The organism is Mesorhizobium sp. M1217 (assembly GCF_040318275.1).
GTDB lineage: Bacteria > Pseudomonadota > Alphaproteobacteria > Rhizobiales > Rhizobiaceae > Mesorhizobium.
The window spans coordinates 1-55795 of record NZ_JAMYMA010000018.1 but is presented as its reverse complement, the minus strand read 5'-3'; the positions used below and the strand labels follow the sequence as shown (position 1 = coordinate 55795).

Genomic DNA, 55795 nt, shown 5'->3' with positions numbered 1-55795 from the left:
GCTGGCTCCACGGTGCAAAGGCTTCGCTGAAGACCTGCGTTTCGCCGTATGGGGCTATCCAATGCGCGAACACCGCAACGATGACATAACCGAGGATCACGAGGATGCCGAACCATGCACTGAAGGGTGCCTTCTTCAGCGCCGTTTTCGCACGGGTGGCGCGCGAGCGCCTCAGCCTGTGAACCTGAGCCATGGGTTCGTAGCTGGTCATCGTGGATGCAAGAGTCTTGGATTGGTGGCGATGGAAATAATATCGGCGGTCAGATTGAGCAGGATGTAGGTCGCGGCGAAAATCAGGGCGCAGGCCTGGACAACCGGAACATCCCTTGATTTGACCGCGTCAACCATCAGCTGACCGATGCCGGGATAGACGAATACCACTTCGACCACGACCACTCCGACGACGAGATAAGCAAGATTGAACGCCACCACCGTGACGATCGGAGCCCACGCGTTGGGCAAGGCATGCCTGAGTACGATGGCCATGGGCGACATTCCCTTGAGACGCGCCATGTCGATATATGGGCTTGCCAGCATGTTGATGATCGCCGCTCGTGTCATTCGCATCATGTGGGCCACGATGACGAGCGTAAGAGTGATTGCCGGCAAGGCTACTCTCCAGACATGCTCCCAGAAGGGCGTCTGGTCGTTCACATTCGACAATGTCGGGAACTTGGGAACTGCATTGAGTATCCAGTTCAGCGACACCGCGAGCCAGTGCGGCAGGGATTGTGCGAACTCGGATCCGATGAACGTGTCGCGCGAGATGACGAGATAGGCAAGCATATAGGCGACGAAAAACTCCGGGAACGAAATGGTCGTCAGCGTCACTGCGTTCACCAGCCGGTCGAACCAGCCATTGCGGTAGAGCGCAGCGAGGATGCCCAGTCCCAAGGCCAGCGGAACTGCTATCAGCGCGGTCATCGCTGCTAGGAACATCGTGTTGTAGAGGCGTGGCGCGATGATCTCGGCCACGGTGCGCCGGTACCCGGTGCGGCTCGCGAATGAAGAGCCGAAATCACCGTGGAGCATCTGCCCGACCCAGACGAAGTAGCGCTCGACAGGCGGACGGTCGATGCCGATTTCTCGCTGGAAGGCGACGACCGTTTCGGGTGTCGCCGATTGCCCGAGCATCGCCTTGGCGAAGTCGCCCGGCAGCATTGCAATCGCAGAGAAGATGATGATGGACACGATGAACAGCGTGACCAGGCCGAGGCCGAGGCGCTGCAGAACCGTTCTTGCGACGGGGTTCATGGGTACGCGTTTCCCGTTGCTGCCGCCGCCCTGCCACACCAGTCAGGGCACGCGGTTGCAAGCCGGAGCCTAATAGCCATCGCGGGTCCGGCCCGCACTCTCACGCAGTGGCGATCCACCAGCGTTCGGCCATCTTCAATCCATCATTCTCCCAGTTCGGCGCCACCTCGCCATGTGCGAGCTTATTGGATTTGGCGCTGACGAAATTGTTGAACACCAGCACGATGCTGCCGCCATCATCATGGGTCAGTTGCTGCATCTCGGCATACATTGCCGCCCGCTTGGCCTCGTCCGTCTCGGCGCGCGCCTGGACAAGCAACTCGTTGAAGCGGGGATTTTTCCAGAACGACTCGTTCCAGCTGGAGTCTGCGGCGAAGGCTTGCGTGAACATCCAGTCGGCCGTCGCGCGACCGCTCCAATAGGAAGCGCACCAAGGTTTCTTGAGCCAGACATTGTCCCAATAGGCGTCCTCGGCCTCACGCACGACGTTTACGTCGATGCCGCACTGGGCTGCCGTCTCGCGGATGAGCGCAGCCGCGTCCACCGCGCCTGCAAAAGCGGCATCGGCGACCGAGAGGTCCACCTTCAGTTTCTCCATTCCAGCCTTTTTCAGGTAATGCTTGGCTTTTTCCGGATCGAAACTGTGCTGCGGCTGCGGATTCGTGGCGAATTTGATCGCCGGGGCGATCGGGTTGTCGTTGGCCACCGTGGCGTGGCCGAGAAAAATCTTGTCGACGATCTCCTGACGGTTGATCGCCCATTTCAAAGCCATTCGGACGTCTGGATTGTCGAACGGCGCAACCGTGACATTCATCGGCAAGGTATAGTGGCCATAGCCGGTGACCTCGACGATCTCCACCTTGGGATTGCGTTTCAACATGCCGAGGGTCTTGAGGTCGGCGCGGCCAATATAGTCCACCTCCCCTGTCGATAACGCGGCCATGCGAGCGGCGAGATCGGTGATGGCGATGAACTCCACCTCGTCGAGATAGGGCTTGCCGTTCTTGAAGTAGTTCGGATTGCGCTTGAGTTTGGCCGAGACGCCGGGCTGGAAATTCTCGAGCACGAAAGCACCGGTGCGAACGCCCGATCCCCAATCCGCCTTGCCGTCCTTGGCCGGCATGATGACCAGATGGTAGTCACTCATGATGTAGGGGAAATCGGCGTTGCCGCTCTTCAGCGTGAAGACAACCGTCTCCGGGCCATCCGCCTTGATGCTGGCCACGGGCTCAAGCAGCGGCTTCGCCGCCGATTTGGTTTCGTCGCCCATATGATAGCGCAGCGAAGTCACGACATCGTCCGCCGTCACATTCTTGCCATTGTGGAAGGTTGCGCCCTTGCGCAGCTTGAAGACCCAGGTTTTGGCGCCATCGGATGGTTCAAAGCTCTCGGCAAGATCCGGTTGGACGTTGCCTTTCGCGTCGACCTCGGTGAGGCTGTTGGACATCGAGCCGGAGAATGCCGTCTGTGTGAATGTGTCCGGGTAGCCGGCCGGATCGATCGAATCCGTCGTTGCGCCATGTGCCATGCCGAGCTTGGCGAAGCCGCCCTGCAGCGGTTCGGCCCGGGCCGAACTGACAAAGAGCTTGTCCGCAGCGGTGACCGTCAGCCCAGCGGCCAGCCCAAGATGAATGAAGTCACGGCGGGAAATCTTGCTGTGACCAATCAGGCTTTGAGCGATACCAAGCTTGTATTCAGATTCTGACATTTGACTCTCCCATTACGGATTTTCCGCGTTATTGTTAGTCAAGCACCTGTGAAGTTAGTTTCGATCACCTTTCTTCTACTCTTCGAATCCGTACCTCAATCAGGCCGTCACATAGATGCTGCCCGCCTCGACGGTTACTGGAAATGTGCGCGCGCGAACGGACGGATCGACCAGGGCCGCGCCTGATTTGATGTCGAATTCCCAGCCATGCCAGGCGCAGCGCACGATCTCGTTTTCGCGGTGATAGATGAATTGCGCCTCTTCGACCGGTGCAGTTGTTCCGCATTGCGGCCCCTCGCAAAGCGGAGCGCCGCGGTGCGGACAAACATTCAGCAGCGCGTGGAATGAGTCTCCGATGCGAAAAACGCCGACCGAAAGGCTGCGGATCTTGGCGATGAAGGCAGATCCGGTTTCGATCTCGTCGACACGGCAAATATATGTCTTCTCGGGCATCGTCTGCTTCCTCAGGCGGCATTCGCCGCTTGCGCGCGGGGGATGCGTTTGTAAACCTCCAGCGCATTCAGCCCCATGATCTTGCTCTTCCAGGCAGGAGGGATTTGCAGCGTGTTGGCATCGTCGTAATCCCAATGCGGATAGTCTGAGGCAAACATCAGCGTATTTTCTCCGTCCATTGCCTCGAGAGTGGACCAGAGATGCTGAATATTTGCGGGCTGCTCCAGTGGCTGCGTGGAAAAGCGGATGTTGCGCCGGCAGTATTCGGAAGGCAGCATTTTCAGCCATGGCGTCTCTTTGCGTAGGGCTTTGTAATCTGCGTCCAGGCGCCACAGCACCGACGGCACCCAGGCGACGCCGCATTCGATGACCACGAAGTAGAGGTCCGGCCATTTTTCGAAGACGCCATGCGCAATCATGCTTGCGACATGCGAAATCGCCGACATGTGCAGGATGGCATGGGTCTCCCAGAAGAATGTCGTCGGGGCCGGAGCAATCGCGGTCGAATTCACGCCGCCATGGCCGCCCAGATGTATGGCAAAGGGCAGCCCCACCTCCGCGCAAGCCTCGTAGATTGGATGGTAAAACGGATCGCCATAAGGCTTGACGGAGCCTTGCGAAGCGAGAACCTGAACCATGCGCGGATGATTGCTCAGACGGCGTATCTCGGCGGCCGCGAGCTTCGGATCCTGTGGCGCGATGATGATCGAGCCCATGAAGCGATCGTCCTTCGGCAGCCATTGGTCGATCTGGTAGTCATTGTAGGCGCTGACGAGGGCGCTGGCATAATAAGGATTGGCGAGGGTGGAAGCCTCGATCGGCTCATCGCCGGTCAGGATCGCCACATCGACCTTGTACTTGTCGAGGTGCTTCTGTTTCATGATGAGATAGTTGTCGGCTTCCGTTTTCGGACGGACGTCCTTGCGGGAGAAGTCCTGCGGATGAAACCAGGGACGATGGCCATGCGGGAAGGCGCCAACGGGACCCGTCTTCTCCCCTTCGACGAACATGTCCTTCCATAGGCCGGAAAGGTAAGGCTCCAGTACAGTGGCGCTTGACCAGTAATTGTGACAATCGCAGTCGACTGTGAACACGTTGCTCAGCTCCGTAGCTTCAGCCTGGTCGATCTGCCGGCCGATTTCACCGAGGGCAGCTTCCGCCTTGAGTATTGTTTGATCAAGGTTATGATCCTGCGCAATATGATCGACTTTTTCGATCGGGAGGTCCCGTGCAGCTAGATCACATCGAAACCTTTCTCGACATCATCGAGTCGCGAAATTTCAATCGTACCGCCGATCGCTTGGGGTTGACCCAGTCGACGATCAGCACCCGCATCAAGAACCTCGAGAGCGCGATCGGGTCCGAGCTCTTTCAGCGCGGGCGCGCCGGCGCTGAGCCGACAGCCGCGGGACGGCGGTTCGAAGCGTACGCCAGATCCCTGCTGTCGACCTGGTCGCAAGCTCGCCACGACGTGCGGGCGTTCAACCGTTTCGAGGGCACCTTGCGCATCGCCGCACAAGTGGGCATGACCCGCTCGGTCCTGCCCGGATGGGTCGAGACACTATGCCAGGCCCTTCCAAAGTCCTCGATCCATGTCGAGTCGGATTATTCAAACCAGATGGTCAGCGACCTTAGCATGGGAAATCTGGATATCGCCGTGCTTTATGCGCCTCGCTACCTGCCTGAGATCGCCTACGAACATCTGATGGTTGAGGAATATGTGATGGTTTCGACGGCTGCCAGAACGCTGTCCGACGTCGACCCCGAAACCTACATTCGCCCGGGCTACACGGCCGTGCTGGAAAAGACGCACGCAGAGTTGCTGGCCGAGTTGGCGATCTGCCGGCTTTCGACGGGATCGGAAACTCTGGCGGAGATCATGCTCCGACGCACGGGTGGCACCTGCTATATGCGCAGCGACGATGCGCGCAGGTTCACTGCTGAACTCCCATCGTTCTTGGTCGAGGGAGCGCCGACGCTGTACCAGCCAGTCCACACCGCCATACTCGCGCGCCGCAAACACGAACCCATCATTCGCAAAGGCATCCGAGCTCTCCAGGTCGCTGTAATGTCTCTGGAAGTTTAATCGAAATTGCCGATCATAAAGGCAGGATTGCGCGGCTGTTCAGCGGGTGTTGAAGTGGCATCTTGGCTCGACTTCAAACCCGAGTTGAATGATGAATGCACACGCGGCCTTTGCAACCTCCGGCTTCGTCCCGACGAAGCGTCACCGACAGTGGGCACAGACCACACCACAACTTGCGCTCTGCCGGCGCGTGATCGACGAAACGCACGATGTGAAAACGTTCGTTCTCACACCCGCCTCAGATCGGATGTTCTGCTTCAGCGCTGGCCAGTATGTTCTTGTGCACCTGAGGATCAACGGTGCCGCGGTGACGCGCTCCTACTCCGTTTCGTCACCGCCGACGCGACCGCTCGACCTTCAGATTACCGTGAAGCGGACGCCGGGCGGGCTCGTTTCGAATTGGCTCCATGATAATTTGAAGCCGGGTGATGGGATCGAGATCGAAGGGCCGCTCGGCTCGTTCAATCTCGACGATCTGCCGCATGCAAAGTCCCTCTTCCTTTCGGGTGGCAGCGGGATAACTCCCGTCATGTCAATGCTGCGCACACTTACCGACCGGGCAGCCGACCAGGATATCCGCTTCATTCACAGTGCGAGAACGCCGGACGACATCATCTTTCGGCTCGAACTGGACGCACTTGCCGCTCGCTTTCCCAATGTTCAAGTGACTAGCATTTGCAGTCAGGATGACCCGGCATGGACGGGTCCAACCGGGCGAATTAATCGTGAGATGCTCCTGACCTTGGTTCCCGATCTACTCAGCCGCACGGTTTTTGCCTGTGGGCCGGAGTCGTATATGAAGGCGGCACGCGCCTGCCTGGACGCAATCGGCCTCACCCCTTCACAGTATCATGAGGAGAGTTTCGGAGGCGGCAACAGTTCGCCTTCGGTAACGGCTTCAAAGGTGTCGTCTTCGGTCCGCTTCGCCCGCTCCGGCATTGCGCATCACTGTGCGCCCGGAGAGACCCTGCTGGAAGCGGCGCGCCAATGTGGCGTCCACATCCCCACCGCCTGCCAGCAGGGAGTTTGCGGTACCTGCCGGATCGCCAAGCTGTCCGGCGAAGTCGTCATGGACGACCTGGGCGGGCTGACCTTGGAGGATCAATCGGCAGGCTACATCCTGGCGTGCTGCAGCCGCCCACATGGCGACGTTTTGCTTGATCTCTAACTGTACCGCATCGCGGGACGAAATCGGGTCAGCCTTTGCGTTCCACGACCAAGCCATACTAATGCGACCGCAAGTCGTTAGCGTTTCGGAACCTGTTTTTCCGCCTACCACTTTCGCCAGCGAGATCGTCTCGTGCACAATCGCTAGGGAACGGGTGCCCAATTGGCTGTCTTTGCAACCAAGACAAAGGGCAAGTGGTGGTCAGCCCAGCCGGATTCTTCGCAGCTACTCGGATGGGTTGGCGAACCCGGTGACTTACGTGAACTTACGGTCCACGTTCTTTCTGGTCGGTGATCCGGCGCAATCCATTTTTGGGTTCGCGGGGCGCGTCCGGAGTTAATCGATTCCTTTGCGGACGAGATCGGTGCCAAGCGCGATCTATCGCTGAGCCGCAGTTTTACGCGGCGAAGGGACGCATTTTCCAAGGAGATCTCTCATGAAAGGCGTTCTGATCACCAGCATGCTAGCAATCAGGTCAGCTGCGGGGCCGCACTTGCCCAGACGCAGCAGTCGACCGACCAGTCCGGCGCCAATTGTGCAACCGGCACTGCCAATTGCCAGAACGGCGCCAAGATGGGCGAGCAGGCTCAGGGCAAGGCCGGCGCTACGACTGATCAACAGGCTACGGGCAACACGAAGATGAAGACTGACGAGCAAGCCCAGGGCAAGGCCGGCGCTACGACTGACCAGCAGGCTACGGGCAACACGAAGATGAATACTGACGAGCAAGCCCAAGGCAAGGCCGGCGCCACGACTGACCAGCAGGCCACTGGCACCACCAAAATGAAGACTGACGAGCAAGCTCAGGGCAAGGCTGGCGCCACGACTGATCAGCAGGCCGCTGGCACCACCAAAATGAAGACCGAGGAGCAGGCTCAGGGCAAGACTGGGACCACGACCACCGAGCAGACTCAGGGCAATGCCTCGACGCAGACGCAAGACCAGAGTTCGACCGCTTCCATCAGCAATGTGACCGTTGAACAGAAGACTCAGATCACCCAGGTCATCAAGGAAACGAACGTCCAACCCGTTTCCAATGTCGATTTCGACATCTCTGTCGGCATCGAGGTTCCGCGAACGAAGGTCCGGCTGCATCGTCTGCCGGCGCGCATCGTCAAGATCGTTCCGGCTTACGAAGGCTATGAGTATTTCGTGCTCGCCGATGGCCGGATCGTCATCGTCGACCCGAATACCTACAAGATCGTGATTATCCTGACTTAGTTGTGGCCAGACGGTTTGATTGAACCAAAGGGTCCGTCGCGCAGGTCGCGTGGCGGGCCTTTCCGCATCTCCTCGCTCCGCATCTGCTGCAATCGCAGATCACGGTCCGTCCTCGGGGCGAGGAGTGAGCATGGTCTGATCGACCGTGTCGGGCAGGCACGGAGTGGGCACGCAGCTTGTTCGGACTGACGCGGTGGTCATGGCATCGATATCCGTGACCAGCACCATTCGCGCGTAGTGCCGCGGCCACAGCGGTTCTCCAAACAAGATGAAGATGCCGCCAACCATCAGCGCCACCAACAAGAGTGCCGTTGCGTTTGCAAATATCTCGCCGTAGCGCATTGGTAACCTGTCCTGGCCGGAAAGCGATTCAGCTTGTGACAGCGGCAATCGGGACGGTGCCGAAACCCAGCTCTACTGCCCTTGGCGCCTCGCGAATGCCGCCTCCCATTGGATCCTCCCGGGAATAAGCCAGGTGAATAACGGCACTCTCGCTACTTTGTTCCCGGGACCCGACGACAGCCGCTCCCTTCATGCCGGGCGTATCCGTTGGCGAAACCGCTGGCGGTCGTCGCCCTCATTGATGCGCGGCAGCGAGATCCTTCACGTGACGTTCGTGCATTTGCAGCACCGGCAGCGTCTTTTTGGCAAACTCCTTCATCGCCGGATCGTCGCCGGAATTTGCGTAAGCGGAAAACAGCGCCACCGCTTCCTTCGCTTCACACGACGACGAGGGGATATTGCTTGGAGAGCCGATCAACGGAGCGCACTTATTCTGATCCCAAAGAGATCAGGCGACCTGCTCGGCTATCTGCGTGGCATTGGCCTGACCGCTTCCGGAAGAGAATTTCTGTTGGGGTTTGGGGCTCAAAAGGGCGCCGATCTGCCGGAATTTCTCGACCAACTGAATCCCAGCACATTGGCATGCGGAGACATTTCCCGTAGCAGAATGTCTATAGATTGGCAGAGGCGAGAATTCCTGATGCAGCGGTATGCTGCGATCCTCGCGGGTGGCCCAAGGGCTCCGGCCCGCAGCAAAATACCTCGCGCTCAAGATTCCTGCGCCATCAGGCCGCGAACCGCGTAGCCGCTATCGGGAGGCGCGGTGGCCATCAATCCCTCGATCTCTGGGCGCAAACCGAACTGTTCGAGTTCGACACTTCGGCAATGATGGAACGAAAATATCTTGGCGGGGTTACGTGTGCGGGTAAATGGATGAGCGAATGAGTAGGTCCCTCCGAAGCGCTATTTTGAAGCTGAGACAAGACGCGGGTATCTTCATCCTCATAGTTTGGCTGCTTGGATGCTATGCGCTTGGCGCAATCTTGCTGGTTTCTTTGCAGCTCTTTGACGTATTCTAGCCTTGCGCGCGCGACAACCTTCCCAAGGACCATTTATCGCGTAGGACGGATGAGCTCCCACGCCGCGCCTTACGCGTCGGCGGCGCCATGGTTGCGAAGAACGAATTGGGGCATGGCTCGCTCCCTGACGGGCAAGAGCACGTACCCTCTTACGGTCAGCTGCATCCGAAAGCGTTGGCCGCCGATGCGAAAGTATAGGCTTCAAATGCGCGATTGGCAAAGAATCTGTCCCTGGCGAAAGGCTGGGGAAGCTCGGCTTCCCTCAGTGGAGGCCCGTCGGCGATGGTAGTAGCGAATATCTGCGGACTACACAGTCCCCCATGCCCCGAAACATTCCCCTGCCCGTCATCTCGCGCAGGTCGAGCTCGCCGACCAGATTGAGCGCCCCCTGTTTTGTCACTTTTAGCCGCTCCTGGATCATGCGGGTGAGCTGACTTCGCGGTGTGGCCGCGTCGCCGGACAGCCGATGCCGGACCGCCTTGGTTATGGAAAGGGTTGATTTTCGAGGGAGCGCAATGCATATTTCGCCCCGCCGCAGGCGTCCGAACGGGGAGAGTACGATGAGAGCGTCCATGTCCAACAAGAGAGGAGATCACAAACAGGACATGAAGCGTAATGCAAACACGACTCCGAAGCGCCGCCTTGCAAAGAGGCACGTCCCGTAGCGACCGGAAACCCTGGCTGCCGAGTGCAGCGAATATCGGCCCAACGGCTGAAATCGATTCAACAGATAAGCCGATTCCCAGAACGCGACCTACGCGCAGCAAGCCGTATTCGCGTGCCAGGAAGTTCCTGTCCTATTACAGGCCGCATCTGCCGCTGCTGGCGGCCGATCTCGCCTGCGCGCTGCTGGTTTCGGTGACAGCGCTCTTCCTGCCTCTCTGCGCCAGCTACGTCACCAAGCATCTGGTCCAGCTTCCCGACGCACCGGAAGCCCTCAATCAGATCTATTTGATGGGCGGGGCCTTGCTAGCCCTGGTGGCGGTGGAAGTGCTCGGCAGCCTGTTCGTCGACTATCAGGGCCACGTCATGGGCGCGAAGATCGAGAGCGCGCTGCGTAAGGAGCTGTTCGAACACTGCCAAAAGCTCGCGTTCAGCTTTTACGATCGCCAGCGGGTCGGCCAGTTGATGAGCCGCATGACCAACGACTCCTTTTCGTTAGGCGAGCTCTTCCATCACGCACCTGAGGATATGGCGATCGCGGTTTTCAAATTCGCGGGCGCAATCCTCCTCCTGGCCTATATCGACCTGCCGCTCACCTTCCTTATTCTCGGGGTTACGCCCTTTGCAGTGCTCTACGCGTTGCATTTCAACCGCCGCATGAACCGGGCGCTAAGGCTCAGCAAGGAGCGGATCGCGGCGGTCAATGAACACATCGAGGATTCGCTCGCCGGTATCCGCGTTGTCCAGTCCTTTGCCAATGAGGAACTCGAGATCAGCCGCTTCGACGAGGAGAATGCCCGTTTTCTTCAGAGCCGCAGGGAAGGCTACAGGAGCGAGGCCTTCTTCTCGGTCGGGAACACGACCTTCGCACAGCTTATCACGGTCGCCGTCATCGTCATGGGCGCCGTCCGGGTCGTCAATGCCGAGCTCGGCGTTGCGGATATGCTGACCTTCCTTCTGTGCGTCGCGGTGCTCGTCGATCCCGTCAAACGCCTGGCAAATTTCGTGCGGCTCTGGCAGGAGGGTTACACCGGCTTCAGTCGGGCGATGGAGATCCTGGAGGTGGAGCCGGAGATCGTGGATCGGTCGGGTGCCTCCGACATCGCCCGCCCGTGCGGCGCCCTGGCGTTTCGCGATGTCAGCTTCCGCTACGAAGAGGACGGGCCACATGTTCTCAAAAAACTGTCCTTCGATATTGCTCCCGGCGAGTTCGTGGCCCTCGTCGGCGCCTCGGGCGTCGGCAAGAGCACCTTATGCGCGCTGATCCCGCGCTTTTACGAGGTGAGTGAAGGCGCGATCCTGATCAACGGTGCCGACATCCGCGACATCAGCTTGAAGTCGCTGCGGCAAAGCATCGGTGTCGTGCAGCAGGACGTCTATCTGTTCGCCGGTACGGTGGCGGAAAACCTCCGCTATGGGCGGCCGGATGCGTCGGAAGTCGAAATCATCGCGGCGGCAAAGGCGGCCAACGCTCACGATTTCATCATGGCGCTCTCGAATGGCTACGCCACGGATGTCGGACAGCGCGGTGTGAAACTGTCCGGGGGCCAGAAGCAGCGCCTCACCATCGCCCGGGCGTTCCTCAAGGATCCAGCAATCCTGATCTTCGACGAGGCTACGAGCGCGCTTGACAATGAAAGTGAGCGGGCCGTCCAGGCCGCATTGCTCGACCTTGCCGAAGGGCGGACGACGATCGTCATCGCCCATCGGCTTTCGACCGTTCGCAATGCGGACCGGATCCTGGTGCTGACCGAACAGGGGATCGCCGAACAGGGCACCCATGAAGCCTTGATCGTTGCCGACGGAGCCTATGCCCACCTCTATAAGGCGCAGGCCAGCATCTAATCGGCGTGCGCATGGAGGAGCGCGAAAGAACGACCCCGCTGCGGACTTCCGCTAGCCCATAGATCTGGTCCAGCCGAACTCGGAATATGGATTCCGCTGATCAATGCAAGGGAGCGCCTGGCGAACGTAGGGAATCGTTTCTTGCGGCAGATTGCGGAGCGGCCACCACCCAAGATCACTGTGCTTGTCCGGTTCCTGCAACGCGGGCGTCCCGTTCCAACGCGTGACCTTGAAGAAATGACCGACCTAGTCTCGACTTTCTGTCAGGCTGCGCAGCGTATGTGCATATGCAAGATCACCCTTCTGCGACGTCGGATGCTTCCGGGGGCTGTTCGTCGAAATTTAAAGCAAGTCAACGCATTCCAAAAGAGGGCGTCGCGTTGAAAGTGCGTTAAAGAATGACTGCCCTAATCACGGCTTCAAGCCGAGGGGTCAAAATGCCTTTCAGACAAGCCGGACTATACGCTTTCGATCTGGATATTTGCCAGCGGGTGTTCGAGCAGCTCTGCAGCCGCCAGAAGATTGACCGCTCCTCCCCTTTCGGGACGAACGGACGAACTGTCTCGACCGAGAGCGATCCGGCCGCAAGCGGCCGCAACAGCTCAGCCTCAGGCTTTGTCAGATTGATCCAGGCCGCCCAATTCTCCGGCTGAAGGACCACAACCTGCCGATTGTGGTACGGCGCGACATCCGGTCCGGGATCGGCCGTCAGCATGGTGAAGGTGGGCGGCTTGTTGCCGACTCCCTCGCGCCAAAGCCCAGCGATGACCATGAATGGAGAGCCGTTGAGCGTGAAGCGATGTTTCGCTTTCGGATATTTCGTGCCTGTAAATTCGAAGAACGCTGACGCAGGAACGAGACAGCGGTTGCTGTTTCCGAACTGCCGGCCTTCGGAGCGGAAATTGAACACAGGCCCGCCTTTTGGTCCGGTCGGTGGAAATCCGAACGTCATCGATGCCAGTTCAATCTTGTCATCAGCGGCACGCATTATTGGCGCCGGATCATTGATGTGGACGTCATCAGACTGGGGCAAATCAAGTTCGGTCTGGTGGGTCGGGATTTTGAGCGCCAGCGATGCCATCATCCGGCAATATTCAGCCCAGAGTACATGTTGTTCATAATCGTTGCACATAGGAGGCTCCGGACCTGGGCGACCTGCTTACAGTAAGGCTATGACATGCACGATGAAAAGCGGCGCGGCGCTCTGAACGGATCCAGTTCATCGAAGAAGTCAGCCTCTTTAGCGGCCGCCGCCATAACGCATGGAGTCGCCGGACCGCAAGGGAGGCGGCAAACCGACGCTGGAAACGAGTCCTTTCGTCAGCGGTGTCAGACGTCTACGCTACCGGATGGGGGGCGGATTCGATGCTCAGGGTTCTCGTAGACACGTGCGTCTGGCTGGACATCGCCAAGGATTATAGGCAGCAGCCCGTCATCGGCGCGCTCGAGGCCCTCATTGGGGCAGGCGAGGTTGAGCTGCTGGTGCCGAAAGTCGTTCTCGATCTCGTTCATTGGCGCAGCGCCGCCGATGCCAATGGGGGTGATGGAACACATCATGGCTTCGCCCTCGTGCAAAGCTTATTTCGCGGTCGTGGACATAGACCCGGACAGGCCCGACGAGGGCGTGACCCACCAAACCTCACTCGTTGCCTACGGCTGAAGTTTGGCCTTGGAACCCGTCAAAAGGCTCACACCCTGACCGCGCGCAGGAAATGCAGGCTCAGCCACTGGAGTGGGCCGCAAGCGGATAACGCCCTCGTCCGGCTTGGTCGCTATCTGGTTCTGCTCAACGCAAGAAACCTAAACGAAGTCCTGACGAGAGTCGCCCCAGTGAAGGTAGGTACGCTAGGCAAAGACGCTTCGTCTAACCGCTAGCGGCCACTCGTAAACACGCGCGGCCGTTCCCTTCAAGCGACTCAGTGTAGAGAGTGCGCTCGGCGCTCGCTACTCGTTTCCCTGTCTTCTGCTTGAGCGAGGCAGGTTTGGTAGATATCAGTGCGGCGCGCCGTCGGGCGAGTGCAGGAGTCTCCAGGTCAAGCCGACACGACCATTGAACAGAGACGCAAAACGTTCGGCGGCGACGTCCTCCAGGCCATCATCGACCAGAGCCTCAATGCTTCGCCGCACCAACGCGATTTGCATCTCGCGAGCGTGGTCTACGTCCGCCTCTCTCATTATTTCCATGACGTGGTAGGCCACGACAGGCTGGCCGAGGCAACACAGCAGCGTGCTCGCTTCGGCTGTCGCCGCTGCAACTGCTTCTTCGATCTTCATTCTGGCGCTCCTCATCGAACATGATGCTGGCGCCTCCCCGGTGAGACGACGGTATTCCGTCGCTTCCTTTTTTCAATTTCGGCTGTCGCGCACGAGCGAAAGTGGCAGGTGCGCCAGCAGGACAATTGCTCCCTTGTCTTATGCTCCTGGAGCAACTCACCGCTTCGCCAATCAGTATCCTCCAAGATAGAACTAAAGGCGATCACTTAGTTAATTGATGGTTAACGGCGACGCTTGAATCTTATGCGTTTGCGCGTGCGTTTTGGGCAAGATCCGCCTTGCGCCAACCACCTCGACGGGCAACTTGGCTATGCTCCTTGGGATCAAAGTTGATTAATAGGTGTAGCATGCCAGCCTTGGTCGCGTTTGCTCCAGTAGATTTCCCCCAGCCTCGTCGTCAGAGAGCCCGGCTTTCCGTCGTCGATCAGTTTGCCATTGACGCTGGTGATCGCCATGATGCCGCCCGCCGTGCTGCACGCAAACACTTCGTCCGCGCTGATCAGATCGCTCTCCGAAATCGATTTGACGTCCACCGGCTGGCCGATCTCACGGCAGATCTCGATGACGCACCGACGTGTTATTCCCTCAAGTACATTGTATCCTGGTGTAGAGAGTACCTTGCCCGTCAGCGCGAAAACGTTGAACCCGGGACCTTCACTTATGGTGCCCAGATGGTTCTTCATCAGCGACGTTTCGCATCCCGCATCGTAAGCGTCGTAAAGGCTGAGCACGAAGTCGATCCAGTTGTAGTTCTTGATCTGCGAGGGAACCGAGTCTGGCGGCAGGCGCCACCGGCTGGAAATCCAGACTGAGAGGCCACGCTTGCGCTGTTCTTCGTTGGCGACGACCACGAACGGAACGCAAAACGCCATGAACCTGTTCTTGCAAAGACGCGGATCGCGCGATCCGGCGGGGCCAAGTCCGCGTGTCATGATCATCTGGACCGTCGCGTTGGCTAGTCCCGTCATCTCCACGCAGGACTTCAGGATCGTCTCGATTGCCTTGCGCTCGATGGGCATCGTGTAGCGCAGCCGGGCACAGGATTGTTCGAAGCGATCCAGATGGTCCTGCAGCCTGAAGAACGCGCCATTGCGAACGGAAACCGTGTCCTGGCACGCATCGCCGCGCGTGAAGCCCCAGTCCATCAATGGGATCGACGCTTCCGCGATCGGAACATAGCTGCCATCGATGAATGCCATCCCTTCGCGGTGCAAGTTGAGTGTCCTTTTCATTTCCATCTCTTTCATGGCAGTTGCGCGTAGGCTTGAGACGACGCCAGCTATCGACAGGCGACGATGTCCAGGATGGAGGTTGCAGTTCGCTTCGATTCGACGGTGATCTCAGCCGGCGGGAGCGCGTTTCATGCGGTCTTCAATCTTCAGGATCAGCATCGAAGCCGGATAGCTGACGATGAAATAAATGACGAAGGCGGCCGTATAGACCTCCAGGTATTTGTAAGTCGTCGATGCGATCTGGTCGGCGGTAAACATGAGCTCGTTCACCGAAATCACTGCCACCAGCGCGGTGTCCTTGAACATGGCGATGAAGTAGTTTCCGATTGGTGGAATGGCGATCCGAAGGGCTTGCGGCAAAACGACCAGCAGGAAGATGGGTGTCGGGCGCATGCCGAGCGAACGTGCAGCCTCGACCTGTCCCTTGCCAATTGCCGATATGGCACTGCGGTAGACCTCGGAGAGATAGGCCGCGTAGTTGAGCGACAGACCGAGTATCCCGGCAACCAGGGCCGGTATGTAGATGCCGACATAGGGGAGCACATAGTAGATATAGAAAAGCTGCAGCAGCAGCGGCGTACCCCGGATGAAGTCGACATAGATCGCCACCGCCCATCGGACGGGTCCGATGGGCGACATGCGGGCGAGCGCAATGAGAAGGCCCAGCACAAGGGCAATCGCCATCGACGCGATCGTGATCCCGACCGTCAGGGCAGCGCCCCTCAGCAGCGCCGGCAGGAACTCGAGCACGTCGTTCATTGCGATCTCCTGTCAGTGCTTAGCTGCAACAGTTCGGAAACGGAAAATACCGCTCGACCGGAAGCAGACCCCACTTTTCGAGAACCTTGCGGAGCCCACCGGAAAGCTGGAGCTGTCGGTTCTGCTCGTCGAACGCCTGCCTGAGCGCAATGTCGTCCTTGCGGAAGCCGGCGCCCACAGCATAGTCGCCGATGGGCATCTTATAGTTCAGTATCTCGACCGGCAGCGTCGGATCGTTCTTCAGCGCGTCGGCCGCAACCATGTCGTCGAAAGCGGCCGCATCCAGGCGCCCGGCCCGCAACTCGGCGAGGATCTGCGGAATGTTCTTGTAGGCCTTGACCGTGACGGAGGAGTCGGCTGCCGCCATCTTGTTCAGCCAGTCCAGCTGGATGGTTCCCAGATAGGACCCGACCGTATGGCCCGGGAAATCGGCCTCGCTCTTGATCTTGGCGGGATTGCCCTTGGGTACCACGAGCGCCTGCCCGGCGCGGTACATCGGCGCCGAGAACGCGATCTGCTCGGAGCGCTTGACGGTGATCGCGATGTTATCCGAGATCAGGTCGCAGCGGCTGGTGTTCAGTGCCGAGATGATTCCCGAGATCGGCACTTCATAAAGTTCGATTTCCGGCACGCCCAGCGGTTCGAAGATGGCACGGACCATGTCGATGTCCGTGCCTTCCACCTTGCCGCTGGTGGGGTTCTTGTAGGCGTATGGAACGTCGTTGGATGAGCAGACAACCACCTTCTTGGCCACCTGGATGCGGCTCAGCGATTCATCAGCAGCACTTGCGGCGGACGAGGCAAAGGCTGCGGCGGCGCAAAGCGACGCGGCGACCAGAAAACTGCGCTTTCTTGACATATCATTCCCCTTATTGGCGCACGATTGATTGTTCATTGTTAACAATTATTTTTGCCGTGAAATGTGTCTCCTTTCGTTCGTTCCTAAGACACAGAGCGACCGACAGAGCCGCCCCGGGTGCGGTCTTCGGATCGGCCCTCCGCCTCGCGGAGCCATTCAACCAGACGTTCGCCATCTGCGGTGTTGTGTTCCGCGGCAAGCCGCTCGGCCTCGCCAGCCCGACCTTGCCGCATCGCCGCGATAAGGGACTCATGGGTGACGATGTAGTCCTGCAGCGAAAGAAACTTGCTGACCAGAGACTGATAGAGGCGGACCTGGCCGGCGATCAGCGCGTAGTGGGCCTGCAGGGCGGAATGCTCGGTCAGCTCGGCGATCGTCAGGTGAAGCTGGAAATCCGCTTCCACGGCGCGCGTCCTCGCGCCGGATGCGACCGCCTTGACGACCTTGTCGTAGGCTTGGTCCAGCCGGTCCCGCTTGGCTTCGGTGATGGCCTCGGCCAAGAGCCGCGCGGCGAAGGCCTCCAGCGTGTTGCGCAGGGTGAACAGCTCCCACGCATCGCGAGAGCTCAGCGACCTGACGCTGTAGCCGCGGTAGGGTTCCTGGACGATGAGCCCTTCATGTACCAGGAGCCGCAGCGATGCCCGGATCGTTCCGCGGCTGAGCCCGAACGACTCGGCGATCACCTCTTCCGTCAATTTCTCGCCGGGCGCGAACACGCCTGTCAGGATCGCGTCGCGCAGCTTGTCGGCGGCCTGCGCATCAAGACTGCGGCGGGCAACCTCCATTTGCGGAGCGGGTTTGCGGTTCAGTTTCGGACGAGCCATGGAATGAGCCTTGAATGGAAGCGATGCGATGTCAGGATGTGTAGCACGCAACTTCAATGAGATTGCTGTCGGGATCCCGGAAATAGACCGAGCGCATCGCGCCGCGTGCGCCGGTCTGGTCGACAGGCCCCACCTCGATGGAAATCTTGAGCGCGCCCAGTTCCTGCACGATGTCGTCGATGCCGCCTTCGGCGATGAGGCACAGATCGCCCGTCCCCGGCGCGGGAATGTCGGCATGAGGCGTGTATTCGGAGCGATACGGATGTAGATTGATCTTCTGGTTGCCGAAATGCAGCGCGTTGTAGGTGCCATCGAACACGACATGGCGCATGCCGAGCACGTGCCGGTAGAAATCGATGGTCTGCGCCATGTCCCTGACGGTGAGCACCACATGATCCAGGCCTTTTATCTTCATTGTCGCCACCTTCTGCTCGGTCAAGCCGCGCGCTCGTGCTCTTCCGCGAGCCTTTTGATGATCTCCCGCTTCAGCACCTTGCCATAGGCGGACTTCGGCAGCTCCGGCCAGAACACCACCTGGTTGGGAAATTTGTATCTTGCGATGCGGCCGTTGAGGCCGTCGATGATATCCTTCGCGGCAATCTCGCAGCCGGCCTTCGCCACCACCACCGCCACCCCGCATTCACCCCATTTGGGATGCGGCATGCCGACCACCGCCGCTTCGTCGATCCGCTCGTCGTCGAGGATCACCTCTTCGATCTCGCGCGGATAGACGTTCAGCCCGCCGGAAATATACATGTCGGAGGCGCGGCCGGTGATATGGAGAAAACCGCGCTCGTCGAGGAAGCCTAGGTCGCCGGTGTGGAACCAGCCGTGCCGGAAGGCTTTTGCTGTCGCATCCGGATCGTTGTGATAGCCGAGAAAAGCGGCCTGGCCACGGGCGCAGATCTCGCCCGTTTCGCCAACAGCAAGGCGCCGGCCGTCGGCATCAAGGATCGCGACCTCAACGCCGGTGCGAGGCACCCCGCAGCTGCCCACGGCATGGTCCGGCGAGCCGGCCTCCGCCAACCCGTGCTGGCCAGGCGACAGCACGGTGATGTTGGCGGTAAACTCGCCAAGGCCGTAATGTTGGACGAGGACGTTTCCGAGCTTGGCCATGGCGAGCGCCTGGTCGGACCGGAACATCGGCGCGCCGCCATAATTCACGTGACGCAGCGAGCTGCGGTCGTGGTGATCGACGGACGGATGCTCGACCAGGGTCTTGAGCAGCGTCGGCACGGCGAAGAAATTCGTCACCTTGTGCCGCGCGACCGTCTGCCAGACCGTTTCCGGGTCAAGCGACGTGGCCGTCAGGATGATCTGCGGTGCGCTGCGCGCCACATGGGCCAGTGCATGAATGCCAGCGCCATGCGACAGCGGCGTTATGACGAGCGATGCGTCTTTCTCGCTGGTGCCCGGAAACATGTCCGCCAGATGGCTGGCGACGACGAACGCCAACTGGCCATGGGTGAGCACCGCGGCCTTGGGGCGCCCGGTGGTGCCCGACGTGTAGAAAAACCAGGCCGGCTGGTCCCGCTCGACATCCGCCTCGACAAAGCTGTCGTCGCCGTCGGCGAGAAGTTGCTCGTAGACGAGACTGCCTTCGAGTGGGCCGTCAAGGCAGACGGATATCGGCGCCGGATCCAACTCGGCCCGCGCGGCCTCGCAATGCTGGGGGAATTCGCCGTCGAAGACGATCGCCCGCGCCGAGGCGTGTCTGGTCATGTAGGCGACCTCGGCCGGCGTCAGCCGGAAATTGACCGGGACCCAGACCGCGCCCAGCTTGAAGCAAGCCCATTTCACTTCGAAGGCACGGTGGCTGTTGCGCGCCTGAACCAGGATCCGGTCGCCCGCACGAATGCCTGCGTTAACCAGCGCATTGGCGAGCCGGTTGACCCGCCGGTCGACCTCCAGCCAGGTGAATGTCCGCTCGGACACGACGACGCCGGGATGGTCGCCGAAGCGCCGCGCGTTCTGCGTCAGGAAGTGGCCTATGTTGAAGGTCGACACGGGCGCTTCACCTGAGCGGTTCGAGAATGGTGGCATAGTTGGCGACCGAGACGCCGCCCATATTGAAGACGCCGCCCAGCCGGGCGTCCTTGACCTGCATGTCGCCCGCCTCGCCAGTGAGTTGCATGGCGGCGTTGACCAGCATCGAGACGCCAGTGGCGCCGACCGGATGGCCCCTTGCCTTCAGCCCGCCGGACGGGTTGACGGGAAGTTCGCCGCCCATTTCGGTGATGCCGTGCTCAATCGCGCGGGCGCCCTCTCCGCGCGGTGCGATGCCCAGCGCCTCATACTGGATGAGTTCCGAGATGGTGAAGCAGTCATGCAGCTCGATGAAATCGAGATCGCGGTTGGTCAGGTGGGCCTCAGCCATCGCCCCGGACCACGCGTGCGCCGCGCCTTCGAAGGACGTGACATCCGCCCGTCTCGACAGTTGCAAATAGTCGCTGGTCTGGCACATGGCGCGCAGTGCGACCGCCTTCTTCATGCGCAACGCTGTGGCGGCGTCCGTCAGCACCAGCGCTGCGGCACCGTCGGAAATCAGCGCGCAATCGGTGCGCTTCAACGGGCCGGCGACGATTGGATTGCGATCCGATTCGTTGCGGCAGAAGTCGAAGCCGAGATCCTGGCGCATATGCGCCAGCGGATTGGTGACGGCGTTGCGATGGTTCTTGGCCGCGATCCTTGCCAGGGCGTCCGACTGGTCTCCGTATTTCTGGAAGTAGGAAGAAGCGATCTGTCCAAAGACGCCGGCAAAACCGCCCTCGATCGATTTTGTCTCCTCGACATAGCTCGCCTTCAGTAGCGCTCGGCCGACCGCGGCGCTGTCCCGCGCCGTCATCTTCTCCACGCCGACCACCAGGACAAAGCGTGCCCGCTTTGATTCGACCGCGCGAGTCGCCTGATAGGCGGCGGCAGTGCCGGTGGCACAGGCATTTTCGATCCTAGTCGCCGGCTTGAAGCGCAAGTCCGGACTGCCATTCAGCACCAATGAGGACGGAAAATCCTGCTCGACGAGGCCCGGGTTGAAGGTGCCGACGAAAATCTCGTCGATCTCGCCGGCCAGCAAGCCGGCGTCGGCCAGAGCGGCTGCGACAACACCGGCAATCAGTTCTTCCAGGCCGGCGTCCAGCCTGCCGAATTTGGAGTGCGACCAACCAACCATGCATGTGAGCATTTCAAGCGCTTCCGACTGCGAATTTCGAAGATCATCGCGCGCTTTTTTATTAATTGTCAACAATTGATTTTTATTACACGAACCTCAGGATCTGGATCGCCACGGAGGCTACGGCCGAGAATGCCGAATAGCTTCCTCACTCTTTGGCCGCATCAGCGGCGGTGCAGGGCCATGATTTTCGCAATTTTACAATCGCTTCGCTGCCGCGCCCCCTAGCCTCACCTCATCACAACGCGCCGGAGACAAGAGATGAGCCGCCGTCAATTTGCCAAGACCCTCGCCGCCTCAGCTTTACTCGGTGGCTTCGCCAGCAAAACCACGTTCTCACAGGAGACCTCTGCCATGACCAAACCGACAGCTTTCGAAATTGCTGTGCCCGACGCCCAGCTTGCCGACTTGAGATACCGGCTCCAGCACACGCGCTGGCCGGATGAGCCGGCCGATGCAGGCTGGGCTATGGGAACCAACCTCGGCTATATGAAGCGGCTGACCGAATACTGGGTCAATGACTACGATTGGCGGCGAGCCGAGGCGGGATTGAACGCGCTTGCCAATTTCAAGGCCAGTATAGACGGGATCGCTCTGCATTTCGTCCACCAGCCCTCGAAGAATCCGAACGCGGTTCCGCTCCTGCTGCTGCATGGCTGGCCAGACTCTTTCTATCGTTACCACCGGGTGATCGAGCCGCTCTCCGAGGACTTCCATGTCGTTGTCCCCTCCATTCCAGGTAGCGGCTTTTCCGGCAAGACCGCCCTGCCAATGGACACAGTCGCCGATCTGTTCGCACGTCTGATGATCGAGACGCTCGGCTATGGAAAATTCATCGCCGCGGGCGGTGATGGCGGCTCCATCATCTCCATGTCGCTGGCCCAGCGTCATCCGGAGGTTTTGCTCGGTTACCACGTGACCGATGTCGGCTATCCGGACCAGAGCACGGACTTTGCTGCCCTGACTCCGCCGGAACAGGCCTATGCCGGCGCCATCCAGCAGTGGTTCTTCACCCACGGGGCCTTCAATCTGGTGCATGCGACCAAGCCACAAAGCCTGGCGTTCTCGATGAACGACTCGCCGGTCGGCCTCGCGGCCTGGATCATGAGCTTCATGGCCGGAATGGGCGTTGGCAGCGAGGCGGATGCGCGGTTTGGCCGTGACGACCTGCTCACCAATATCATGATCTATTGGCTGACCGAAACGGCGCCCTCGTCTTTCCGGATCTATAATCAGAATGCGATGCAGCCGCCGACCATCCAGGGCAAGAACACCGGCGTTCCGGTTGCGGTGGCCAGCGAAGCGCCCATCTCGGGTGGCGTGCGCCTTCCGCGTGAATGGGCGGATCGGCAGACATCGGGGAACGTGGTTCAATTTCACGACATGGAGAATGCCGGGCATTTCGCGGCTTGGGAGGACCCTGGCTTCTTTGTGGGCGACATCCGCCAGTTCGCGGCGCTCCTGAAGGGCTGATCTCGGTAGGAGGCCTTCACTCCACGGGCGCCGGGCGGGACTTGCTGCCCGGCGCTCATAGTTTGTGAACCAACTCGAGATCGGATGGCAGATGCCCCATGATGTTCTTGATGGATTTGATCATGTGCGGCTGATCGGAAAAGCCGAGATCAGCGGCAACCGCTGCAGGAGCTTCGCCGCTTTTCAACCGACGCACCGCCTCCTGGGCGCGCCGGATCATCTGAAAGTCCTTCATGGTGATGCCGGTCGTTCGCTTGAAATGCTGCTGGACCGAGCGTTTCGACGCGGCCTTCGGCCTTTCGGAGAACGCCCTGGCGACGAGATCGTCGGATTTGAGAAGCCCTGCCCGGATCATCCGGTCGATGAGGTCTTCGGCATTGGCGAATGTCGGCAGCGGAAGGTCGGTCCCGTCAAGATTGAAATGCTCGCCCTGCACCGGCAGGAGGCGGATCGTCGCGCCAGTCCTCACCTCGCTCTCGGTCGCAAGATAGACGTGGGCGGCGAAGGAGATGACGACCGAGTGCTCGCCCGCCACATAGGGAACGTCGACCAGCTCGGCGGCCTGCCCACTCAGGAAGATCGTCGGCTCACCATCGGGCGCGACGCTGAGGATCAAATCCCAGGACCCGTCCGGGGTGGCTCGGTAAACCCCATCCTCAAGACAGACTGTCTGCCATACCGTGTCGATCCAGGGATGGGACGAAGCGCGCTGCGTATGTTTCTGAGCCATCGCCTCGATGGGGTTGCGGATTTGCCACTGCTAAATCCCAAGCGGCGCTCAGATAGTGCAATGGCGGAAGGAGTTTCGCAATGCCATGGCCACGACGTCGCCGATTGCAGGGGCACACCAGGTTCCTTTATCGACCTCGCAAGATACGGATAGGATACAGGCGGTTTAGGCCGACAGCAGTGAGAGAGTAAATTCATTTGCAACAGGGAGACCGATCCATGAAAAACATATCAACGGAAGATCTCGACATCGGCTATGATGTTTACGGCACCCCTAGCGAGCGAGTTCCGCTTATTCTTCTGCACGGCTTTCCCGATGATGCGAGCGCGTGGCGGGAGGTCGGACGCCTGCTGGCCGCAGGCGGCCACTATGCCATCGCGCCGTATGTACGTGGATGCGGCCCAACGGCCTTCAAAGCAGAGACATCGCCGCGAAGCGGTCGGGCATCGGCCAGATCCCGCGACCTAATCGGCCTGATGGATACGCTGGGCATCGAAAAGGCGGTGTTCATCGTCGTGACATGACCCAAAGGCGACAAGACGACCAAAAAGGTGGGAAGCGCAGCGAAACCCCTCTATATCGACAGCCATGGATGCATCGAGCGACCACCCGCAGAACGACGAGCTTCTCTCGGACATCCAGCGCCTGTCCTTTGACTATTTTCTCAAAGAAGCCAACCCGGCGAATGGCCTGATCGCCGACCGCAACACCCCGGGGTCACCGGCCAGCATCGCAGCCGTCGGGCTCGCCCTCTCGGCCTATCCCGTCGGTGTCGAGCGCGGTTTCATGACGCGCGCCGCCGCCGCTGAACGGACGCTCGCCACGCTTCGCTTCTTCTGGAACGCGCCGCAAGGGCCCGAAGCCGACACAACGGGCCACAAGGGCTTCTACTACCATTTCCTCGACATGGCGACCGGCCGCCGCGTCTGGAAGTGTGAGCTGTCCACGGTCGATACGGCGCTTCTGCTTGCCGGTGCGCTGGCCGCCGGCGCCTATTTTGGCGAGGACGATGAATCCGAACTGGAAATCCGGCGGCTTGCCGATGCGCTCTACCGGCGCGCCGACTGGCGATGGGCGCAGAACGGTGGCGCTACCGTCACCCATGGCTGGCGGCCTGGAAAAGGCTTCCTGCGCTATCGCTGGCAAGGCTACGACGAAGCGGTGATCCTTTATGTGTTGGGTCTCGGCTCGCCAACGCATCCGTTGCCGCTCGAGAGCTATGCGGCCTGGCTATCCACCTACAAGTGGAAAAAGATCTATGGCCGGGAATTGGTTTACGCCGGTCCACTTTTCATCCACCAGCTCTCGCATATCTGGATCGATTTTCGCGGCATCCGCGATGCTTCCATGCGCAACCACGACTGCGACTATTTCGAGAACAGCCGAGAGTCAACCTACCTGCAACGCGACTACGCCATTCGCAATCCGAAGGGCTTCAGCGGTTATGGCGAGAATTGCTGGGGCATCACCGCCAGCGACGGCCCAAGCCCGACAAAACGCCAAATCACGGTCGGTGGCCGCCGCTTCTTCGGCTATCTGGCGCGCGGTGCGCCATTCGGCCCTGATGATGGGACGTTGTCGCCGTGGGCAGCGATTACCTCATTGCCCTTTGCGCCAGAGATCGTTCTGCCGGCACTGCGCTATTTCCACGAGATCGACCTGCAAGAGGGGAACCCTTACGGCTTCACCGCAAGCTTCAATCCGACAATAGCAGCCGCCGACGGCCGGCCATGCGGTTGGGTATCGCCGGACCATGTCGGCATCAATCAGGGGCCGATCACTCTAATGATAGAGAACTACCGCTCGGGCTTCCTGTGGCGCCTGATGCGCCGCGTGCCGGCCATCATCGCGGGACTGCACCGAGCCGGTTTTTCGGGCGGTTGGCTATAAGAAGTCGAGATGACAAAGCTCCCCGACTGATACCGGGACTCTTGACTGCTAGCGCATGCCGCATTTGCTGCGAATGTCGGCTTAGAGGCGCATTGTACTCGGCAGCATTGGTGAAGGTTTTCCGATGCGGGTCGCGGCGCGAGGGTGCATGCGGGGCCGGCGTCGGCCCCGCGTTGGACAACCTTCACCCACTCGGACGTAGGGAACCTAAGCTGCAGATCTCGATAGCTGACGTTGAAACTGGTCTCCCACCAGAGCGTTCCGAAAATGTAGCGGATAGGGAAAGCACGTATGTTCGATGGATTCGAACTGGAACGGATCAAGCTTCCCGAGGCCACGCTCCGGTTCCGAATTGGTGGCAAGGGGAGAGCCGCTACTGCTGTTGTGGTCATCCTCGCACACATGCAACCTGGCACCGAGTAGCGCCGATACTCGCCGAGCAATACACCGTTGTCTGCCCGGACCTGCCTGGCTTCGGCCAGTCCTCCAAGCCTGCCGACACACCGGATCACGCTGGGTCGTCGAAGCGAGGCAAGGCAAGAGATTGCGTTGCACTCATGCGCCAGCTCGGCTTCGGCCGCTTCGGCCTCGTCGGGCACGACAGAGGATCTTATACGGCCTTTCGAACCGCAATGGACCACCCGGACTCGGTCAGCCGCCTCGCGATCCTCGACGGCATTCCAATCGCGGACGCGTTGGCACGGTGCGACGCCCGCTTCGCGTCTGCTTGGTGGAATTGGACAGGCAACTTGTCTTGAGATTGAGCAACTGCAAGTTCTCTTCGGGCCTAGCTGATACATGTATAAATTGACCCAACGTCATGATAGGTGAAGACCGTATCGAGGTCGGAACTGAGAGAGTAATTGCATGTCGAGCAGGTTCGTCCGGCCCGTGGTGGTGCAAATTGGCGGGCATGACCGTGAGCGCGTCATATTCGATGTGAATGACGCAGGCACGATCCTGCTGCGAAGTTTCCCTCATCAGACGGAGAAGCGAAAACTGGCCATGGATGCATGACTTCAGGTTCTGCGTGGCGAAGCCAGACGCCGGTAGCGAGACGAGCCTTCGTTGCAGCGGCGTTAGAAGCGAAAATTCTACGCAGCGACTGAGGTCCAAATGATATTAGCCTCGATCACAGTGGCAGCGGCGGATGGCCGGCGAGATCACGAAGTTCGGGTTTTTGGTTCAAAACGCGAGCACCGCCTGTGCATATGTTTCGCGCGGCTGCGAAACCAAGAACGTGCGGGCAGGCAACGGCCGAAGCAGCTCTTCTTCCAAGCAGGTCCCGTCGAGCCAAGCCATCCGCTGATCGCGCCGCAGCACCGCCATCTGCCGGTCGTGGAAGGGCGCCACGTCGTCGTTCGCCTCGATCGTCAGAATGGCATAACCCTAACGCCAGTCCCGTGTCGCCGGCGCCAGACTCCAGCGCGCTTTGCGATCGACGAGCGGAAGCTTCGCAATGCTCTCCCCGTTCAGGAACAGAAGATCGAAAGCAAAGAAGACAAGATCGCCCGTGCGGCCCTCGTCCATAGCGGCCTGCAGGCGGCTGAAGGAGGTGACGCCGTCTGCCCGAACGGCGCACAGTTCCCCGTCGACATATGCCTCTTTCACCGGGAGCGCGCGGAGGGCCGCTATCGTCGCGTGATAGCGATGCGACCAATCGAGGCCGGTGCGGGTGAGCAAGCGGATGTCGCTGCCGTCGATCCGCGCGTGCATGCGGCATCCGTCGTACTTGATTTCCTGAAGCCAGTCGGGGCCGTCGGGCGCTTCGTCGACCAGGCGCGTCAGCTGAGGCTCGATCCATTTCGGCGGATGCGTATTATTCGGCTTTGTGGGATTCACCGTCTTCCGCGCCAATTGAGATAAAGCGTCGTCATGCGGGCCAGACTACCACATGATAACGGTATAGAACGTCGGGAATGTTGCGACCTTTCGCGTAAATGGACAACGGCGCGTCGAGCGCTGATCTGGATTGATCGTGACAAAAGAGTCCGCGTTGGGATTCCGCGCGGCGCGGCGTCGTGCGTATCGAAACGGCGTCCGCGCGGCAGCATCGCCCGGATGCCGCTGCAACTGCGCAAGCGGTGCTCCTGGCGTTAGGCGCGTCTATCCAGGTGCGCCGTCGATTGCGCCGGAACACCTTCGCTGTGCCTGCAATCAGGGAACTGATTGCATCCGTGAAACACCGTCCCGTTCCTGTTGCGCTTCTCGACCATTTGGCCCACCAGACAAACGGGGCATTGACGCAAGGCAGCGCCTTCGATCGTCTCGTAGCGCATCTCATCCCCGGCTATCTCGCAAAGTTCCCGATATAGCGGGACGGCTGGCGGCTGTTGGCGATGAGGTATACGCCCCGTTTGAACCAGCGGGACGCGCCATGAGCGGCCCCTTAGGGACAAGGCATCGAATGACCGCAGTGGGGCCGGAAGCAGACGGTCAGGTTCTGGAACGAACTAGGCAGAGAGCTGCCAACCGCCATCGATCAATAAACTCGTTCCGGTAATCATCGCCGCGGGGTCGCTGGCTAAGAAAACGCCCGCCCCGATGATGTCCTCCAACTCACCGACACGTCCAAGCTTATCTTGCGCATCGTCGTCCATCGGTTGTTCGAGTGCATCACGGATCACGCGTGTTGCATCGGAACCAACCATGCTCTCGGCCAGTGTTGCATAGGTGATCGGCAGCCGGGTCTGTGGCAGGAGCAGTTCCTCGCGCAGCCGTGTCTTGAGGGCATTGTCATCCGAAGGAGTGATTGGACCGCGGTCATCTACGTCGAAGCGGCTGGCAGATACCATTCGCCCGACCACATGACGCTGAACCCTGCCGGAAAGTATTCTGCCGAAATCGTGTTCAAGCCTGTCCATTATCATCATCGCCGAGCCCAAGGTGCCCTTCGCGCGATATCGCCAAGAACTCCCCTGGCGTTGAGACCTGCTGGCTGGCACCCAATCTGTCAATTTCGCTATGTGTGAGCTTCAGTCATCCTTGTATGCAAGACAAACGAAATTTATTGCCGCTTTAGCACAATTATTTTGCATTAGAATTTCGATTGCGGCGCGTGACGCAGCCCTTCCTTTTTGAATTCGATATGCACTTTTGATTGGGTCAAGCGATCGCACCCCGGAGTGTCCTGGCTTGCAGCAAGCCGTGATTTCGGCCCCGAAAGCGGTAGCAGGAGATTTTACGATGATCACTGGTGCTCAATGCCGTGCCGCTCGCGCGCTGGTCGAATGGACCCGTGACAAGCTCTCCGGCAGTTCAGGCGTGGATGCGTTGGTCATCGAGGAATTCGAGCGTCGGATCAGCCTTCCCGACCAGGATGTTTGCGACACGTTGCAAACCGCGCTTGAAAATGCCGGCGCCGTTTTCATTGCCGAAAACGGCGGCGGTATCGGCGTTCGTCTGAAACTCAACCGCTCGGAAGTCAGGCGGATCGGCGTTCTGGAGAATGAGGGCGGCATTGTCGGGACAGACGCCGTTCCATAGACTCAAGGTTTTCGGGCTCGATGAACTCACGGCAACAGCCCGTGGCTCGACAATCAGAATTCGCATTGGCTGGACAATGCAAACATGGGAGGTGGCCGTCATGACGGTTATCTGGGACGCTCTAACTGAGGAGGAGCAAACGGCACTCAAGCGAATGAACCGCGGGCCTTACCCATCTCTATCAAAAGCCTTGGCCGAACGCCTTGTCTTCCTCGGATTGGCGGAAGAAAGACCGAGCGGAACCGGGATAAACAGGGCCGGAAGAGAGCTGGTGATAACTACTCTGCTTGGTGCTCGCCCTGACTAACTTAGGGTTGATGCCCGCCCAGGTGCACCGAGGTGGCTGGCTTGACTTCCCGGATTGCTTCACCAACTATGGTCTTATGAACGCCGCAGTCAAAATTCATCGCGATATTCTTTTCCGGGTTTGTCCCATAGCGGGAATGTAGCCCCCGGCTCAGTTGCCATACGCCCTGAGCCGAGGGGCGGTGCGTTAACCCACATGGGATGATCCGCAGGGCCGCGAGCCTCTGGGGCATCGGCGTTTTCAGCAAGTTTTTCCACGAATTGACTCAGTTCCGGCACCCTTGGTGGGCGGCTGGTCCGGGCAGAAGCACGAGTATTCAAATGCAAGACAACACGAAAACCCGGCGCAAGCCGAACATCCGCATCTCGCAGTCGGATCATGCGCGTCTATCGGCGCTTGCGAGCACTGTGGCTGTACGAAATCCGGAGGCTTCCGATGAACTGCTCGCCGAACTCGAGCGGGCGCGTATCGTCGCCGATGGTTCGGTCTCCGCTGATACCGTCCAGATGGGTTCGTCGGTGACGTTCAAGCCCGATACGGACGACGCGAAAACAGTCACGCTGGTTTTTCCTGGCGATGCGGATATCTCCGCAGGCAAGGTTTCAATCCTCACGCCGATTGGCACGGCCCTGATCGGCCTCCCGGCTGGACAGTCGATCATGTGGACCGCCCGAGACGGGCGCCGGCACGAATTGTTGGTGCTTGCCGTGAACCAGCCCGCCCCGGAAGGCGATGGAGCCGATCGGCTCGCACCAGCGTCTCCGACGATTGCGGCGAGTGTCTAGACATGGGCGTCTCCGTCCGTCTCCTCAATCATGCAGGCAGCCTGATCGCAGGAGTCTGACCCCTGCGCCGGCCCATCTGGGTCCGGCACAGGGGCAATTTCTCACTCCCGATCAATTTCTTATGGCTGGATCCCCTTGCGTGGGCCGGCCGGAGACGCACCATGCTCAATATCGACAGCTGTCAACTGACGACCAAGGACTACACAATTCTTGAGGTGATGCGGGAGCGCCATCCTTCCCGCAGCGAAACCTTCTCGGGTATCCTTCAACGGAAGATTTCGAGCGCAGTTGTGGTGTTTCGGGAAGACATCCCAGCAACCGTCGTGACGCTCAGCAGCCGCGTCGCTTATCGGGTAAACGACCGCCCTGCCGAAATCCGCATCGTCGCACATGACGAGATGCGCGGTCTGGTTGGCATGCTTTTGCCGATCACCAATCCGCGCGGCCTTGCGCTGCTCGGTCTGGCCGAAGGTCAGTCCATGTCCATTCCGACTGCAGACGGCGGCCTTGAAACCCTGACGGTCCAAGAAGTGGTTTATCAGCCGGAAGCCGCAAGGCGCGAAAGATTGAAGCTGGCGGGGGGTGTAGAGTCGGGCTCGTCGCGACCGGACGGACCGGTTCTCCGCGTCGTCCATCGCTCGGAGGAACTGCAGGACAAAGCGGAGAACAAAGTCGTGGCGGCTTTCGACACCGGTTTCGACGACCCTGGTCCGTCGGCCGCCTAAGAGCTCAATTATTCCGAAGGCTGTGCAGGCGGGTAGACAAGCGTTCCGTCGTCCCGTGCCTTCACGCCGTCGGTGAGTTTCGCCGGCTCAACCTTGTCATGGCCCATCAGATGAAAAACGGACTCGCCGCGGCTGATCAGCTAGTCCGCGACAATCCTTCTGTGACAGCGCCACCAGAGCGTTTCCGAGCACATGATGGCGCTTCGCCGCTGCCTGCCGAGGGACAGAAGCCGATTCAGGCCGTCAAGAAACTCGGCCGACAGCGCGTAGTCGGCGTAATTGTGAAAACTCTGGTTGATCCAGAATGCGTTGAGCGCAGGTGGAATATCGTGCGCCTTGCCGCGCAGGCCGCCAAGCTCGGCAATGTATTCATATCCGATCCCGAACGCTGCCAGCTCTTCGGGAAGCACCTCGCTGTTGAACTGCGGGTTCGCCCGCGATCGTCTGACAGTCCTTATGTCGATCACCAGGGTGATCTCTGCGACCCGCAGCAGGGCGACAAATTCGGCGATCGACCGGGTCGAGTGACCGATGGTGTGGAATGGATAAGGCATGTACGATCAATCCATGGCAACGGATTTCTTTCCGGCTTCATGACCGATGATTTGGAACTGAAATAACGCTGTCATTTCACCACCTGCGTCAGACCACGTAACGCCTCCTGCACGTCGGCACGCGCCTCGCTTGCTTCCGGATAGACTGCATAGGCCGGATAGGTGAATTCCGGTGCGCCTTCCACGATCTCGAGCTGCCCCGCCTCGATATGAGGAGCTGCGGCCCCCCTGCGGAAATAGCCCATTCCGCCGGCGCGCAGGATATAGCTCAGCCCGAGCGGACCAAGGCCGACCATCAATCCTGGCTCGCCGAAAGCTGAGGAGCTGGCACCATGCTGGGCCGCAAACAGTGGCCCCCAATCAACATAGACATAGTCTTTGGAGCCGACTTGTTCCCCGTCTCTGTCCGTGGTCCGAACCAGGACGAGCTGCTCCTCGACGAGAAGCTCTACCCTGAAACCCGGTAGCAGCTTCGGCGCATAGAGCACGGCAATGTCCAGAACGCCGGTCCTCAGCTGCTCGAGGAGCTGGTCCGGCACGCCGACTTGGGCTTGGATGGCGATTTCAGGCCTGGCGTTCTTCATCCAGACCAGCCAGTCGAGCAGCAGCGGGTTCCACAGACTGAGCTCCCCGCCCAAGGCAACGACGCTTGTCCGTCCCGATGGGATGGCGAGCTGGTGTCTTGCCCTTTCCCAGATTTGCACGAATGACTGGGCGAACCGCTCGAACTCCCGGCCCGCCGGTGTCAGCTGCGCGCCATTGCGGTTGCGGATAAAGAGCTGACGTCCGAGCTCTTCCTCAAGCGTGCGTATGCGCGCGCTCACCGTCGTCTGGGTGACGTGGAGCCGGTCGGCGGCTTTCAGAAAGCTGCCGGAATGGACGATTTCCAAAAACGTGCGAGCGCGATCAATATCCATTCTGGCTTCCCGTTCAGTACAATAATTTTGCATCAATACAGCATTTAATTCCGTTTGCCTTCCTGTTTTACGCAGCGCAACGTCCAGAAGGTCGAGGTGGTTTCCGCCGCAAGAGTTGATAGAGCGCACAATGTCTGACCAGGAGGATATTCCCTTGGAAACGCGAGAGTACGCCTCGCCGCCGTGCTTCCTGCACGAACTTGTTCCAGGATATGACACCGACTCGGTTGTGCAAGACGCTTGGACGGATGTCTGTCGATGGCGCAAGGCGGAGCGCAAGCGCCTGATCGACGAGCGTCTCGCGGTCGACGCCGAGGAACGCGCTGCGAGGTCTTCCCGCATCGGCTCCGCTCTCGACCTGGCTGTCGGCCGGGTGAGCGGCCGCATCGTCAGCGGCTACTGGCCCTTTCGAGGCGAGCCGGACCTTCGCAACTGGGCGATACGGGTGATCGAGCGCGGCGGGCGGATCGCGTTGCCGGTCGTCATCAAAAAGGGCTGGCCGCTGGAGTTTCGTATATGGGGACCGGGAGACCCGCTGGAACGCGGCATCTGGAATATTCTCGTGCCGTCACACGGGCCATCCGTCCAACCGGATGTGGTCATCGCGCCAGTTGTCGGTTTCGACCAGGCCAACTACCGCTTGGGTTACGGCGGCGGCTTCTTCGACCGGACCCTGGCCGCCGCGCCGAAGCGGCCTCTCGTCGTCGGCGTCGGCTACGCCGGCAGCAGGATCCAGACCATCTATCCGCAGCCGCACGACATTCCGATGGATGTGATCGTCACCGACGAATGAATGAAAGCAGGCGAGGCCCTGATCCCCTTGTGACGGCGGATTTGCAAATGCCGTCCATCGTTGAGCCCGCTCGACCTGCAGCAGTGAAGAGCAGGAAGCACATCATGTCTAATCCAGCCACAGTCTTGGACGATCACAAGCCTCGGTTTCTGGTCAGGTGGTTTTTTTCGACCAACCACAAGGACATCGGGACGCTCTATCTGCTGTTCTCGATCACGGCAGGGATTCTCGCCACCGCGCTCTCCGTGTTGATCCGCATGGAGTTGCAGGAACCAGGTTTGCAGATATTTGGCGATCCGGGTGTCTACAACGTCGTCGTCAGCGCGCACGGGCTGGTCATGATCTTCTTCGTCATCATGCCGGCGCTGATCGGCGGCTTCGGCAATTGGATGGTGCCGATCATGATCGGCGCGCCCGATATGGCCTTTCCGCGCATGAACAACATTTCGTTCTGGCTGCTGGTGATGTCGTTTGTCCTCTTTATCACCTCGATGTTTGTTCCGGGAGCACCAGGTGCGCTCGGCCATGGCGGCGGGTGGACACTCTACCCGCCCTATTCGACGGACGGCCAGCCGGGGCCCGCGGTTGACCTCGTCATACTGTCGATCCACCTTTCGGGCGCCTCCTCGATCCTCGGCGCCATCAACTTCATCACCACCATCTTCAACATGCGCGCACCCGGCATGACGATGCATAAGATGCCTCTGTTCGCCTGGTCGATGCTGGTCACCGCCTTCATGCTTCTCATGTCGCTGCCGGTGCTCGCCGGCGCGGTCACCATGCTTTTGACCGACCGCAACTTCGGGACGACCTTTTTCGCGCCGTCCGGCGGCGGCGATCCGATCCTCTACCAGCATCTGTTCTGGTTCTTCGGCCATCCAGAAGTCTACATCATGATCCTTCCCGGGTTCGGCATCATCAGCCATGTCATCTCGACCTTCGCCAAGAAACCGATCTTCGGCTATCTCGGCATGGCCTATGCGATGGTGGCAATCAGCGCGATCGGTTTCGTCGTCTGGGTGCATCATATGTATACGACCGGTCTGTCCGCGGACACCCAGCGTTACTTCGCCTTCGCCTCGATGGTCATCGCCGTACCTACCGGCGTGAAGGTGTTTTCGTGGCTGGCGACCATGTGGGGAGGATCGATGGAGTTCAAGACGCCGATGCTCTGGGCTCTCGGCTTCGTCCTGCTCTTCACCATTGGCGGCGTGACCGGCATCGTGGTCGCCAGCCCCGGCCTCGATCGCGTGCTGCACGACACCTACTACGTTGTGGCGCACTTCCATTATGTGCTGTCTTTGGGTGCGGCCTTTGCCATCTTCGCCGGCTTCTACTACTGGTTTCCGAAGATGACCGGCTACATGTACAGCGAGACGCTGGGCAAGCTGCATTTCTGGCTGATGTTCGTCGGCGTCAACCTCGTCTTCTTCCCACAGCATTTCCTTGGCATGGCGGGCATGCCACGCCGCTACGCGGACTATCCGGACGCCTTCGCCGGCTGGAACTTCATTTCGTCGATCGGGTCCTACATTTCCGCCGCAGGATTTATCGTCTTCCTCATTACGGTCGCCGAGGCATTCGCTCGAAAGCGCGAGGCCGGCCCCAATCCATGGGGCGAAGGAGCGACCACGCTCGAATGGCAGCTGCCGTCCCCGCCGCCCTTCCATCAATGGGAACGGCTGCCGCGCATTGTCTAGAATTCGTCTCCGGTTCCAAACCGGCGCCGGCAGTCAATTCGACATTTTGTCGGGAGAACGTCATGAACGAGACCACAGATCCAAACAGCCACATACTGCTCGTGGCGATCATCGCGTTTTATTGGGCATTGCTGAGCAGTTGGGGCCAACTTCTGCCGCGCTCGGGCGACGACAAGGCCAAGCGGGAAGATGCGCCCGCAGAGCAACGAACCGGCAGGATCGAAAACACTTCCTCCGCGGGCACGCCCTTTGATGTGATGCGAGAGATCGACCCGAATTTCGACCTTGCCGCGTTTCTGGCCGGTGCCAAGACAGCCTATGAACTTATCCTGCGGGCTTATGCGGACGGCGAGATCCAAACGTTGAAGCGCCTTGTCGGGCCGGAAGTGCTCGATACCTTCGAGCGAGCGTTCGCCGAACGTCGGCTTCGAGAGGAGATGCTTCAGTTGACGTTCATCGGCACGAGCGAAGCAAAGGTCATCGACGCTATCGAGGAGAATGGTACCGCTGAGATTGTCGTTCGCTTCGTTTCCGACGTGGTCAGCGTTACACGCTCGGCCAACGATGTGATCGTCGCCGGCGATCCCCTGCAGGTCATTGAGGTGATCGATACATGGACGTTCGCCTGTGACACCCCGTCAACGAAGCGCAATTGGATGTTGATCGCCACGGAAGGCGAGTAACGAGTATGTGCTCTTCCGATAAGCCTGCCTGGCAGCCGAGTCACAATTGACGGGCGGCCAACCCGGCAGCCTGCACGGATTTGTCAGCTTTTGCCAATGCGCATCCACTAAGTTGCGTATCACGATCAATTCGACATGACCCGGTTCAGTCGATCATTTTCAAGCAGCGAGCGGGTAGCGCCGCCAAAGATCCACTCCCTGAACCTGCTATGGCCGTAGGCGCCGGATATGATCAAATCCGCATGCATCGCGTCGGCCACATCGGAGATTGTTCCACCATCGGATTTTCCGGAAACACTTCCGCCTTCGCCTTTACGCCGTGAAAAGAAAGGAAGGCGACAACATCGTTCAGGCTGTTCCAGGTTTCGGTCGCGTCATTGTCGATCGTGATTACACGAACCTCCTGAGCAATTCGCAAAAAGGGCATGGCATCAGTAACCGCGCGCCTGGCTTCACGCGTGTCCTTCCACCCGACAAGAACCTTGTTGATCCGGAAATTTTGGTTGGTCGAGGTGACCAGTACAGGTCGACCCGCCTGAAGGATCAGGTTGCCGAGATCTGTGGACCGATGAACGTTGCTAGACGAGGCGCCCTCGGGCGACGCTGTGACGATGAGATCGGCCAGGCGCGCCGAGTCGATCAGCAAGCGGGTCGGATTGCCCACAGCCCCACGCCATTCCGTATCAACCTTTGCGCCAGCAAGACCTTCGAACTCGGCGCGGAGATCCTCAATTCGTCGCTCGATGTTCTTCCGCTGGCGCATCATGCTCTCTCCTTCGAAGGCCACTCCTCCTTCCATTACAACAGGCGGCGGAACGTCGGCAGCCGAGAGACCAATCAGGCGCGCATCGAAGCGGTGGGCCAGATCGACACCGAGCTTGATAACAGGAGCGGCCATGCCGTCAATGTCGAGATTGAGAACGATTGACTTGTAGCCCATTGGGCTTTCCTTCCATGGATTGGAGATGATGCCGGCTCGGCAAAGGGGAAACGTCAACAGACGCCCTGCCGCGAAACGCGGCTTCGCAATGCGGCAACCCTCAAAAGCCGGAGGTCTGCCTCGCAAAGTTTTCAAAAAACTGATTACGAACGATCGTTGTCGTGAGAAGTGCGCCGGCCGGCGTGATCGTCAAGGTCCTCGCCCTACTCGAACATGATCCGAGCGGTACCTCTTTTGGCGATCAGCATTCTCCGAACTTCCTGGATCCGCTCAGCCTGTTGTTTGGTATAGGGACCCATCGGCCGAGTCTTTTCATCGCCACGACGGACCCGGCAGTACCAGTGGCCGCTGTCCGAGAATATCTCAACCGAGGTCGGCGTCTCATCGGACGCTTCCCTGGCAACTTCCTTTGCGAACTCGACGATCTTTGAATAATGCTGAGCGGGCGCAACCGTGCGCAAACCGTTGGTGTTAAGTTCCTGTTGCATTGTGGACATAAGTCGAACTCCTTTCGTTCACGACGACACACCGCTCCGCCATGCTGGTTGAGCTTTCTCTGGATCGCGGTGCCCGAGAGCGCTTGCTAGGTTGCCATTTGGCGCTCCATTTCCACCTCGGCCTCTAGACTTTCGATGTCGCGGAAGATCGAAGCGACAGCCAGCGTGCGCCCTTCGCGCTTGAAGCGGAGCAGGCAATCCTTGGCAATGATGTCTCCATCGACCACGATCTCGTCCCATTGCGCGGCATGGCCGACATAGTTGATGGGAACATCGTAATGCTGGCTCCAGAAGAACGGCACGGCCTCGAATTTCTCACGATGGCCGAGCATGTTGAGCGCCGCGGTTCGCCCCTGCCTCTCGGCAACCACCCAATGCTCGACCCGAATGTTCTCGCCACTGCGAGGATCTGGCCACCGCGCAATGTCGCCGGCCGCGAATATCCCTGGTGCGCTCGTCTCCAAAAAGGCGTTCACGACGACCCCGCGGTCAAGGATAAGCCCCGCCGTTTCGGCAAGCCCTGTCCGCGGCCGCACGCCGATGCCGACGACGACGAAATCCGCCGCCAACGTATCGCCACTGTCGAGTTTCACCTTGCTCCCGTCGATGCTGCTCGCGGTGTCCTCGAGATGGAAAACAATGCCGTTCTCCTCATGGAGGGCGCGGATGAAGTCGCCCATTTGCGGACCCAGGACCCGGTCCATGGGTCGCTTATCTGGCGCCACGACATGAACGTCGATATCGCGCGAGCGCAGGGCCGCGGCAACTTCCAGGCCAATGAAACTGGCGCCAAGGACGACGGCGCGTCGCGCAGTCGTGGCTCGCTCGATAATTGCCTTGGAATCTGCGAACGAGCGCAGCGTGTGTACGTGTGACTGGTCGGCGCCGGGTATGGTCAAGCGCACCGGTTCGGCTCCGGTTGCAAGGAGTAGCCTGTCGTAAGGAATCCTGCCTTCATCCGCGAGGACAACCTCGCGGGAATGCAGGTCCATATGAACGGCCTTCGTATCGAGACGCAGGTCGATGTTGTTTTTTGAATAGAACTTCCCCCCGCGGAGTGGAATCCAATCCTCCGGTGCCTTTCCGGCGAGGTAGTCCTTGGAGAGGTTCGGCCGGTCGACGGGCGGTGCCTGGTCATCGCTGATCACGACGATGCTGCCCTGGTACTGCTCGCGCCGCAGTGTTTCGGCCGCAGCAAAACCAGCCGCGCCGCCACCGACAATCACGATTTTCTCGGGGGCCTGGCCAGCGCTTCCGTCGCGCGGCTTCGGTGCCGTCCGTTTGAGTTTCTCGCCGACAAATATCCGGCCATCTCGCTGTTGCACCGACCAGCACGCGAGTGGATTGAAGGCAGGCGCTCGCAAGGCCTCGCCTGTACGCAAATCGAAGCACGCGTGATGCCAAGGACAGCGGACGGTATCGTCCACCACAAGACCATCGCCAAGCGGCCCGCCGTAATGCGTGCAAGTCGCCCCGATCGCGAAGACCTCGGCCCCGCGGCGCACCAGTAGCACCTGTTCGTCGCCGCAACGGCCGACGAGCTTTCCGCCATCGGGAAGATCCGAGAACGCAATCCCCTGGACCAGATCCGGCCCGTTTAATTTGGTATGGCCTTCAGCCATCGTCTTCTCCTTGGCGATCTGATGTGAAAATCGCTCGTACGGCGAAGCGACAATCCCCACTGGGATACGTTCTGCCTGGCTAGTGCGCCTTCAGATTCTCAGCGCACTTGCGCCAAACGTTCCGATCACGTGACGCAATGGGCCGAGTGGTTTTCACACTGCAGTTTCCCGCCGTCTCCGGTATCATGCAAACGAATTTAATCGGTAAATGAGTGCAATTTTTATGGTTGCTTCCTCAGCCATTCAACTGCGGGCAATTACAGAATCGCTTGCCCCGTCTTACCCCAGTCGGCGAGAAAGGACTCGAGGCCCTTGTCGGTGAGTGGGTGTTTGGCGAGGTTTCTGAGTACCGCTGGTGGTACGGTTGCGATATCGGCGCCTGCGATCGCCGCCTGTTTGACATGGAGAGGCGTGCGAATCGAGGACGCCAGGATTTCCGTGGTGAAGGATTTGTCGTTGTCGTATATCGTGCGGATTTCTCGGATCACTTCCATGCCGTCCAGACCGAGATCGTCGAGCCTGCCGACGAACGGCGAAATGAAGGTCGCGCCTGCCTTGGCTGCGAGCAGTGCCTGGTTGGCTGAAAAGCACAGGGTGACATTGACTTTGTGCCCGACCTGACTGAGCGCCCGGCAAGCCCTGAATCCATCCCAGGTCGACGGCACCTTGACGGCCACATTGCCGGCAATGCCGGCCAAACGCTCTCCCTCGGCGATCATGCCGTCGAAGCCGGTCGCGGTGACCTCTGCCGAAACTGGGCCCTCAATTGTCTGGCAAATCTCTTTTATCACATCCCTGATCGGTCGGCCGGTCTTTGCGATAAGGGACGGGTTTGTGGTCACCCCGTCGAGAATGCCAGCGGCGGCAAGCTCGCGAATTTCAGAAATGTCGGCTGTATCGACAAAGAATTTCATTGTTCTTCTCCTCAACTGAACGCGCCCATCGATGATTGGATGGATTTTCCTTGGTTTGGTTCCGGAGAAACGGGTTTGTTGTCGCTGTCGAGACCGCAAGCCAGTGTCTTTAGCAGTGGAGGAGGGGCGCGCCGTTTTCATCGATGTCTCAGCAAAACCTCTCTAAGGACGACGGCATCGTTATGAGCCTCGTCATGAGCCGCGTAGACGAGTGTGACGGCGCCTTGCCGTATCAGATCGCGTAGTCGGTCGAGCACATCGCGATGCTCATGGATTTCCGCCGCATATCGCTGGCGGAATTCCTCCCAGCGTGCTGGATCGTGTCCGAACCATTTCCGAAGCTCGGTGCTAGGCGCGAGTTCCTTCATCCAATAGTCGATGGCGGCCTCGGTCCTCTTGACCCCGCGCGGCCAAAGCCGGTCAACCAACACTCGCTTGCCATCGTCGGCGGCAGGGCTCTCATATGCCCGTTTCAATTTTACTCTCTCGTCGAAATTTTTTTCGCTCATCGAGGTCGAGTCCCGTCCGTATCTATGTCGTTGACAGCATCGAGAAGGCTGGCGAATTTGCTTCTCAGGATTTCTTCGTCGACCGCATCCGACACGAATACGAAGATGTCGCCGCGATATCGCTCGATCCAGTGATGGCCGGCGCCGCGGCTACGCAGGTAGCTGCCGATCTGATGAACCGTGGAATACCCCAGGCCTTGGTGCAGAAGGAACTTCATACAGGTTGTGCTTTGCAGCCCGTGACAGGTCGCGCCTCAGGGGCCGACGTTCTGACCCTGAGCGTTGAACTGTTTCAGGTAGGCGATGACGTCGGCGATTTCCTGGTCCTTGCTGAGACCGGAGAACGCCATCTTCGTGCCGGGCACCAGTTTGCGCGGCGCTCGCAGATAGGTCGTCAGCGTCGGTTCATCCCAGATCAGACCCGAATTCTTGTTCGCCGAGGAATAGCTGTAATCGGGATACTCACCGGCCGATCGGCCGACGACGCCGTTCAAAACCGGACCTACCCCGTTTTGTGCGTCAGGGCCGACCTTGTGGCAGGCCATGCACCTCCTGAAGACGACGGCACCGGCTTCGGCGTTGCCGGGGGATGATTCCTGCGCATGGGCCGAACCGACTGCAGTGAGAATCGCGGTCGCCAATCCAAGCATGGTCGATTTCATGTTTGCTGCCTTCAATGAGCGGCGGCTTGGTTTCCGCCAAGTCTGCCTCTGGCAATATCGGGATTCGAAACACAACCCAGTCTGCCGGATCCGAACCGCGGATACGGATCCGGCAGACGTTGCCTCAGGAGGAAACCAGTGGGCCGGGGTTCTTCAGATATTGGTTCTTGATCGCGTCCACCGCCCAGTAGGCAAGAGCACCTACCGGTCCGGTCGGGTTCTTCCCGGCGTTCTGAGGAAACACACAGGCGCCGGTGACGAACACGTTTGGAACATCCCAGACCTGAAGATATTTGTTCAGAACGCTGGTGCTTGGGCCAGCTCCGAAAACTGCCCCGCCTGTGTTGTGCGTGCTCTGATAAGGCACGATCGAATAAGGCACGGGGGGAATGCTCCGATCGACCTTGGTCGCACCCATCTCCTTGGCGATTGTCACGCAGATGTCGGCCTGACCGTTCATCTGCTTTACCTCGTTGTCCTGGAAGTCGAACGTCATCCTCATCAGCGGACGCCCAAAGACGTCGGTGTAGGTCGGATCGAGGCTCAAATAGTTCTGCCGGTAGGCCATCACCGCGCCTTGATTGCCAATGCTGGCCGCGTGGTCATAATTGTCGACCACTGCCTCCTTCCAGTCGGAGCCCCAGCGCGGCGTGCCCCGCGGCGTGGGATGTGACTGGATGGGCCGGGCGCCCGAGTTGCTGCAGCTGATGCCGCCGCCACCGATGTAGCCGGCCTTGTCGAAATCGTAGTTGTCGCCGTTGAAATCGTCCATGCAGGTGCCGAGCGCACCTGCTCCCATGAAGCGATTCAGGATGGTGTCCTTGTCGAAGAAGGCGGTAGCTCCGCCACCGCACTGATAGGCATAGTTGCGCCCGACCACACCGTTTCCCGTTGTCGGGTCATAGGGCACGCCGATCCCCGAATGCAGCAACAGGTTAACGTTGCCGAGCGCATAGGCCGACAGGATAATGAGGTCGGCAGGCTGTTCGAACTCCCGCCCGCGTGCGTCGAGATAGGTGACGCTGACCGCCTTGTTGCGGGTCGAGTCGAGATTGACCTTCAGCACGATGGAGTTGGTGCGCAGCTCGAAATTCGGGTTCTTCAGCGCCAGCGGAATGACGGTGAAATGCGGGCTCGCCTTGGCATTCGCCTCGCAGCCGAAACGTTCGCAGAAGCCACAATAGTGACATTGGCCGAAGGCCACGCCATCAGGATTGACGTAATCGCGCGACGCATTAGACGAAGGGTTGGGGAACGGATGGTACCCGAGATTGCGGGCCGCCTTCTCGAACATCACCATGCTCTGTGCGGCAATCATCGGCGGATTGGGGTACTCGTCCTTGCGCGATCCCTCGAAGATATTGCCGCCGTCGATCTTCCGACCGTTAATATTGCCGGCCTTGCCGGAGGTGCCGCAGGTCTTCTCGAACTTGTCGTAATAGGGCTCGAGATCGTCATAGGTGATTGGCCAGTCCTGCAGGTGCATGTCCGAAGGGATGATCTTCTCACCGTATTTTTCGATCGTCCGGGTGCGCGCCTGATGATCCCATTCGAGCCAGCGCCAGGTGACGCCGTTCCAGTGGACGCCGGCGCCGCCAACGCCCTGGCCGGGCAGGAACGAGCCGAGCTGTCGCATTGGCAGCGCCGTTTGCGATTCGCTGTTGCGGAAGGTGATGGTTTCCCGTCGCACGTTCTGCATGAGATCGTGGCGAGCGGCGTAACGCAGTTCGTCATGGATCTGCGGGTCGATAAAGTCCGGATTGGTGTCGCGCGGGCCTCCCCGCTCAAGGGCGACGATTTTCAGCTTGGTCGACGCGAGCTCCTTGGCAATGATGCCGCCTGTCCAGCCAAGACCGACAATCAGGACATCGACCGCGTTGAGTTTGGTGGCCATGTTATAGTTTCCTTCTTCTTCAGTCGATTAAACGAGATCTTGGATGCCCTTCGGTTGAGCCGTATAGGCCTTGTTCCGAAACGGTTCGATCTTGTCCATGTACATGGCGTCGGCGCCTGGGAACCCGATCATCTTCCAGGCCGCCCTGTCCTTGTTTCCGCCATACATCGGATCGGCGAAATAACCCTCGATCGTGAGCTGCAGCAGAAGCCCGAAGAAGGTCGCGGTCGGCACTGTTGGGAGCTCGACCTTCTTGCCGTCGAGTTCGGACATGACCTCGGCACGATCTTTTGCCGAAAGGCCGTCGAAGGTGCTCTTGTGGTTTTTCTGCACATAGGCACTGACGTCGGCGATGCCGGCCCGGATCAATTCCGATGGCGTCATCGGCAATTGATAGCCTTGTTCTGGCGTGCCCTCGCCAAACGGCCCTTCCAGATACAGCCGGTCGCCATTGCCGTATCCGCCGGCCATTTGCCGATCGATGTAGATCGCAACGCCGAGTTCCTTGGCGCCAGGGCCGGTTGAATCGCTGGGAATGAGCGTGTCGATCGCCGCCTCGATGAAGGCGGATTCGTCGACATTGAAGAATTCATAGCCAGAGCCTCCAGCATGAGGTTCGGTGGCGGCGGTCCCGCGATGATGTTTTGTATCGGCCGTCGCGGCCACCATTTCGTCCGCCGATGCGGATCCTCCAAGCGGTAGTGTACTCGCGGCCGCGCCAGCCGCTCCGAACAGCTTCAGAAAGTCGCGACGCCCCACATCGCCTTGGCTCTTTTCTCTCGTCGACATGATTTCTCCTGTGACGCTGCAGGCAAAACGATGTGTGAGGATGGAGAGAGCTTGCGCCCGCTCCAACCGGCGCTGCGCAGCATCCAGCGCTAGGCTTGGTGGAATTCTTCGAGCCTAGTGCTGGCGATAGCTATCTAGCAAACGAAATTGATTGACATTTAAACGCAATTTTTATGCTATTTCGCTTATGGATATTGAGCTCGCCCGCACTTTTATCGAGATCGTATCGACCGGAAGTTTCATTCGGGCCTCGGAGCGCCTGAATGTTGCGCAGACGACGGTAAGCGCACGAATCCGCAACCTCGAGCAGCAACTGGGCCGGGCGCTTTTTGTCCGCCACAAAGGCGGAGCTTCGCTGACCCCGGCCGGCGAGCAATTTCTGCGCCACGCCCCGATGTTCGTCCAACTGTGGCAACGCACCCTTCACCAGGTTGCCGTGCCGCCGGGACGCCGGGCTGTTCTGACGGTCGGCAGCGAAGTCAGCCTTGCGCAACCTCTGCTGCTTGATTGGGTCCGATGGATGCGCGGCTCGCTTGAGGATATTGCGCTTCGAGTACACGTGGATGTGCCGCAGGATTTGATCAATCAGGTCGCGTCGGGAATGGTCGACTTAGCTATCATGTACGCGCCCCCGCACAGACCGGGTTTGAAGATCGATCTGCTTCTGGAGGAAAAGCTCGTCCTTGTGACTACCAATTCCGAAGCGCGCGTGCTGGACGAATCCGATTATGTTTATATGGATTGGGGGCCGGATTTTGGACTTCACCACGGCATGAATTTCCCGAGTGCCGCGCCGGATATTTCTTTCGATCTCGGTCCGCTCGCTCTGAACTATGTTCTTGCGACTGGCGGCTCCGGATATTTCAGAATGAGTTCAGTGCAGCCTCACATTGCGGCTGGCCGGCTGCATCTTGTGCCTGAGATGCCGCAGTTCTCCTATCCGGTCTATGCGGTGCAATCGGCAAGTGCGGACGAGAGTGTAGTTGGTCCAGCGCTGACGGGATTGCATTCCGTCGCAAGCGGCGACATCAAATTCTGAGAGTTCTAGTTGTGCGTCTAAATATCCGACTGGACTGACGGGAACAGAAGGTCGACCGTTGTTCCAATCCCTCGTTCACTCGTTATCCGGATCCGACCACCAACCATCTGGGTCAGTGCCTGCACTTGTGGCATCCCTATCCCGGTACCCTTCTCACCCTTCGTCGTGAAGAATGGATCGAACACCTTCCGCAAGACTTCAGGAGCCATTCCGCAACCGTGGTCTTTGACGCGAACGCATGCGTAGGTTCCAGGTCCGGGCGGGTCAGGTTTCGCGGTCGTCTGCACCAAACGCTCGGTGATGATGCGGATCTCCCCGCCACTTGGCATCGCATCTCGTGCGTTCATGACGAGATTAAGCACTGCGGTGTCGAAAAGTGCGGGATCGATCAAACAGTCTGGGACACCGGAACCAAGCTCCAGCTTGACCCGGATATCGGCTCCCGCGCCATACCTCAGGAAAGGCTCGAAAGATGTGAGGAACTCATTCAAATTGCCGGCGTGGATTTCGACTTTCTGATGCTTTGCGAAGGCCAATAGCAGTGACGTTAGCTCGATCCCTCGATCGATTCCTTCTCGCGCGGCCGCAATGTAGGCACGAACCCTTTCGGGCTCGTCGGCTCTTCGTTCAGCGAGCCCGAGCCCGGATTCTATTACTGCCAGGAGGTTTCTGAAGTCATGGGCAATACCGCCCGTCATCCCGCCCAAGGCGGCAAGCCGGTGCGTCGCACGCTCGCGTTGCTCGGCAGCAGTTCGGGCATCGAGAGGTGCGTCCGGCACTTGGGTCCGCGCGTCGCGTCCGGCCTGAGATGATGGTTGAGTTTCACACGCAAACACGCAGCCTGTCATGAAAGTCCCCCTCACTCACGACACCCAAGAAACTCGCGCTCCCACTGGTATCGTCGTATTAGGTTCCACTTGTTGCGAGGGCCGTGCCTTTCATGCGCATGATCTAAGCGCGCCGGACGACCCGTTTCGTCATGATGTCTTCGACAGTCGGGAATGCCTTGAGGGCCTCCTCCGGTAGGTCGCCATTTGCTCCAACCATTTCAGCCCAGCCATGTGCCTCTGGTTCGCTGACGATAATGCGGCCGACCATTCCGGCATGCTCATGCGGGATACAATAATAGTCGTAGACCCCCTGCTCGGTGAAGGTAACCGAAAAGCTCTCGTTGGGCAGGAGATAGTCAGAATCCCAAGATTTTGCCGCCTTGGGCATCCGAAGCGGCCGCTCGAAGTTTTTGGGATTGTACGCCGTCGTCGTATGCGAATTGCCGGGATTGACATTGGTCCAGCGGATCGTCTGTCCTGGTTTGATCAGAATGCCTATCGGGTCGAACCAGACGTGTGAACCGTCGTCGCGCCCTTGCATCCGGATTTCGATCGCCTCGCCGGCCCATACTGCCACAGAAGAGAGCGAGAGGGCGGCGGCAAGGCCCCCGCCCGCACTTAGTATCTCACGGCGCGTGAGTGTCATTTGGCGACCTGGGCCTCGTCAGCGGCCGAGACATGCCACAGCACGACGTGGACATGCGGCTCCTCGACCCCCGGATGGCCGGCATTGTAGTAGACATCGACATGGTCGACATTGCCGCCGGGTGAAGCGAGATCGTCAAAACGCTTGTCTGGATTGAGCTCTTTGGTCGGCAGCATATAAATCGTGCTGACAAGCTTGCCATCGTGGTCATAGGCAAGGAATGGTCCGGCAGGCAAAGTCGTCGGATCAACGAAAAGTTGGCCCATGCCCGGCAGGAAGTCCGGCAGCTTTACAAGCTTGCTGACCTGTTCGTACGGAGCAGCTGGCGGAGCTTTGGTGACCTCATCCGCCGCCATGGCGCAAAGCGAACTGCCCACTGTCAGGGCAACTGCGAGGACGAGTTTTTTCATCACGGTATCTCCTTGTTGAACTAAAAAACGCGATGGCCAGAAGATCTGGACTCAAAGAATCCGATTTTCACTTGCTGGCGCGGCCTGTTCGCGTCCAGCCAGCAAGCAGGAGACTGTTCTGATCGTCAAACGAAATTAACTGGCATTTCAGTGCATTATTTCTGCTATGCAGGTGCGCACCTGTTTGCTTGATTTAGGAAAATCTTTCACTACCTCTGAATGGCTATGAATATTTTCCACCTCGATTTCCGGCAGCCGAGACTCCTCAAAACGGGTCATTAGCCCGGACGCGAGAAAGCCTTGGCTCCGCGTCCGGGACAGCCAGCATCTCCACACCTCATCTGCCCTGCTTAACCAGTGCGGCTGAACGCTGATTTGTGATCGCGTTTGGATCGACTTGGAGTTGACCCGGATGATCTCCCCCGTCTTGTCAGAGGAAGACATTTCGCTTGACCTTGCGACAAAGGGAAAGCAATCAGCCTTATCAAAGATCGCGATCAGGATTGCGCGAAGAGCCGGGCTTGACGAGCAGGTGGTTCTCCGTGGTCTCTTCGACCGCGAGGATTTCGGCTCGACGGGCATAGGTCGTGGCGTCGCAATCCCCCACGTTCTACTGGGTATGATCTCTTCGCCCGTCGCATCTTTGACACGCTTGGCCCAGCCTATCGATTTCGACGGCCCCGACGACGACCCCGTCGATCTCATTTACACTGTACTCTGGCCGCGCTCTGCCACTTCCGCCTTCCTCCCTGCCCTTTCGCAAATATGCCGGGTGCTTCGGACATCTCAAGTTCGGGAGCGACTCCGACAGGCACAGTCGTCCGATGAGGCGTTGGCGATTCTCGAAACTGAGCCGCTTCCGGCGCATACTTGCCGCGTCGGGCCTGGCATCGTGATACCTAAGCAGTTCAGCAATGCCTTAGAATCCAGTGGCGCGGCACGAACCACGGTCAACTAAGAGGCTCGTCACCAGCGGATTGGGCCAGGCAGATCCGCTTCAGCTTCGGATTCCCACTTCATGTGTGCTTTGTCGCGCCATAAACATAGATTGACAATATATCTTTTATGTCGCATCCATCAAGGAGCGAACCCAAGGCTTGAGCCCGCTCGCATTGGGGAAAAACCGGAGCGTGAAGATGAGTGAGAAAGGTCGGAGTAGGAGAACTATCGTCGTCGACGGCGTCCTATTGCCGGACGTGCTCGACGAGACAATGATCCGCGGCGTGGTCCACGGTTTTTATGACGAAATTCGTCGTGATGACATTCTCGGCCCCATTTTCCACGACCGGATTGAGCCCGACAAGTGGCCGCAGCATCTGGCGAAGATGTGCGACTTCTGGTCTGCGACGCTACTTCGGACTTCGCGATATGAAGGCCGGCCACTACCGCCACACCTGGCCATAGCCGGTCTCGGCGAGGCGCATTTCCGTCGCTGGTTAAAGTTATTTCGCGCAACGGTACGCCGCATTTGCCCGCCCGAGCTGGCAGCGCTCTTTATGGAGCGCGCGTTGCGCATCGCTCACAGTTTCCGTCTCGCGGTCGCCTTCAGCCGTGGCGAGACTACGATTGGCGTCGAACCTATTGCCGAGAAAGACCTGTAATGCCGAGTTGGTTTGTTAGTGGTTCCCGTAACAGCTCGCCAACCCAAGAGAGGAACCACCGGTGAGGCTGACCAACTTCTCGGACTATGCTTTGAGGATGCTGATGTACGCGGCCTCCGCCGGCGATCGCCTGATCACGATCGAGGAGACTGCTCGCACCTTCAAGGTGTCGAAGACACACCTCAACAAAGTCGCCAATACCCTGACACGCGGCGGCTACCTGAAGGCGGTCCGCGGCCGTTCCGGCGGTCTTGTTCTGGGGCTCCGGCCCGAGATGATCCGAATCGGCGATGTCATACGGCTGACCGAGCCGGATTTCGCGGTTGTGGAGTGCTTCGCCACGGGAAACCAATGTGTGCTCACCGGCTCCTGCAAGCTTTCAAGCATGTTTGGCGAAGCGATCGCCTCCTTCCAGAGCACCCTTGACCGCTACACGCTGGCCGACGTCACGCTGAGGCCTCAGGATTTCCTCGGCAAGCCGTCACCACTCCAAGTTTCCGGCGTGGCGCAAAGCGGCGAGTAAGTCGACATCTCTTTACGATCGGAGACAAAATGTTGCGCCGCGAAGGATCAAGAGCCGCACCATCTCGTCGCCGGATCGATTGGAGGACGGAGCAGACAGCCGCCACAGTCACCTACGCAGGCGTTGCCCCTTTTACCGGACGCATGCCGATTTTTCTCGCACGGAGACGAGCCATGGTTGAACCAAAGAAGAACGATAAGGCGATAACAAAGCAGTTTGAGTCTGGTATCGAGCCGGACAGCAGTCTGTTGCCGATGCTGATCGGCGGCCTTGTGCTGATCGTCATCGGCGCGATCATCGTCATGATGTTCGTCTAGTTTCGGAATGACTTAGGCGCCCACGGGTGCGGTGGGCGCTAATCAAGCGGGTCGGCAATGATCGCGAAAAGCTCAATACGGCCTGCAGCGAAACTAAAGAAGTAGTCGCGCGTTGGACGCGGATAACGCTATTTCGTCTCTGAGTATGGTTTAGGTCAGAGTGGTCAAGCCAACGTCGCATAAGGCAATCAATGGGTCGAGCGCCAGTCAAGCGAAGTCGCCCGCTCGTGGCGAGGTCACGTTAGCGCCGCCCGCTTTCCGGCCGGTCCAGCTCGCAACGCTCGTGGACACGGTCCCTGCCGGCGATCGTTGGATCCATGAGATGAAGTACGACGGCTATCGTATTCTCGTTGCCGTCGGCGGTGGCGAGGCGCGAGCCTACACACGATCTGGTCTGGACTGGTCTAGCCGTTTTCCCTCGATCCTCTCCGAGGCTCGCAAGCTCAAGGTGCGCTCCGCCCTGATTGACGGCGAGGCCGTGGTTGTCGATGCGGAAGGAAGATCTAACTTCCAGGCGCTTCAGAATGCATTGAAGGGTGCTCCGGCGACTATCGACTTTTATGCGTTCGATCTGCTGCAGCTCGACGGCGAAGATCTGACAAGGCTTCCTCTTCTTGAGCGCAAGACGAAGCTGGAGGCGATCTTGCCTGCGAAAAATCCGGGCCTTCGTTACTCCGACCATATCCTCGGCCGCGGAGAAGAGCTGCTCGATCGCTTCTGCGCAGCCGGCCTTGAGGGCGTCATCTCAAAGCTCGCGAGTTCGAGTTATGTGGCGGCCCGCGGCGCAAGCTGGCTGAAGATCAAATGCATCAGGCGGCAGGAATTTGTGATTGTCGGCTGGACGCCGTCCGACAAGGTCCGCGCGTTTCGGTCCTTGATCCTTGGCGTTCATGCCGGCGGCAAGCTGCGTTACGCAGGGAAAGTCGGCACCGGCTTCGATACCGCTGAACTTCTTCGCCTCTTGAAGATCATGGCGCCGCTTGAGCAGAAGGCCGCGACCGTGGACGCACCACGCGCCGAAGTGCGCGGCGCACAATGGCTCCGTCCGAAACTGGTCGCTGAGATTGCCTTCACCGAAATGACAAATGAAGGGACGTTACGACATCCGAGCTATCTTGGTCTCCGCGAAGACAAGAAGCCGGAGGCGGTCGTGCTCGAGACGGAACGTCATGCAGCTGATCTCGCCGCGTCCGCGACAACCGCCATCGCGATAAGTAACCGTGACCGCGTCATCTATCCGGAGTCCAACATCACCAAGGGACAGCTCGCCGATCATTACGCAGCGGTCGCGGCGATCATGCTTCCTTGGGTTGGCAGCCGGCCGATCAGTCTGGTTCGATGCCCCCAGGGCCGCGCGAAGAAGTGCTTCTTCCAAAAACACGACGCCGGCAGCTTTGGCGACAAAGTCCACCACGTCGGCATCACGGAGAAGGACGGGCACGAGGAACCATATCTCTATGTGGACGATGCCGAGGGACTGATGACTTGCGTCCAGATGGGAACGATCGAGCTGCATGGATGGGGGGCTCGGATCGAGGATGTCGAAAAGGCCGACCGCCTCGTGTTCGACCTCGACCCCGATGAAGGCCTCGATTTTGAGGCCGTCCGCGCCGCTGCCTTTCAGTTCCGCGCTATCCTTAAATCGCTGGGACTTACGACTTTCCCGATGCTGACGGGAGGCAAAGGAGTGCACGTCATCGCGCCGCTCACCCCTGGCGCCGAGTGGCCAGAGGTGAAGGACTTCGCGTCTCGCCTGGCGCAGGCGGTCGCCCGGAGCGATCCGGCCCATTTCACGGCCGTGTTGTCAAAGGCGCGCCGCAAGGGTCGCATCTTTGTGGACTATCTACGCAATCAGCGCGGGGCGACCGCGATCATGCCTTACAGCGCGAGATCACGTCCGGGCGCTCCTGTCGCGGCACCGATCACGTGGGCGGAGATGAAGACAATAGATGCGCCCTCTCATTTCCACGTGGGCGATGCTCCTGAATTAAAGAAACGCGCAGCCTCCAAAGCTCTGGCTGGATGGGGTCGCGCTGACCAATCCTTGCCCAATCTGTAGCGTACGTGAAGAGGCAGTAAAGCCGGGATTTAAAGGGCAACGCGGCGCTCATGGCCTTGCCTGATTGGAACCTGCGGAGATCGGCCTCCGTTTGGCTGAAGCCATGGCAAAAATCAATCCGAGGACCGTCGCCAGTCTTTTGAGGGAATACGCACAACGGGCGTCTATGCGCGGCGACAATCCCTATCGCACAAAGGCATACTTGCGCGCGGCAGACAGTTTGACGGCGCTGTCGCAGCCGCTTGATCGGATCATCGCCGCCGGCGCCCTCACCAAGATCCCGGGGATCGGTGACGCAATCGCAGACATCGTGACCAAGCTTTACCAAACCGGCACGCACCCGAGCCTTGAGAAGCTGCGCGAGGATGTTCCAGCGGGCGTGATGGAGCTGTTTGCCATACCCGGGCTTCGTCCTGATAAGATACTGAAGCTTCATCAGGCGCTCGGCGTGAACTCGCTGGCGGAGCTCGAGGCCGCAGCAAGAGAAGACCGCATACGCCCAGTCAAAGGCCTCGGCGCCGCGCTTCAGACAAAGCTCCTGCAGAACCTGGCCATCGTGCGAAGCGGCGAAACGCAACTTCACCTGCACAAGGCCGCCGCCCTTCTCGAACATGCGGTCATATCGGTGAAGCAAGAGCATCCAGAGTTTTCGCGCGTCGAAATTGCAGGCGACTTCCGGCGCGGTTGCGAGCTCGTTTCCGATTTCGCCCTGGTGGCGGAGGGCAGAAAGTCGACTGGAATCGAGGATACGACCCTCAGGCTTGTTGTCACGGACAGGAAGCACTTTGGCGCGAGCCTGCTGGAAGCAACCGGTTCGGCAGACCACCTCGAGCAACTGAAGACATTCGCGGCCGACAAGGGATTCACCCTAAACGCCGACGGGCTTTATCGCGGGAGAAAGCTGATCGCGTCAGCGACAGAAGAAGAAATCTACCAAGCTCTAGACTTGCAGTTTATCGAGCCTGAATTGCGCGAAGGCAGGGACGAGATTGAGCGAGCGGCAAAGCAGAAGCTACCCGCCCTCATTCGGGATGAAGATCTGCATGGCATCCTGCATTCTCACACGACCGCATCCGATGGCACCGAAACGCTTGAGGCAATGGCTGAAGCCACGCGCAAGCGCGGTTTCGAATACTATGGTGTCGCCGATCATTCGCAGTCCGCTCACTACGCAGGCGGCCTCTCGTTGCAGGAGATTGCTGAACAGCACCGCGAAGCTGACCGGCTGAACAAGGCATACAATGGAAAATTTCGCATACTGAAGGGCATCGAGGCGGACATCCTGGCGGATGGCACGCTCGATTACCCGGATCATATCTTGGAGCTGTTCGATTTCGTCGTCGCGAGCGTGCACAGCCGCTTCAAGTTGCCCAAGAAGGAACAGACGGAGCGTATCATCGAGGCGATCGGAAATCCTCGGACGACAATCATCGGGCACATGACCGGTCGCCAGCTGTTGCGCCGACCCGGTTATGATCTCGACGTCGACAAAGTCCTCAAAGCGTGTGCGAAACACGGCGTCGCTGTCGAAATCAACGCACATCCTTGGCGACTCGACCTCGACTGGCGTTGGCATCAAAAGGCACTCGATCAGGGCTGCATCTTCAGCATCAATCCGGACGCTCATTCGATCCGCGAGCTCGACCACATGCATTGGGGTGTCGAGATGGCGCGCAAGGGCGGTGTCCCTGCGAAGCGGGTCCTGAACGCGATGCGTTTGACGGCCCTCCTTGCGCATCTCGCACGGCGCAGGCAAACGTCCTAACCTGCTTGTGCGCCCGGCCTATCAGCGCAGGAGTCCGTCATTCTCAAAATCTTCCCAGCCGCGCAAACTGGAGTGCGAGTTCTCATCGGGGCCATAGCCAGCTGAAGCTGCAGTTCCGCGACCGCTTCTTTGAGCACGTTTCATAGCGGCCTTCCCCGCGGCTCGCCGCCTATTCTCTGTAGCTGTCGCTGCGTCCTGTTCGCGCCAGACCGTAGCCAGGTCGCGGTCAAGCGCATCCTCCACGTACTGGGGGTCGAACACGTGAAAGGTGATGTTCCTTGCCCGCCCGCGGAGTTTCACCGTTTTCGTCCCGGCGCTCTGCAAGCGACCGTCTTTCAGCCAGCGGTGCCGTTCGGCCGTCGAGATCGTCAGAATGTCCTCGATTTCACGGGGGATTACGGGCAGGTCTTCGATATTCCGCATTGCTTTGGATACGATCCCGAATACCACCTGCACATCATTCTGGGCGCCCTCAGACAGGTGCACGGTAAGCACGCGGGACTCGATATGGAGCAGTTTCCTGAACTCCGTTGGAAGGCGGGCGCGTATTTCGAGAAAAATACCCCTCGCTCTGACGGACGATCCAAGCGTTGCAGCCGGGGTTAAAGCCCACTCTCCAATCAGCTTCGCTGTTGCATTGATTTTTCGGCGCGTGGACATGCCCCTTTATATAGGTCACCGATATCTCGACGAATTCTTCGAGTTCGTTGTCCTCGAGTTCGACGATGCGCGTTGCTGGCTTCGTCACGTCCGCCCCCGAATCTCCCTTGCCTTAGTATTGCATCGGCGCGCCGCGTCGACGACGCCTCAAACCGGCATCGATCTGAAGACATTGTTGGATGGTTTCGCCGACGACGTCATTCGGGCGATGTCAAATTTCCGTGCTCTTTCCGGATAGTGACGGCTCGGCAGTAACCAGCGTGGTGGCGCGCCGACAGGATTCGACGGTGTTACCTCTGCCTTCGGAGGGCCCTGCTGGTTGATCCTGCCCGGAGCATCAGACTAATGATCGCGCTTCCCTCCGGCCTTTTTCTAGCCGACGGCCCGAGACGTCCTACCGTGGTCAGAAGCCCCTTCAGTCTTGAGGCGAAGTCGCTGTAAAGGTGCGTGACGCGCGGTATCGACAGATGTTCTCAATGAAGATTGCATTGTCGGCCCCAAGCGCAAGGTCGTCTCCGTCTTCACCATTCGCGGACCCGATCATCCCGACTGAGACTTGGTTTGAGGTAGAAGATGACGGAACCACTGTATCTGACACCGGAGGAAGTGAGCGAACGTTTTCGCGGCGCTATCTCGACCGGGACATTGGCCAACTGGCGAGCAATGCGCGTCGGGCCAGCTTTCGTGAAGATTGGAAAATCCATCGTCTATCCCGTGGCCGACCTAAACCAATGGGCAAATCAGCAAACCGTTAGGTGCCGCGCGACAAATCGACTCAACGGGAAGGAACATGAGCAATCGGGAACCTCGTCGAATAGAGTTCCCTACGCACCCCAGAAACCGCCCTCACTAACTTCGTATCGCAATTTTCCCGTTAAGTAGATATGGAGTGGCGACGGGTGGCGCATAACGATCCCGCTCGCCACCCTACGGTCATTGTGGATCACGACCGGTCGCGCTTGGATCAAATTTCCAGGTGAAATCAGAGATTTGCGAGTTTCACTTTGGTCCGCCCCAACCTCCGGGCAACGGATGATAGCAAGCAAATGTGGGTAGTTGTCCGGCGAGGACGTTGTTGGACGAAGGGACACGGGCCCTTCCCCGCCCCACCATGCAGCGCGATTGTCGACGTCCAGCGAGGTTGTGCATATGAGGGAAGGATAACTCACACTATGCCAAGTTAGAGTGGCATGTTTTTTGCTCCCTGTCACGCCTTGAGACGGAGTGCCTCGAGAAGTAGTGCGAAGGCTGCAGTGTGTTGGCGTCGGCTGGGGTAATAGAGGTGATAGCCTGAGAATGGTTGGCACCAGTCTTCTAGTACCCGGATAAGGCGACCGTCTGCGATGAACGGAGCAACCTGGCTTTCAAAGGTGTATGCTAAACCGAGCCCGTCAAGGGCCGCAGCTTCGAGCATTTCACCGTCATTGATGACGAGTGGGCCATTCATCCTGACTTCAAGTTCCTCACCGCCTTTCTCGAACTCCCAGGTAAAGAGCCCGCCGCCGGTCTTCTGACGGTAGCTGATGCCTCTGTGTTCCCCAAGTTCGCGCGGTGTCTTTGGAACCCTTCGGTTTGCAAAATACGACGGTGATCCGACTACCGCCATGCGCAGGTCCGGGCCGATCCTTATTGCCACCATGTCCTTCTGGACCTGCTCACCGATCCGGATACCGGCGTCGAATCTGCCTGCAACGATGTCAACCAGGCCCTCGTCCAGGCTCAATTCCACTTCGATATCCGGATACTCCAGAAGGAGTTTGGCGATGACGGGCCACAGTACTGATTTGGCTGCATACCGGAATGTCGTCAGGCGAATTAGGCCACTGGGCTTGTCGCGCAGGGCGGTGACGGCGGCGATCTCGCTTTCGATGTGATCGAAGGCCGGTCGTAGGCTTCGCAGCAAGCGCTCTCCAGCTACCGTCACGGACAGGCTCCGTGTGGTGCGTGAGATCAGCCGGACTCCCAGGCGCTGTTCCAGCGTCCTAACAGCGTAACTCAGTGCCGACTGCGATAGGCCGAGCTTTGCTGCGGCGCGTGTGAAGCTGCCTGCCTCTGCTACGGCGATGAAGACTGCCAGCTCGCTGAAATCTCCGCGCCTCATTTATCGATCCCATTTCTAACTTCATGCGGATTGTAACGGCTAATCGTATCGACTCCTATTCGGTATTTCACCCTCCGAGACAACGAAACGCGCGTCGAAAGGGAAACGCTGTGGACACCTCACGACAGATCTTCCAGCCGTTCCAATTTCCGAACGGCTTAAGCGTCGACAACAGGATTGTCATGGCGCCGATGACCACCTGGTCGGCCAACGACGACGGAACGGTCTCTGATGCGGAGATCACCTACTACCGGCGTCGGGCGACTGGCGTCGGACTTGTGCTCACCGGCTGCACCCATGTGTTGCCCGACGGCATCGGCTTTGCGGGCGAATTCGCCTCCTACGACGACCGTTTCATCCCAAGCCTCTCTCGGCTGGCGTCAGCGACCAAAAGCGGCGGGGCCTTGGCCGTCCTGCAAATCTTCCACGCCGGGAACAAGGCCGTGCCGGCACTTATTCCCGGCGGCGAGGTCGTTAGCGCCAGTGCGCTCGAAGTTCCGCCCGGCCCCTTCAATCCGGGCGGCGTGAAGACACGTGCGCTGACGAATGACGAAATCCTCGCGATCATTACCGCCTTTGGCGAGGCGACACGACGGGCCATTGAGGCAGGCTTCGATGGCATCGAACTGCATGGTGCTCACGGATTCCTGATCCAGAACTTCTTCCCTCTACAATCAGCGTTGCGATGACTGGGGCGGCGCGCTCGAAAATCGGATGCGTTTCCCCATCGCCGTAGTGCGTGAGCTAAAGCGAGTGGTCGCGGCACATGCGAACCGCCCCTTCCTCGTAGGCTACCGGGTGTCACCCGAGGAACCTGAGTCAGGTGGCTTGCGTATCGCTAACACGTACGAGCTGATTGAATGTCTTATCGATGAAGGTGTGGACTACCTCCACGCGTCGCTGACGAGCGTTCTCGAGGCAAAGCCTATGGACGCACCCGAGGGCGACACTATCGCTGACCTGATCACGCGCCGAGCCGGCGGGCGGGTTCCGGTTGACGTTGCCCCCAAGTTTTATCCAATCCTGAGTTCGCTCCGGCGATCATTGTTGCCCTGTTGGGCGGTTTGAGCGACGGGCACAGGCGCGGAGCTGATCATG

The 55795-nt window shown here is 59.3% G+C and carries 58 protein-coding genes and 4 pseudogenes (1 of these 62 cut by a window edge); 23 read left to right on the top strand and 39 right to left on the bottom strand.

Going from position 1 to position 55795, the window contains the following annotated elements; translation table 11 throughout:
- From NKH37_RS26125 to NKH37_RS26105, 5 genes are all read right to left on the bottom strand, one after another.
- Window positions 1-193: the beginning of an ABC transporter permease gene (locus tag NKH37_RS26125; protein ID WP_502906005.1), read on the bottom strand. It extends 674 nt beyond the left edge of the window; the window shows 193 of its 867 coding nt (coding positions 1-193); the start codon lies at window positions 191-193; its stop codon lies beyond the left edge, outside the window.
- A gap of 14 nt (window positions 194-207) precedes the next feature.
- The gene (locus NKH37_RS26120; protein WP_352496497.1) at window positions 208-1254 is read right to left on the bottom strand and encodes an ABC transporter permease; all 1047 of its coding nucleotides are present in this window, start codon (window positions 1252-1254) and stop codon (window positions 208-210) included.
- Between the two features lie 100 nt (window positions 1255-1354).
- Window positions 1355-2962 carry an ABC transporter substrate-binding protein gene (locus tag NKH37_RS26115; RefSeq protein WP_353011119.1) on the bottom strand — a complete coding sequence of 536 codons (1608 nt, stop codon included), beginning with the start codon at window positions 2960-2962 and terminating at the stop codon, window positions 1355-1357.
- A 99-nt stretch (window positions 2963-3061) separates the two neighbouring features.
- Complete coding sequence (locus NKH37_RS26110) at window positions 3062-3415, bottom strand: Rieske (2Fe-2S) protein (RefSeq protein ID WP_023721725.1); 354 nt, start codon at window positions 3413-3415, stop codon at window positions 3062-3064.
- An 11-nt stretch (window positions 3416-3426) separates the two neighbouring features.
- On the bottom strand, window positions 3427-4509 hold the full coding sequence (locus NKH37_RS26105; RefSeq protein ID WP_353041736.1) for an amidohydrolase family protein: 1083 nt from the start codon (window positions 4507-4509) through the stop codon (window positions 3427-3429).
- A 134-nt stretch (window positions 4510-4643) separates the two neighbouring features.
- Here NKH37_RS26105 and NKH37_RS26100 point away from each other — a divergent pair, with 134 nt between their 5' ends.
- From NKH37_RS26100 to NKH37_RS26090, 3 genes are all read left to right on the top strand, one after another.
- Complete coding sequence (locus NKH37_RS26100; protein ID WP_023721722.1) at window positions 4644-5501, top strand: LysR family transcriptional regulator; 858 nt, start codon at window positions 4644-4646, stop codon at window positions 5499-5501.
- A 91-nt stretch (window positions 5502-5592) separates the two neighbouring features.
- Window positions 5593-6669, top strand: coding sequence for an FAD-binding oxidoreductase (locus NKH37_RS26095; protein ID WP_353041734.1), 1077 nt, complete (start codon window positions 5593-5595; stop codon window positions 6667-6669).
- Between the two features lie 573 nt (window positions 6670-7242).
- Entirely contained in the window at window positions 7243-7890 is a 648-nt protein-coding gene (locus NKH37_RS26090) for a DUF1236 domain-containing protein (protein ID WP_353041732.1), read from the top strand.
- Between the two features lie 99 nt (window positions 7891-7989).
- Here NKH37_RS26090 and NKH37_RS26085 read toward each other — a convergent pair whose 3' ends face one another.
- The 3 genes from NKH37_RS26085 to NKH37_RS26075 all read right to left on the bottom strand — a co-directional run bounded on the left by NKH37_RS26085 (window position 7990) and on the right by NKH37_RS26075 (window position 9672).
- Window positions 7990-8232 carry a polymerase gene (locus tag NKH37_RS26085; RefSeq protein WP_352642851.1) on the bottom strand — a complete coding sequence of 81 codons (243 nt, stop codon included), beginning with the start codon at window positions 8230-8232 and terminating at the stop codon, window positions 7990-7992.
- Window positions 8233-8467: 235 nt separating this feature from the next.
- Window positions 8468-8596, bottom strand: a complete 129-nt coding sequence (locus NKH37_RS26080) for a DUF4142 domain-containing protein (protein WP_352642849.1) — start codon at window positions 8594-8596, stop codon at window positions 8468-8470.
- A gap of 917 nt (window positions 8597-9513) precedes the next feature.
- Window positions 9514-9672 (bottom strand): helix-turn-helix domain-containing protein, encoded by a 159-nt coding sequence (locus tag NKH37_RS26075; RefSeq protein WP_353041811.1) that lies wholly within the window; start codon window positions 9670-9672, stop codon window positions 9514-9516.
- Between the two features lie 194 nt (window positions 9673-9866).
- On the opposite strand from NKH37_RS26075, the gene NKH37_RS26070 reads away from it, so the two are divergent.
- Window positions 9867-11759 (top strand): ABC transporter ATP-binding protein, encoded by a 1893-nt coding sequence (locus tag NKH37_RS26070; RefSeq protein ID WP_353011127.1) that lies wholly within the window; start codon window positions 9867-9869, stop codon window positions 11757-11759.
- A 553-nt stretch (window positions 11760-12312) separates the two neighbouring features.
- On the opposite strand, the pseudogene NKH37_RS26065 reads toward NKH37_RS26070, so the two are convergent.
- The 10 genes and pseudogenes from NKH37_RS26065 to NKH37_RS26020 form a co-directional block, all read right to left on the bottom strand.
- A pseudogene (locus tag NKH37_RS26065) lies at window positions 12313-12891 on the bottom strand (SOS response-associated peptidase family protein); the annotation flags it as partial.
- Between the two features lie 197 nt (window positions 12892-13088).
- Window positions 13089-13316, bottom strand: coding sequence for a hypothetical protein (locus NKH37_RS26060; protein ID WP_352642845.1), 228 nt, complete (start codon window positions 13314-13316; stop codon window positions 13089-13091).
- Window positions 13317-13751: 435 nt separating this feature from the next.
- Window positions 13752-14033: a hypothetical protein gene (locus NKH37_RS26055; protein ID WP_353041729.1), complete on the bottom strand. Its 282-nt coding sequence runs from the start codon at window positions 14031-14033 to the stop codon at window positions 13752-13754.
- A 323-nt stretch (window positions 14034-14356) separates the two neighbouring features.
- Window positions 14357-15265, bottom strand: a complete 909-nt coding sequence (locus tag NKH37_RS26050; protein ID WP_352642841.1) for an aminotransferase class IV — start codon at window positions 15263-15265, stop codon at window positions 14357-14359.
- A 108-nt stretch (window positions 15266-15373) separates the two neighbouring features.
- A complete protein-coding gene (ehuD, locus tag NKH37_RS26045) occupies window positions 15374-16024 on the bottom strand; it encodes an ectoine/hydroxyectoine ABC transporter permease subunit EhuD (protein WP_095203550.1) in 651 nt (216 codons plus the stop codon).
- A 19-nt stretch (window positions 16025-16043) separates the two neighbouring features.
- Complete coding sequence (locus NKH37_RS26040; protein WP_352642839.1) at window positions 16044-16883, bottom strand: substrate-binding periplasmic protein; 840 nt, start codon at window positions 16881-16883, stop codon at window positions 16044-16046.
- A gap of 83 nt (window positions 16884-16966) precedes the next feature.
- Window positions 16967-17707 carry a GntR family transcriptional regulator gene (locus NKH37_RS26035; protein WP_353011131.1) on the bottom strand — a complete coding sequence of 247 codons (741 nt, stop codon included), beginning with the start codon at window positions 17705-17707 and terminating at the stop codon, window positions 16967-16969.
- Between the two features lie 31 nt (window positions 17708-17738).
- Window positions 17739-18122 (bottom strand): VOC family protein, encoded by a 384-nt coding sequence (locus NKH37_RS26030; protein ID WP_353011133.1) that lies wholly within the window; start codon window positions 18120-18122, stop codon window positions 17739-17741.
- A 20-nt stretch (window positions 18123-18142) separates the two neighbouring features.
- Entirely contained in the window at window positions 18143-19714 is a 1572-nt protein-coding gene (locus tag NKH37_RS26025; RefSeq protein ID WP_352642834.1) for an AMP-binding protein, read from the bottom strand.
- Window positions 19715-19721: 7 nt separating this feature from the next.
- Entirely contained in the window at window positions 19722-20888 is a 1167-nt protein-coding gene (locus NKH37_RS26020; protein ID WP_352642832.1) for an acetyl-CoA acetyltransferase, read from the bottom strand.
- 249 nt (window positions 20889-21137) lie between these two features.
- Here NKH37_RS26020 and NKH37_RS26015 point away from each other — a divergent pair, with 249 nt between their 5' ends.
- Complete coding sequence (locus tag NKH37_RS26015) at window positions 21138-22349, top strand: epoxide hydrolase family protein (protein WP_353041727.1); 1212 nt, start codon at window positions 21138-21140, stop codon at window positions 22347-22349.
- A 55-nt stretch (window positions 22350-22404) separates the two neighbouring features.
- Here the strand turns inward: NKH37_RS26015 and NKH37_RS26010 are convergent, their stop codons facing one another.
- Window positions 22405-23079: a helix-turn-helix transcriptional regulator gene (locus NKH37_RS26010; protein ID WP_353041725.1), complete on the bottom strand. Its 675-nt coding sequence runs from the start codon at window positions 23077-23079 to the stop codon at window positions 22405-22407.
- A 218-nt stretch (window positions 23080-23297) separates the two neighbouring features.
- On the opposite strand from NKH37_RS26010, the gene NKH37_RS26005 reads away from it, so the two are divergent.
- From NKH37_RS26005 to NKH37_RS34100, 3 genes and pseudogenes are all read left to right on the top strand, one after another.
- The gene (locus NKH37_RS26005) at window positions 23298-23603 is read left to right on the top strand and encodes an alpha/beta fold hydrolase (protein ID WP_352642826.1); all 306 of its coding nucleotides are present in this window, start codon (window positions 23298-23300) and stop codon (window positions 23601-23603) included.
- Between the two features lie 64 nt (window positions 23604-23667).
- Window positions 23668-24969, top strand: a complete 1302-nt coding sequence (locus NKH37_RS26000) for a glucoamylase family protein (RefSeq protein WP_352642824.1) — start codon at window positions 23668-23670, stop codon at window positions 24967-24969.
- Between the two features lie 291 nt (window positions 24970-25260).
- Window positions 25261-25709: pseudogene (locus tag NKH37_RS34100) on the top strand (alpha/beta fold hydrolase); the annotation flags it as partial.
- A gap of 445 nt (window positions 25710-26154) precedes the next feature.
- On the opposite strand, the gene NKH37_RS25990 reads toward NKH37_RS34100, so the two are convergent.
- From NKH37_RS25990 to NKH37_RS25975, 4 genes are all read right to left on the bottom strand, one after another.
- On the bottom strand, window positions 26155-26322 hold the full coding sequence (locus NKH37_RS25990) for a hypothetical protein (RefSeq protein WP_502897830.1): 168 nt from the start codon (window positions 26320-26322) through the stop codon (window positions 26155-26157).
- Between the two features lie 36 nt (window positions 26323-26358).
- Window positions 26359-26811, bottom strand: coding sequence for an ATP-dependent DNA ligase (locus NKH37_RS25985; protein WP_353041721.1), 453 nt, complete (start codon window positions 26809-26811; stop codon window positions 26359-26361).
- 254 nt (window positions 26812-27065) lie between these two features.
- Window positions 27066-27185, bottom strand: a complete 120-nt coding sequence (locus NKH37_RS25980; RefSeq protein WP_352642856.1) for a topoisomerase DNA-binding C4 zinc finger domain-containing protein — start codon at window positions 27183-27185, stop codon at window positions 27066-27068.
- Between the two features lie 237 nt (window positions 27186-27422).
- Window positions 27423-27833 carry an SDR family oxidoreductase gene (locus NKH37_RS25975; protein ID WP_352642818.1) on the bottom strand — a complete coding sequence of 137 codons (411 nt, stop codon included), beginning with the start codon at window positions 27831-27833 and terminating at the stop codon, window positions 27423-27425.
- A gap of 322 nt (window positions 27834-28155) precedes the next feature.
- Here NKH37_RS25975 and NKH37_RS25970 point away from each other — a divergent pair, with 322 nt between their 5' ends.
- From NKH37_RS25970 to NKH37_RS25960, 3 genes are all read left to right on the top strand, one after another.
- Window positions 28156-28455 (top strand): XRE family transcriptional regulator, encoded by a 300-nt coding sequence (locus NKH37_RS25970; protein WP_352642816.1) that lies wholly within the window; start codon window positions 28156-28158, stop codon window positions 28453-28455.
- A 507-nt stretch (window positions 28456-28962) separates the two neighbouring features.
- Complete coding sequence (gene rnk, locus NKH37_RS25965; protein ID WP_353041720.1) at window positions 28963-29547, top strand: nucleoside diphosphate kinase regulator; 585 nt, start codon at window positions 28963-28965, stop codon at window positions 29545-29547.
- A 161-nt stretch (window positions 29548-29708) separates the two neighbouring features.
- The gene (locus NKH37_RS25960; protein ID WP_353041718.1) at window positions 29709-30272 is read left to right on the top strand and encodes a GreA/GreB family elongation factor; all 564 of its coding nucleotides are present in this window, start codon (window positions 29709-29711) and stop codon (window positions 30270-30272) included.
- Window positions 30273-30280: 8 nt separating this feature from the next.
- On the opposite strand, the pseudogene NKH37_RS25955 reads toward NKH37_RS25960, so the two are convergent.
- Together NKH37_RS25955 and NKH37_RS25950 are read right to left on the bottom strand one after the other, a co-directional pair.
- Window positions 30281-30826 (bottom strand): annotated as a pseudogene (locus tag NKH37_RS25955) (DUF488 domain-containing protein).
- Between the two features lie 71 nt (window positions 30827-30897).
- On the bottom strand, window positions 30898-31743 hold the full coding sequence (locus NKH37_RS25950) for a LysR family transcriptional regulator (protein ID WP_353011145.1): 846 nt from the start codon (window positions 31741-31743) through the stop codon (window positions 30898-30900).
- Window positions 31744-31873: 130 nt separating this feature from the next.
- Here NKH37_RS25950 and NKH37_RS25945 point away from each other — a divergent pair, with 130 nt between their 5' ends.
- The 3 genes from NKH37_RS25945 to NKH37_RS25935 all read left to right on the top strand — a co-directional run bounded on the left by NKH37_RS25945 (window position 31874) and on the right by NKH37_RS25935 (window position 34919).
- Window positions 31874-32536: a 5-formyltetrahydrofolate cyclo-ligase gene (locus NKH37_RS25945; protein ID WP_353041716.1), complete on the top strand. Its 663-nt coding sequence runs from the start codon at window positions 31874-31876 to the stop codon at window positions 32534-32536.
- A gap of 104 nt (window positions 32537-32640) precedes the next feature.
- Window positions 32641-34236, top strand: a complete 1596-nt coding sequence (ctaD, locus tag NKH37_RS25940) for a cytochrome c oxidase subunit I (protein WP_352642807.1) — start codon at window positions 32641-32643, stop codon at window positions 34234-34236.
- Window positions 34176-34919 (top strand): Tim44/TimA family putative adaptor protein, encoded by a 744-nt coding sequence (locus tag NKH37_RS25935; protein ID WP_353041715.1) that lies wholly within the window; start codon window positions 34176-34178, stop codon window positions 34917-34919. Before ctaD ends, NKH37_RS25935 begins: the two co-directional genes overlap by 61 nt.
- A gap of 232 nt (window positions 34920-35151) precedes the next feature.
- On the opposite strand, the gene NKH37_RS25930 is transcribed toward NKH37_RS25935, so the two are convergent.
- The 9 genes from NKH37_RS25930 to NKH37_RS25890 all read right to left on the bottom strand — a co-directional run bounded on the left by NKH37_RS25930 (window position 35152) and on the right by NKH37_RS25890 (window position 42746).
- Window positions 35152-35859, bottom strand: a complete 708-nt coding sequence (locus NKH37_RS25930; protein WP_353041713.1) for a universal stress protein — start codon at window positions 35857-35859, stop codon at window positions 35152-35154.
- 203 nt (window positions 35860-36062) lie between these two features.
- Window positions 36063-36356 carry a hypothetical protein gene (locus NKH37_RS25925; protein ID WP_352857741.1) on the bottom strand — a complete coding sequence of 98 codons (294 nt, stop codon included), beginning with the start codon at window positions 36354-36356 and terminating at the stop codon, window positions 36063-36065.
- An 86-nt stretch (window positions 36357-36442) separates the two neighbouring features.
- Window positions 36443-37978, bottom strand: coding sequence for an FAD-dependent oxidoreductase (locus tag NKH37_RS25920; protein ID WP_353041711.1), 1536 nt, complete (start codon window positions 37976-37978; stop codon window positions 36443-36445).
- Window positions 37979-38235: 257 nt separating this feature from the next.
- Window positions 38236-38892, bottom strand: coding sequence for a fructose-6-phosphate aldolase (gene fsa, locus NKH37_RS25915; RefSeq protein WP_353041809.1), 657 nt, complete (start codon window positions 38890-38892; stop codon window positions 38236-38238).
- Between the two features lie 137 nt (window positions 38893-39029).
- Window positions 39030-39401, bottom strand: a complete 372-nt coding sequence (locus tag NKH37_RS25910) for a DUF488 domain-containing protein (RefSeq protein WP_353041709.1) — start codon at window positions 39399-39401, stop codon at window positions 39030-39032.
- Window positions 39398-39619 (bottom strand): hypothetical protein, encoded by a 222-nt coding sequence (locus NKH37_RS25905; RefSeq protein ID WP_353041707.1) that lies wholly within the window; start codon window positions 39617-39619, stop codon window positions 39398-39400. The genes NKH37_RS25910 and NKH37_RS25905 overlap by 4 nt, the downstream gene beginning before the upstream one ends.
- Window positions 39620-39655: 36 nt before the next feature.
- A complete protein-coding gene (locus NKH37_RS25900) occupies window positions 39656-40063 on the bottom strand; it encodes a c-type cytochrome (protein ID WP_353041705.1) in 408 nt (135 codons plus the stop codon).
- A 124-nt stretch (window positions 40064-40187) separates the two neighbouring features.
- Window positions 40188-41957: a GMC family oxidoreductase gene (locus NKH37_RS25895; RefSeq protein WP_353041703.1), complete on the bottom strand. Its 1770-nt coding sequence runs from the start codon at window positions 41955-41957 to the stop codon at window positions 40188-40190.
- 27 nt (window positions 41958-41984) lie between these two features.
- Entirely contained in the window at window positions 41985-42746 is a 762-nt protein-coding gene (locus NKH37_RS25890; protein ID WP_353041701.1) for a gluconate 2-dehydrogenase subunit 3 family protein, read from the bottom strand.
- 151 nt (window positions 42747-42897) lie between these two features.
- Between NKH37_RS25890 and NKH37_RS25885 the strand changes: the two genes are divergently transcribed.
- Window positions 42898-43785, top strand: a complete 888-nt coding sequence (locus NKH37_RS25885; protein ID WP_353041699.1) for a LysR family transcriptional regulator — start codon at window positions 42898-42900, stop codon at window positions 43783-43785.
- Window positions 43786-43802: 17 nt separating this feature from the next.
- On the opposite strand, the gene NKH37_RS25880 is transcribed toward NKH37_RS25885, so the two are convergent.
- From NKH37_RS25880 to NKH37_RS25870, 3 genes are all read right to left on the bottom strand, one after another.
- Window positions 43803-44633, bottom strand: coding sequence for an ATP-binding protein (locus NKH37_RS25880; protein WP_352642787.1), 831 nt, complete (start codon window positions 44631-44633; stop codon window positions 43803-43805).
- 103 nt (window positions 44634-44736) lie between these two features.
- On the bottom strand, window positions 44737-45261 hold the full coding sequence (locus tag NKH37_RS25875) for a plastocyanin/azurin family copper-binding protein (protein ID WP_352642785.1): 525 nt from the start codon (window positions 45259-45261) through the stop codon (window positions 44737-44739).
- Complete coding sequence (locus tag NKH37_RS25870; protein WP_352594954.1) at window positions 45258-45671, bottom strand: DUF5602 domain-containing protein; 414 nt, start codon at window positions 45669-45671, stop codon at window positions 45258-45260. Before NKH37_RS25870 ends, NKH37_RS25875 begins: the two co-directional genes overlap by 4 nt.
- Window positions 45672-46083: 412 nt before the next feature.
- Here NKH37_RS25870 and NKH37_RS25865 point away from each other — a divergent pair, with 412 nt between their 5' ends.
- The 6 genes from NKH37_RS25865 (at window position 46084) to NKH37_RS25840 (ending at window position 51936) form a co-directional block, all read left to right on the top strand.
- Window positions 46084-46629, top strand: coding sequence for a PTS sugar transporter subunit IIA (locus NKH37_RS25865; RefSeq protein ID WP_352642783.1), 546 nt, complete (start codon window positions 46084-46086; stop codon window positions 46627-46629).
- Window positions 46630-46807: 178 nt separating this feature from the next.
- Entirely contained in the window at window positions 46808-47272 is a 465-nt protein-coding gene (locus tag NKH37_RS25860) for a group III truncated hemoglobin (protein ID WP_352642781.1), read from the top strand.
- A gap of 61 nt (window positions 47273-47333) precedes the next feature.
- Window positions 47334-47795 (top strand): RrF2 family transcriptional regulator, encoded by a 462-nt coding sequence (locus tag NKH37_RS25855; protein WP_352642779.1) that lies wholly within the window; start codon window positions 47334-47336, stop codon window positions 47793-47795.
- Between the two features lie 29 nt (window positions 47796-47824).
- Window positions 47825-48112, top strand: coding sequence for a hypothetical protein (locus NKH37_RS25850; protein WP_352642777.1), 288 nt, complete (start codon window positions 47825-47827; stop codon window positions 48110-48112).
- A gap of 160 nt (window positions 48113-48272) precedes the next feature.
- Window positions 48273-50171, top strand: coding sequence for a DNA ligase D (gene ligD / locus NKH37_RS25845; RefSeq protein WP_353011157.1), 1899 nt, complete (start codon window positions 48273-48275; stop codon window positions 50169-50171).
- A 103-nt stretch (window positions 50172-50274) separates the two neighbouring features.
- On the top strand, window positions 50275-51936 hold the full coding sequence (locus tag NKH37_RS25840) for a DNA polymerase/3'-5' exonuclease PolX (RefSeq protein ID WP_353041807.1): 1662 nt from the start codon (window positions 50275-50277) through the stop codon (window positions 51934-51936).
- 21 nt (window positions 51937-51957) lie between these two features.
- Here NKH37_RS25840 and NKH37_RS25835 read toward each other — a convergent pair whose 3' ends face one another.
- Window positions 51958-52596 (bottom strand): hypothetical protein, encoded by a 639-nt coding sequence (locus NKH37_RS25835; RefSeq protein WP_353011159.1) that lies wholly within the window; start codon window positions 52594-52596, stop codon window positions 51958-51960.
- Here NKH37_RS25835 and NKH37_RS25830 point away from each other — a divergent pair.
- Entirely contained in the window at window positions 52595-52834 is a 240-nt protein-coding gene (locus NKH37_RS25830) for a hypothetical protein (RefSeq protein WP_353011161.1), read from the top strand. The two genes, NKH37_RS25835 and NKH37_RS25830, sit on opposite strands and share 2 nt — an antisense overlap.
- 969 nt (window positions 52835-53803) lie before the next feature.
- On the opposite strand, the gene NKH37_RS25820 is transcribed toward NKH37_RS25830, so the two are convergent.
- The gene (locus tag NKH37_RS25820; protein WP_353041697.1) at window positions 53804-54697 is read right to left on the bottom strand and encodes a LysR family transcriptional regulator; all 894 of its coding nucleotides are present in this window, start codon (window positions 54695-54697) and stop codon (window positions 53804-53806) included.
- A gap of 110 nt (window positions 54698-54807) precedes the next feature.
- On the opposite strand from NKH37_RS25820, the pseudogene NKH37_RS25815 reads away from it, so the two are divergent.
- Window positions 54808-55702: pseudogene (locus NKH37_RS25815) on the top strand (NADH-dependent flavin oxidoreductase); the annotation flags it as partial.
- Window positions 55703-55795: the final 93 nt, after the last annotated feature.

Coding starts and splice junctions, on each gene's coding strand:
- NKH37_RS26120 (WP_352496497.1), bottom strand. CDS start 1,254: ATGAACCCCGTCGCAAGAACGGTTCTGCAGCGCCTCGGCCTCGGCCTG.
- NKH37_RS26115 (WP_353011119.1), bottom strand. CDS start 2,962: ATGTCAGAATCTGAATACAAGCTTGGTATCGCTCAAAGCCTGATTGGT.
- NKH37_RS26110 (WP_023721725.1), bottom strand. CDS start 3,415: ATGCCCGAGAAGACATATATTTGCCGTGTCGACGAGATCGAAACCGGA.
- NKH37_RS26095 (WP_353041734.1), top strand. CDS start 5,593: ATGAATGCACACGCGGCCTTTGCAACCTCCGGCTTCGTCCCGACGAAG.
- NKH37_RS26090 (WP_353041732.1), top strand. CDS start 7,243: ATGGGCGAGCAGGCTCAGGGCAAGGCCGGCGCTACGACTGATCAACAG.
- NKH37_RS26085 (WP_352642851.1), bottom strand. CDS start 8,232: ATGCGCTACGGCGAGATATTTGCAAACGCAACGGCACTCTTGTTGGTG.
- NKH37_RS26075 (WP_353041811.1), bottom strand. CDS start 9,672: ATGATCCAGGAGCGGCTAAAAGTGACAAAACAGGGGGCGCTCAATCTG.
- NKH37_RS26070 (WP_353011127.1), top strand. CDS start 9,867: ATGCAAACACGACTCCGAAGCGCCGCCTTGCAAAGAGGCACGTCCCGT.
- NKH37_RS26060 (WP_352642845.1), bottom strand. CDS start 13,316: ATGATGTGTTCCATCACCCCCATTGGCATCGGCGGCGCTGCGCCAATG.
- NKH37_RS26055 (WP_353041729.1), bottom strand. CDS start 14,033: ATGAAGATCGAAGAAGCAGTTGCAGCGGCGACAGCCGAAGCGAGCACG.
- NKH37_RS26050 (WP_352642841.1), bottom strand. CDS start 15,265: ATGAAAAGGACACTCAACTTGCACCGCGAAGGGATGGCATTCATCGAT.
- ehuD (WP_095203550.1), bottom strand. CDS start 16,024: ATGAACGACGTGCTCGAGTTCCTGCCGGCGCTGCTGAGGGGCGCTGCC.
- NKH37_RS26040 (WP_352642839.1), bottom strand. CDS start 16,883: ATGTCAAGAAAGCGCAGTTTTCTGGTCGCCGCGTCGCTTTGCGCCGCC.
- NKH37_RS26035 (WP_353011131.1), bottom strand. CDS start 17,707: ATGGCTCGTCCGAAACTGAACCGCAAACCCGCTCCGCAAATGGAGGTT.
- NKH37_RS26030 (WP_353011133.1), bottom strand. CDS start 18,122: ATGAAGATAAAAGGCCTGGATCATGTGGTGCTCACCGTCAGGGACATG.
- NKH37_RS26020 (WP_352642832.1), bottom strand. CDS start 20,888: ATGCTCACATGCATGGTTGGTTGGTCGCACTCCAAATTCGGCAGGCTG.
- NKH37_RS26015 (WP_353041727.1), top strand. CDS start 21,138: ATGAGCCGCCGTCAATTTGCCAAGACCCTCGCCGCCTCAGCTTTACTC.
- NKH37_RS26010 (WP_353041725.1), bottom strand. CDS start 23,079: ATGGCTCAGAAACATACGCAGCGCGCTTCGTCCCATCCCTGGATCGAC.
- NKH37_RS26005 (WP_352642826.1), top strand. CDS start 23,298: ATGAAAAACATATCAACGGAAGATCTCGACATCGGCTATGATGTTTAC.
- NKH37_RS26000 (WP_352642824.1), top strand. CDS start 23,668: ATGGATGCATCGAGCGACCACCCGCAGAACGACGAGCTTCTCTCGGAC.
- NKH37_RS25980 (WP_352642856.1), bottom strand. CDS start 27,185: ATGGTCGAGAAGCGCAACAGGAACGGGACGGTGTTTCACGGATGCAAT.
- NKH37_RS25975 (WP_352642818.1), bottom strand. CDS start 27,833: ATGGACAGGCTTGAACACGATTTCGGCAGAATACTTTCCGGCAGGGTT.
- NKH37_RS25970 (WP_352642816.1), top strand. CDS start 28,156: ATGATCACTGGTGCTCAATGCCGTGCCGCTCGCGCGCTGGTCGAATGG.
- rnk (WP_353041720.1), top strand. CDS start 28,963: ATGATCCGCAGGGCCGCGAGCCTCTGGGGCATCGGCGTTTTCAGCAAG.
- NKH37_RS25960 (WP_353041718.1), top strand. CDS start 29,709: ATGCTCAATATCGACAGCTGTCAACTGACGACCAAGGACTACACAATT.
- NKH37_RS25950 (WP_353011145.1), bottom strand. CDS start 31,743: ATGGATATTGATCGCGCTCGCACGTTTTTGGAAATCGTCCATTCCGGC.
- NKH37_RS25945 (WP_353041716.1), top strand. CDS start 31,874: ATGTCTGACCAGGAGGATATTCCCTTGGAAACGCGAGAGTACGCCTCG.
- ctaD (WP_352642807.1), top strand. CDS start 32,641: ATGTCTAATCCAGCCACAGTCTTGGACGATCACAAGCCTCGGTTTCTG.
- NKH37_RS25935 (WP_353041715.1), top strand. CDS start 34,176: ATGGCAGCTGCCGTCCCCGCCGCCCTTCCATCAATGGGAACGGCTGCC.
- NKH37_RS25930 (WP_353041713.1), bottom strand. CDS start 35,859: ATGGGCTACAAGTCAATCGTTCTCAATCTCGACATTGACGGCATGGCC.
- NKH37_RS25925 (WP_352857741.1), bottom strand. CDS start 36,356: ATGTCCACAATGCAACAGGAACTTAACACCAACGGTTTGCGCACGGTT.
- NKH37_RS25920 (WP_353041711.1), bottom strand. CDS start 37,978: ATGGCTGAAGGCCATACCAAATTAAACGGGCCGGATCTGGTCCAGGGG.
- fsa (WP_353041809.1), bottom strand. CDS start 38,892: ATGAAATTCTTTGTCGATACAGCCGACATTTCTGAAATTCGCGAGCTT.
- NKH37_RS25910 (WP_353041709.1), bottom strand. CDS start 39,401: ATGAGCGAAAAAAATTTCGACGAGAGAGTAAAATTGAAACGGGCATAT.
- NKH37_RS25905 (WP_353041707.1), bottom strand. CDS start 39,619: ATGAAGTTCCTTCTGCACCAAGGCCTGGGGTATTCCACGGTTCATCAG.
- NKH37_RS25900 (WP_353041705.1), bottom strand. CDS start 40,063: ATGAAATCGACCATGCTTGGATTGGCGACCGCGATTCTCACTGCAGTC.
- NKH37_RS25895 (WP_353041703.1), bottom strand. CDS start 41,957: ATGGCCACCAAACTCAACGCGGTCGATGTCCTGATTGTCGGTCTTGGC.
- NKH37_RS25890 (WP_353041701.1), bottom strand. CDS start 42,746: ATGTCGACGAGAGAAAAGAGCCAAGGCGATGTGGGGCGTCGCGACTTT.
- NKH37_RS25880 (WP_352642787.1), bottom strand. CDS start 44,633: ATGACAGGCTGCGTGTTTGCGTGTGAAACTCAACCATCATCTCAGGCC.
- NKH37_RS25875 (WP_352642785.1), bottom strand. CDS start 45,261: ATGACACTCACGCGCCGTGAGATACTAAGTGCGGGCGGGGGCCTTGCC.
- NKH37_RS25870 (WP_352594954.1), bottom strand. CDS start 45,671: ATGAAAAAACTCGTCCTCGCAGTTGCCCTGACAGTGGGCAGTTCGCTT.
- NKH37_RS25865 (WP_352642783.1), top strand. CDS start 46,084: ATGATCTCCCCCGTCTTGTCAGAGGAAGACATTTCGCTTGACCTTGCG.
- NKH37_RS25860 (WP_352642781.1), top strand. CDS start 46,808: ATGAGTGAGAAAGGTCGGAGTAGGAGAACTATCGTCGTCGACGGCGTC.
- NKH37_RS25850 (WP_352642777.1), top strand. CDS start 47,825: ATGTTGCGCCGCGAAGGATCAAGAGCCGCACCATCTCGTCGCCGGATC.
- NKH37_RS25840 (WP_353041807.1), top strand. CDS start 50,275: ATGGCAAAAATCAATCCGAGGACCGTCGCCAGTCTTTTGAGGGAATAC.
- NKH37_RS25830 (WP_353011161.1), top strand. CDS start 52,595: ATGCCCCTTTATATAGGTCACCGATATCTCGACGAATTCTTCGAGTTC.
- NKH37_RS25835 (WP_353011159.1), bottom strand. CDS start 52,596: ATGTCCACGCGCCGAAAAATCAATGCAACAGCGAAGCTGATTGGAGAG.
- NKH37_RS25820 (WP_353041697.1), bottom strand. CDS start 54,697: ATGAGGCGCGGAGATTTCAGCGAGCTGGCAGTCTTCATCGCCGTAGCA.